This is a genomic window from Cellulomonas composti (genome assembly GCF_007990245.1).
Classification (GTDB): domain Bacteria; phylum Actinomycetota; class Actinomycetes; order Actinomycetales; family Cellulomonadaceae; genus Cellulomonas; species Cellulomonas composti.
This window is the reverse complement of sequence record NZ_BJWG01000013.1, coordinates 56,974-114,644: the sequence shown is the minus strand read 5'-3', so window position 1 is coordinate 114,644 and position 57,671 is coordinate 56,974. Positions and strand designations below refer to the sequence as shown.

Below are 57,671 nucleotides of genomic sequence, written 5' to 3'. Positions count from 1 at the left end.
CTGCTTCGACGGGTCAGTCGCGGCGGTCCAGGTCCGCGAGCATGCGGTTGTACTCGTCGAGCTCGGCGTCGCCGTCGCGGTCTACCCGCCGGTCGCGGTTGCGTGCGGTGCGCTCGTCGTCGCGCGCCCACGAGATCGCCAGGGCGATCGCGAGCGCGAGCGTCGGGATCTCACCGATCCCCCACGTGATCGCGCCGCCGGTCTGCTGGTCCGCGATCGCGGACGGCCCCCACGGCCGGCCCATCAGCCCGAACCAGTCGGCGACGAACAGCTGCTCGGTGGACACCAGCGCGACGCCGAAGAACGCGTGGAACGCCATCGTCGCGAACAGCAGGAGCAGCCGCTGCGGGTAGGGCGGGCGACGCGGCCCGGGGTCGATCCCGATCAGGGCGTTGACGAACAGGTACCCGACGAGCGAGAAGTGCACGACCATGAACAGGTGCCCCACCGGGCTGCGCAGCGACCACTCGAACAGCCCCGTGTAGTAGAACGCGATCATCGAGCCGACGAAGTTCGCGGCCGCGACCAGCGGGTGCGCGAAGAACTGGCCGACGTGGCTGTGCACCAGCACGAGGATCCACTCGCGCGGGCCGCGCGAGACGTCGCCCGCGAGCGCGGCGGAGCGCACCGGCAGCGCGCGCAGCGCGAGCGTGACGGGCGCGGCGAGCACGAGGAAGATCGGCACGACCATCGCGAGCACCATGTGCTGCACCATGTGCGCGCTGAACAGGATGTGCCCGTACGTCGCGGCGCCGCCGTTCGTCGCCCAGCCGAACAGCAGCAGACCCGCGGTCCACGACGCGGTCCGTGCCCACGGCCAACGGTCGCCGCGCCGCGCGAGGCGCAGCGCCCACCGCCAGTACACGACGATCCCCGCGACGACCGCCGCGGCGAGCAGCACGTCCCAGCGCCACTCGGTGAGCCAGCGCACCGGCGTGAGCGGCGGCGGCAGCGGGTGGCCGGTGATCTGGTAGGCGGGCGACTGGTCGACGGGCGGCACGTCCGGCACGGGCGGCGCGCTGGCCCCGAGCGCGACCGCGACACCGGACACCGCGCCCATGACCAGCAGCTCGACGAGCACGAGCCGCCAGAACAGCCCCGTGACCCGCGGCGCCCCGGCCATCGCGCGCAGCGTGCGGCGCCGGTGCAGCAGGCCGAGCCCCGCGAGCGCCGCGGTGAACGCGATCTTGGCGAGCACCAGCAGCCCGTACCGCGTGGTCAGGTCCGACCACGACGACAGCCGCACGACGCTGTTGACGACGCCGGACGCCGCCACCGCCGCGAGGCACCAGCCCGCGATCACGGAGTACCGCGCGGCGGAGGGCACCAGGTCCGCGCCGAGCCGGCCCACCAGCACGGCGAGCGCCGCGAGCGCCCCGACCCAGACGGCCGCCCCGACCAGGTGCAGCACCATCGAGGACATCGCGAGCGCGTGCCCGGCCGCGCCCGCGACGTGCCCGAGCTGCGCCTGCTGCCACAGCGCGACGAGCGCGAGCGCCGCGGTCCAGGCCGCGCCCGTGGGCGTCCGCGAGAGCGCCGCGCCGACCGTGACGAGCGCCGCGACGAGGGCGGCCGTCGCGAGCGTGCGGCCCATCTCGATGTCGGAGACGAACAGCCAGAGCTGGTCGCCGAACGTCGGCGCGTCGAGCGGCTGGCCCGCGACGTTCGCGTAGGTCAGCACGAGGTGCAGCACCGAGAGCAGCGTCCAGGCGGCGGCCGCGCCGGCGGCCACGACGAGCGAGCGCGGGTAGGCCCGGCCGTCGGCGACCGGCACGCCCCGCCGCGTGCGCGCGGCGGTCTCGTCGGACCCGGCCCGACGAGGCAGCACGGCGACCGCCAGCACCAGCGCGCCCACCGTGAGCGCGCCCGCGAGCTCGGTGAGCGTCGCCGCGACCGGCAGACCCCAGCGCACCGCAGCACCCGGGTCGCGCAGCAACGCGGTGGTCGCGGCGCCCGTGAACCAGACGCCCGCGACCACGGCCGCGACCCCCGCGACGACGAGCGCGACGACGAACCACGCGGGCCGACGCGCGCGCGTCGTCGGGCCGGCGGCTGCGGGCTCGACGGTCGCGGGCGCGGCGGGTGCAGTCATCAGCGGTTGCGCCGCCGCACGAGGTAGAGGGTCAGCGCGCCGCCGCCGAGCAGCACCGCGAAGATCCCGACGAGCAGGCCCGCGGGGGCGCCGGGGGTGTCGTCGACGAGGATCAAGCCGTCGTCCGACGGGCTCGGGCTCGGGTTCGGGCTAGTCGCCTCGGCCGGCGTCGTGACGGCCGCGGTGGGCTCCTCGGAGCCGGCGGTGGTCGGTTCGCTCGTCGGGCTGGGCTCGCTCGTCGGCGACGACGTGGGCGTGCCGGACGCGTCGGCGGCCATGAACGAGAAGTCGCCGCTGGTCGCGTGCCCGTCGGAGGAGGTGATCTGCCAGGCCACGGTGTACGGGCCGGCGGGCAGGTCGCCGGTGACGGCCTGCACGACCGACGTGCCGTCGATCACGGGCGCGCCGGTGCTCACGACGGTGCCGTCCGGCGACGTCACGCGGACCTCGGTGCCGAGCGCGACGGGCGTCTCGCTGAACGTCAGCGTGACGTGGTCGGGCGCCATCGGGACCGTCGAGCCGTCGGCCGGGTCGGTCGAGACGAGCTGGTCGTGCGCGAGCGCTGCGGACGGCACGAGCGTCGCGAGCAACGCGAGCACGCCGACGACGAGAGAGCGCTTCAGGAGATCACGGCGACGTGACACGACGGACATGCCGCCCAGCATGACGCACGCGGCGAACGAGCCCGAAACGTCGTCCGCCGGGTGATCGTCGGCCCGTTGCCGCCCCGCCGGAGCATGTGACGGGGAACACGGCGAGGACCGCCGGTGTTGGGGGCTGCAGCATCACTGCGCCCTGCCAGCCCGTCCGCCGCCGAGAGGTGTCCATGTCGCAGGATTCAGAGAGCACGCCCACCGGCGTCCGGGCCCCCACCCACCGAGAGATCGTGACGATCCTCGGCGGGCTGATGATCGGCATGTTCCTCGCCGCGCTCGACCAGACGATCGTCGCGACGTCGATGCGCACGATCGGCGACGACCTGCACGGCCTGTCGCTGCAGGCGTGGGTGACCACGGCGTACCTGCTCACCGCGACGATCTCGACCCCCCTGTACGGCAAGCTCTCCGACCTGTACGGCCGCAAGCCGCTCTACCTCGTCGCGATCTCACTGTTCGTGTTCGGCTCGTTGCTGTCCGGCACCGCCGACTCGATGTACCAGCTCGCGGTCTACCGCGGCATCCAGGGCCTGGGCGCGGGCGGTCTGATGGCGCTGGCGATCACGATCCTCGGCGACCTCGTCGCGCCGCGCGAGCGCGCCCGCTACCAGGCGTACTTCCTCGCGGTGTTCGGCACCTCGTCGGTGCTGGGCCCGGTCATCGGCGGGTTCTTCGCGGGGGCCGAGTCGATCCTCGGGATCGACGGCTGGCGGTGGGTGTTCCTCATCAACGTGCCGCTGGGCCTGCTCGGCATCGTCGTGATCGCGCGCGTGCTGCACCTGCCCCCGCTGCGCCGCGTGGAGCACCGGATCGACTGGCAGGGCGCGCTCGCGCTCGTCGTCGCGCTGGTGCCGCTCCTCGTCGTCGCAGAGCAGGGCCGCGGCTGGGGCTGGACCGCGCAGCACTCGGTGCTGTGCTACCTCGTCGGGGCGTTCGGGATCGTCGCGTTCCTGCTCGCGGAGCGCGCCGCCGGCAAGGACGCGATCCTGCCGCTGCACCTGTTCCGCAACCGGACGTTCAGCGTGGGCGCAGGCGCCAACACCGTGATCGGTCTCGGCATGTTCGGGGGCCTCGCGGTGCTGCCGCTGTATCTGCAGATCGTCAAGGGCCAGACGCCCACGCAGGCGGGCCTCACGCTCATCCCGTTCACCGTCGGGATCATGAGCGGCTCGATCATCGCCGGCCAGACCACCTCGCGCACCGGCCGCTACAAGATGTTCCCCGTCGCCGGGACGGTGCTCATGGCGATCGGCGCGCTGCTGTTCTCGAACCTCGACGTCGACACCCCGCTCGGGCAGATCTTCGCGATCTCCATCGTCTTCGGGCTCGGCCTCGGCTTCACGATGCAGCCGCTCGTCCTCGCGGTGCAGAACGCCGTGCCCGTGCAGGACATGGGCGTGGCGACCTCGTCGTCGCTGTTCTTCCGGCAGATGGGCGGGACGCTGGGCACCGCGATCTTCCTGTCGATCCTGTTCTCGACCGTCGTCGGCAACATCGGGCGCGCGTTCGAGAAGGCCGCGACGACGCCCGAGTTCCAGGCGACGCTCAAGGACCCCGCGGTGCTCAACGACCCCGCGAACGCGCCCGTGCTGCACGCGCTGCAGACAGATACGCCGGTGTCGATCGAGAACTCGTCGTTCATCGCGAACCTCGACGAGCGCCTCGCGCACCCGATCCTCGAGGGGTTCGCCGCCTCGGTGGACCTGGTGCTGCTCGTGACCGTGTTCATCATGGCGGTCGGCGTGCTGCTGACGGTGCTGCTCCCCGAGCTGCCGCTGCGCGACGTCTCGGGCATCCAGGGGCGTCTCGACGACGAAGCGGCGGCCGACGCGGCGCTCGCCACAGGATCCGACGAGCACGGCACCGACGAGCACGGCACCGACGTGCGCGCGGCGGCGGGCGTGACGGCGGTCGGCGCGACGAGCGCGCTGCAGGCCGGCCTGGACGCCGACCGGCGACGCGCCGACGACGACCCGCCCGGTCCAGCCGGTTCTCATGCAGCTCCCATGAACGGCCACTAGCGTCGCGGTCGGGCACCCGCCCGCCCTGCCGTCAGCACCCCCGGAGGACGCCATGTCGCAGGACGTCAGCACGCAGCTCCGCCCGGCCGTCCCCGCGGCCCACCCGCACTCGGCCGACCCGCAGTCCGCGCACGCGTGCGCGTGCGGCATCGACCGGCGCCAGCTGCTGACCCGCGCCGGCGGCGTCGGCCTGGGCGTCGCCGCGGTCGCGGTGCTCGCGGCGTGCGGGGCAGGGTCCGACGAACCGCCCGCGGCGACCGCCGGCGCCGACGGCTCGCTGGCCAAGCTCGCCGACATCCCCGTCGGCGGCGCCCTGCTCGTCACCGACACGACGGGCGCCAAGATCCTCCTCGTCCAGGAGACCGCCGGCACGGTGACGGGCCTGACGTCGGTCTGCACGCACCAGGGCTGCACCGTGGCCCCCGGCAACGGCGAGCTCGACTGCCCGTGCCACGGCTCGAGGTTCGACCTGAGCGGCAACCCGATCTCCGGCCCCGCCAAGGAGCCGCTCGCCGCGGTCGCCGTCCACGTCGACGGCGACGCCGTCTTCTCCGGTCAGGCCTGAGCCGTGGAACGGGGACCTGCCTGGCCGGCACGGCTGCTCGCCGCGCTCGCGGTCGCGACCTCCGGCGTCGTGCACCTGTACCTCGTGCTCGGCGAGGACTACGGCGGCGGCGACGGCAACTGGCTGCGCTACGCGTTCCTCGCCCAGGGCATCGGCGGCATCGTCCTCGCCGTCCTGCTGCTCACCTGGCGCAGCGTCCTACCCCTGCTCGGCGCGATCGCCTTCGGCGCGTCGACCCTCGCCGGCTTCCTGCTCGCCGTCTACCTGCCCGACGGCCTGCTCGGCGTCCACAGCGCCTGGGGCGGCTGGGCCGAGACGGTCTCGGCCATCACCGAGGCCCTGGCCGTGGCAGCCGGCCTCTGGGCTCTCCTCCTGGAACGCCGCCGCGCCTGATCTCTCACCTGACCTGAATCGGGTCGGAAGACGTCGAGCACGGACGGTGAGACCCCACGTGGTTCACGCGAGGTGGGGACCACCGCGCGCGAGCAGCTCAACCGCGGGCGAAGTCGACGAGCGCCGCGAGCGCCGCAGCGTCGTCCGGAACGGCGTCGAGGCGACGCAACGCTGACAGGTAGGCCGTCCGGTCGGGGGTCATGCGCTGCAGGTCGCCACCGCCCCAGGTGAACAACGGGTGTCCCATCGAGCGTGCAAGCACGTCGACGTACGCGCGTGCGTGGCGGCCGTTGCCGTTCGGGAACGGGTGGATCTGCACGAGGCGGTGATGGACCTTGCACAGCGCCTCGTCCGGCGTGAGCCAGGTGGTCGCGGGCGCGCACCAGAGGCGCGCGTCGTCGACGAGATCACGCACTGCGACGGCGATGCCCGACGGGTCGATGCCGATGTTGCGCTCGGTGCGCCGGTAGGCGCCGGCCCACTCCCACACTGCGCCGAACATCCGCCGGTGCAGGTCGCGCACGAACTGGTCGTCGAGCACGCGCTCCAGGCCGGGTCGACGCCCGCGCAACAACGGGGCCAGCCCGGAGGCGACGCCCCGCTGCTCGACGAGGTTCAGCTCCGCGCGGGTGGCGACCCAGTCCGCCAGCAGTCCCGTCCGCTCGTCCTCGTCGAGCGGCGTCGCACCGTCCGGCTCGCTCACGGCTCGTCGCGCCAGAGGTCCCGGCCGGCGAGCAGCACGCGGGCGCGTTCGCTGCGCAGCAGCTCGAGATCGTCGGAGTGCACGCGCTGGTCCTCGAGCGCCATGGTGTTGTCGACGCGACGCACCTGGGCTGCCGCCACGTCTCGGGCGCGCGCCTCGGCGAACTCGGTCAAGGACGTGCGCGGCACGAACGCGTAGACGAGGTCGCAGCCGAGGGCGTCCGCCGCACGCTGCAAGGTCTCGAGGCGCACGGTCGCGGCCCGCTCGCTCGCCTCGAGCTTGCGCACCGCGACGGGGGTCACGCCGAGCCGGCGGGCGAGGTCGGTGGTGGACATCGCCAGCGCGGTCCGCACAGCCCGCACCCAGCCGCCCGCAGGACGCGCGACCGGCGACGGGTCACGCTGGAGCGGCGCGACCCGGTTGTCGATCGCACGACGGATCATCTCGGAGTCGGACACCTGTAGGTTCCTTCTTTCGTTGCGCAACGTAACCTAGAGGTTAGCCTAGGATCGGGCCGACGGATACCTTGCGGTATCTCTGACATCTCACGCAGAGGGGCTCGCCGAGCCGGGGCAAAGTGGATCCGGGCCGTCCGGCCCGGGTTCCATCTCACAGATGGACGGGACTCCTAGCGAAGGAGCTCGGATCTCAGCTCGGGGTAGGGGTCGACGGGAGCGGGAGTCGGGCCGAGTGCGGCGCGGACCTCGGCGAGCCGGGGACCCGCGACGTAGTGCCGGCCCTTGGTCTCACCGACCGGACGGAGCAGTCCGTGGTCGCTCAGCGCCTTGAGGTCCCTCGTCGCGGTGCGGGCGTCGAGGCCGGTCTGCTGGACGTACACGGGGCGGCGCAGTCGAAAGCCGAGCGTCGCGGTGTACAGCGCGTCGGTCACACGGTCGGGCAGCCCGTTCGTCGTGACGAGGTCGTCGAGGATCTCGTAGGTCCGCTGCGCGCGTCCCCATCGGCTGCGGACCGTCTGCGCCTGCAGGTGGTGGGCGCGCAGGTTGAAGCTCACCCACAGGTGCGCGTCGCTCTCGGGAGCCCACCGTCCCTGCCCGGTCGCGGCGAGCGCGCGGTAGTAGTCCTCGGTGTTCGCTCCGAGCCACTCCTCGATGCTGGCGAACTCCGGCTCGGCGACGCCGTTGCGCGCCAGGACCAGGGTCTGCAGCGCGCGCGCCATGCGCCCGTTGCCGTCCCGGAACGGGTGGACCATGACCAGGTTGAGGTGAGCCATGGCGGCACGCACCACCGGGTCGTCGCCGTCGTGCCGGGCCAGGTCGTCGACAAGCTCGGACACGAGGGCGGGCACGTCGTCGGGCGCCGGCCCGGTGTAGACGACCTGCTCGGTCCGCTCGTCGTGCACGTAGATCTCGCGTTCGCGGTACTGACCCGGGGTCTTGCTCAGGTCGTGCGACAGCATCATGAAGTGCATGCCGCGGATCGCGGAGCCGTCGAGCCGGAAGTGCGGGTCCTTCGCCATGGCGAGGACGTAGCCCAGCGCCTGGCGGTAGCCGCGGATCTCCGCGAACGTCCGCCGGTCGGCGCTGAGCGGCTCGTCGTCGTCGAGAGCGGCGTCGGCGTCGTCCAGCTCCACCCGGTACCCCTCGATGCTGTTCGAGCCCTGAATGGCTCGCGCGAGGGCGGTGCGGCGCAGCCGACCGGTCCACCGCCGGGGCACGCGGAGGAAGTCCGCGAGCTCGGAGCGCATCGCGGAGATCTCGTCGAGGACGTGAAGGTCCTGCAGGTCGAGGTCGGGGTGGTCGTACAGCATGGGACCAATGTCTCTATCGTGGCGACACAGACCGGGCCGGTCCGTCATTGTCTCAAGAATAGAGACATCGGACAGAGGCACCCTGCCGGAGCCTCGCCGGCCTTGACCGACGTCACGGAAGGCAGCGCCGGGGTCAGCCCCAGACCAGGCCGTGGGCCGGGTCGGCGAGGATCTTGGCGACGTCGGCCAGGACGCGTGCACCGAGCTCGCCGTCGACCAGGCGGTGGTCGAAGCTGAGCGCGAGCTGCGTGACGTGGCGGACCTTGATCTTGCCCTTGTGCACCCACGGCTGCTGCCGGATCGCGCCGAACGCCAGGATCGCGGCCTCGCCGGGGTTGAGGATCGGCGTGCCGGTGTCGATCCCGAACACCCCGACGTTGGTGATCGTGATCGTGCCGTCGGCCATGTCGGTCGGCGAGGTCTTGCCGGCGCGGGCGGTCGAGGTCAGGTCGCCGAGCGCCTGCGCGAGCTCGCGCAGGCCCATGCGGTGGGCGTCCTTGATGTTGGGCACGACGAGCCCGCGGGGGGTCGCCGCCGCGATGCCGAGGTTGATGTAGTGCTTGTAGACGATCTCCTGCGTCGGCTCGTCCCACGCGGCGTTGATCTCGGGATGGCGGCGTACCGCGAGCATGAGCGCCTTGGCGGCGATGAGCAGGGGCGTGACGCGCACGTCCGCGAACTCGCGGTCGGCGCGCAGGGTCTCGACGAGGCGCATCGTGCGGGTCACGTCGAGCGTGTGGAACACGGTGACGTGCGGGGCGGTGAACGCGCTCGCGACCATCGCCTCGGCGGTGCGCTTGCGCACCGACTTCACGGGCACCCTCGTCTGACGCCCGTCGGCCGAGACGGTGCCCGACGCGAGCCACGGCTGGTCGTCGCCGGCGTAGGTCGCGAGCGTGCGGGCCTCGGCCTGCGCGGCCTGCGCGAGCACGTCCTCGCGCGTGACGATGCCGCCGGGGCCGGTCGGGCTCACCGAGTCCAGGTCCACGCCCAGCTCGCGGGCGAGCTTGCGCACCGGCGGCTTCGCCATCGCGTGGCCGCCGCCGGGGCGGGTGTCCGCGGTGCGCTCCGCGGCGGTCGCGCCGGGGGCATGCGCGCGCGCACGGCGTTCGGTCGCGTCCGCCAGGCCGTACCCGACGAGCACGGGCTCGCGGGCCGCCGTCTCCCGGGCGGCCTCCACCTCGTCGGCGCCGCCGGGCTCGACGCCGCGGTGCCGCTCCGCACCGCCGACCCGGTGCACCGAGCCGGTGGTCACGGGGACCTCGTCGGGCAGGTCGGCACCCTCGTCGGACGAGGACGTGGACGCGGACGACGAAGGCGAGGACGCGGGCGTCTCGTCGGAGGCCTCGGCAGGAGCGGGGGCGGCGGGGGCCTCACCGTCCGGGTCGGTGTCGATCTCGATGATCGGCGTGCCGACCTCGACGGTCTGGCCGGGCTCGACGAGCAGGCGCGCGACGACGCCGGCCCACGGGCAGGGCAGGTCGACCAGCGACTTCGCGGTCTCGATCTCGACGATCGTCTGGTTCACCTCGACGCGGTCGCCGACCGCGACGTGCCACTCGACGATCTCGGCCTCGGTGAGGCCCTCCCCCGCGTCGGGGAGCGGGAACTGCTGGAACGTGGGCACGGTCTCTCCGGAGGTCGGGCGGGCGACGGGGCGACGGGGTCGGCGGGTCGGCGCGGCGTCAGAATGCCAGCGAGCGCTGCACGGCGTCGAGCAACCGGTCCAGGCCGGGCAGGTAGTCGTGCTCGATCTTGGCGACCGGGTAGGGCGCGTGGAACCCGCCGACCCGCAGCACGGGAGCCTGCAGGTGGTAGAAGCACTCCTCGGTGATCCGCGCGGCGACCTCGGCCCCCGTCCCGTGCACCACGGGCGCCTCGTGCACGACGATGCAGCGGCCCGTGCGCCGCACGGACGCGGCGATCGTCTCGGTGTCGAGCGGCGAGACCGAGCGCAGGTCGATCACCTCGAGGCTGGTGCCCTCGGCGGCGGCCGCGTCGGCGGCCTTGAGCGCGGTCGTGACCGTCGGACCGTACGCGACGACCGTGACGTCGGTGCCGGGGCGCGCGATGCGGGCACGGTCCAGGCCCGTCGGCGCCGCGCCGTGCGGCGCGAGGGTCACGGTGTCGAGGTCGACGTCGGCCTTGTCCCAGTAGCGGCCCTTGGGCTCGAAGAAGATCACGGGGTCCGGCGAGGCGACGGCCTGCTGGATCATCGCGTACGCCTCGGCCGGGTTCGACGGGCTGACCACGCGCAGGCCCGCGGTGTGCGCGAACAGCACCTCGGGTGACTCGCTGTGGTGCTCGATCGCGCCGATCGCCCCGCCGTAGGGGATGCGGATCACGACGGGCAGGCTGAGGCGGCCTCGCGAGCGGTAGTGCATCTTGGCGAGCTGCGTGGTGATCTGGTCGAACGCCGGGAAGACGAAGCCGTCGAACTGGATCTCGACGACCGGCCGGTAGCCGCGCAGCGCCAGGCCGATCGCGGTCCCGACGATGCCCGACTCCGCGAGCGGCGTGTCCACGACGCGGTCCTCGCCGAACTCGGCGAGCAGCCCGTCCGTCACGCGGAACACCCCGCCGAGGCGGCCGATGTCCTCGCCCATGAGCAGGACCTTGTCGTCGTCCGCGAGCGCGCGGCGCAGCCCGAGGTTCAGGGCCTTGGCGAACGTGAGGCGCTGGGTGCCCGTGGGCTCGGCGGGGTGCGCCGGCACCAGCGGCGTCGCGCCCGCGAGCGTGACCGCCTCCGACGACTCGCTCGTCGTGCCGCCCAGCACCCGCGCGAAGTCCGCCGACGAGGTGCCGTGCGACCGGCTCACGCCGCCGGGCTCCCGCACGAAGGGTGCGTGCGTCGTCGTGGTCATCGGGGGCTCCCCTCGGCGCGGTCCAGGAAGGAGGACTCGTAGGACTCGAACCACGCCCGCTCCGCCTCGACGGTCGCGTGCGGCGTGGCGTAGACGTGCTCGAACATCGACGCGGCCGAGGGCCGGCCCATCGCACGGACCTGCGTGCGCACGTGCTCGCCGAGCGCGTCCGCCTCCGCCGTGAGCGACGCGACGAACTCGTCGGGCAGCGCACCGCGTGCGACGAGGTAGGTGCGCAGCCGGTCGATCGGGTCGCGGCGCCGCCACAGCGCCTCCTGCTCGGCGGCCCGGTAGCGCGTCGGGTCGTCGGACGTCGTGTGGGCGCCCATGCGGTAGGTGAACGCCTCGACGAACGTGGGACCGCCGCCGGTGCGCGCGCGCTCGAGCGCCTGCGCCGTCACGGCGTAGGACGCGAGCACGTCGTTGCCGTCCACGCGCACGGCGGGGATGCCGAAGCCGGGGGCGCGTGCCGCGAGCGGGACGCGCGCCTGGCGCGTCGTCGGCTCCGAGATCGCCCACTGGTTGTTCTGGCAGAACAGCACGAGCGGCGCCTGGTTCACACCGGCGAACACGAGCGACTCGCTCACGTCGCCCTGCGCGGTCGCGCCGTCGCCGAAGTACGCGATCACCGCGGTGTCCCGCTCGGGGTCGCCGGTGCCCACCGCGCCGTCGCGCTGCACGCCCATCGCGTAGCCCGTCGCATGCAGCGTGTGCGAACCGATGACCAGCGTGTACAGGTGGAAGCCGTGGCTCGTCGGGTCCCAGCCGCCGTGGTCGACGCCGCGGAACAGCCGCAGCAGGTCGGTGAGCTCGAGGCCCCGCACGTGCGCGACGCCGTGCTCGCGGTAGCTGGGGAAGACGTGGTCCTGCGGGCGCAGCGCGCGGCCCGAGCCGACCTGCGCGGCCTCCTGGCCGAGCGACTGCGCGAACAGCGCGAGCTCGCCCTGGCGCTGCAACGCGGTGGCCTCGGTGTCGAAGCGACGCACGAGCACCATGTCGCGCAGCATCTGCCGCAGGTCCTCGTCGGACAGGTGCGCGACGTACCGGTCGTACTCCGGGTGCGCGACGCGCTCGCCGTCCGGCGTGAGCAGCTGGACCAGGCCGCCGTCGGACAGCGGGCCTGACGAGGAGTGGGCCGCGGCCCGTCCGTCCGTGGTGGGGACGGGGGCCGCGGCCGGCCCGCCGGGGGTGGCGGCGGGGGACTGGGGTGCGGTGCTGACAGCTGTGCGGGGCGCGTCGGCGGGGGTGCCGGTCTGGCTCACGCGCTGCTCCTTCGCGTGCGGCGGCTCGGGTGCCGCTCGGGGGGGACGACGGGTCGTCGCCGCTAACCTACGACACCGTAGCCTACGCTTCCGTAGGTTAGGCGCAACCCCCCTGCTCAGCGGGCCGTCCCGCGGCGGTCCCGCCCGGCGCTCAGCGCAGCCAGTCCGCCGCGACCTCGAGCAGGATGTCGGTCGCCTCGGGCTCGCCGACGCTCACCCGCACGCCGTCGCCGGCGAACGGCCGCACCACGACGCCGGCACGCGCGCACCGCTCCGCGAACGTCGTCGCGTGGTCCCCCAGCGCGAGCCAGACGAAGTTCGCCTCGCTGTCCGGCACCGTCCACCCCTGCCCGCGCAGCCCCGCCAGCATCCGCGTCCGCTCGGCCACGATCGCGTCGACCCGTGCGAGCAGCTGGTCGCGTGCGCGCAGCGACGCCAGCGCGGCGTGCTGCGCGAGGTGCGAGACGCCGAACGGCGTCGACGCCAGCCGGATCCCCGCCGCGAGCCGCGGGCGCGCCACCGCGTACCCCACGCGCAGCCCCGCCAGCCCGTACGCCTTGGAGAAGGTCCGCAGCAGCACGACGTTCGGGTTGGCGGCGAACGTCGCGAGCCCGTCGGCCGCGTCCGCGTCGCGCACGAACTCCACGTACGCCTCGTCGAGCACGACGAGCACGTGCTCGGGAACCGCGACGAGGAACTCCTCGAGCTCGTCGGCGCGCACGGCCGGCCCCGTCGGGTTGTTCGGCGTGCAGACGAGCACGACGCGCGTGCGCTCGGTGACGGCCGCCGCCATGGCGACCAGGTCGAGCCGGCCGTCCTCGCCCACCGGCACCCGCACGCCGACCGCGCCCGCGAGTGCCACCGCGATCGGATACGCCTCGAACGAGCGCCAGGGCACGACGACCTCGTCGCCCGGTTCGCAGAACGCCGTCAGCACGTGACCCAGCACCGCCACCGAGCCGGTCCCGACGACCACACCCGCGGGATCGACGCCGAGCGACGCCCCGATGGCCTCCGTGAGCTCCGTGGCAAACATGTCCGGGTAGCGGTTCACGTCCTCCGCGGCGTCCATGATCGCCGCGACCACCGCGGGCAGCGGCGGGTAGGGGTTCTCGTTCGACGAGAGCTTGAACGCCGCCGCCCCGACCGGGGAGCGTGCGCCCGGGACGTAGGCGGGCAGGTCGGCCAGGTCACGGCGCACCACGGGTCGGCTCACGCGCCAAGGATGCCCTACCGCGGCCGGACCGGTGCGCCGCGCGGTCAGCCGGCCGTCGCGAGCACCCGCGCCACCGCGTCGAACGCCGGCTTCGGCCGGTACGTCGCGGCCCAGATCAGAGCGCACCCTCGTCGGGAAGCACGCTCGTGCGCCGCCCGTCAGTCGGCGCGGATCGCCGTGGCGGGTGCCGTACGGGCGGCCCGGATCGCCGGGTGCAGGGTGCCGGTGATAGCCACGGTCAGGCCGATCGCAGGGCCGAGGACGACGAGCCAGGGGGTGAGCACCACGTCCCACTGGTTGACGGCGGCGACGGTGGTCCTGCTCATCGGTCTCGTCCGCGGCTGCGTCCTGCTGAGGCGTCGCGGGCGCCGGCTCCGCGTTCACGTAAGGCACCTTCGCGGGCGCCTCCTGGGCCGCACGGGCGTAGAGCGCCGCGACGGCAACCGAGGTGCCCGGGCCGTACTCGCCGTCGATTCGGCCCCGGTACAGGCCCAGGTCGGCGAGCGATCGTTGCACCGCCTCCACGTCAGGACCCGTCATGCCCGGCTCGAGATCGCGGTACATCGGGATCTCGAGCACGAGGCCGAACAACGGGCGCCCGGAGACCGCCGCCACCATGCCACCCGGGACCAACGACGCACCCGGTTCGACGCCCCGCGCGGTCACCACGGCCCGCGCCTCGGACGTGACCGGGACGGGGATCTGCAGCGTGCCGCCCAGTGAGAGGCTGCCCTTCGCGTTCGCGGTCGAGACCACGAAGTCCCGCTCAGCCACCGCGGTGGTGGTCCACGGGCTCTGCGCTGCGTCCCGGGCCGCATCCGCGAACGGTGACCGCACCAGCCCGCCGGCGACGTACGCCCCCAGGCCCACGACCAACGTGGTCACGACCCAGACCACCAGCCACCGGTGCCCCCCGCCCCTGGCTCATGAGGAGTGGTGCGCCCAGTAGTCCGCCACCGCGGCCCGCTGCTCGGCGACCTCGGCCGCACGGTCGTCCAGCTCGGCCTGGTACTTCAGGTAGACGGGAGCCTCGTACTCCGCCACCAGGTCCATCATCCGGTTGGCCGCGTCGATCGTCGCCTTGCACTCGACTGCGATCAGCGCCAACGTGATCTGCTGCTCGTTGATCGCGTACTCCGCGCCCTCGACGCCAAGCTTGTTGTCATACCCGCGCGTCTGCGGGTCGACACCCTGCAGCCCGGAGGCCTCCAGGCAGGACGCGAAGTCGTCCTCGATGGCGTCCATGCGCGGGTCCTCGAACGCGCGCAGCTCCGCTTGTCGAAAGTCCTCATCCCAGGGGCCGCGGTAGGCGGCGGCCCCCCCATCGACGAGCTTCTGCCACTTCACGACCTCCGGGTCCTTCGCGCAGGCCTCGTCAGCGACCTTGAACGCCTCCGTCTTCCGAGCGTTCTTCGTGGCCGCGAGCCGCTCGCTCAGCGATTCCACCTCCGACTGAGCCGCCGCCCGGTCCGCATCGCTCATCACCGAGTTCTCAACACCGTTGAGCAGCATGTCCGCCGGCGAGGTGGGCGTCGTGAACGCGAACTGCTCGGCGTCCTCAACGCGCCACACACCCACGTACGAATGGTTCTTCATGACCTCCTGAGCCGGCCGCCACCGCATCTGGTCACCCTCGTAGCCGTTCGCCCGATAACACGCAACCCGCGCATGCTCCACCACGTCCAAGAGGTTGTTGTCATCGAAGAAGCTTGGCGTGAAGCGGAACGACCCACGGGCCACCTCACCCGTCTCCGTATCGACGATCGGAGCGATCCTCTCCGGGAAATCTGCGATCGGGTCCAGACTGGGCTCACCACCACTGGTGCAGCCACCCGACAGGGCGATGACCAGCACCACGCCCACCATGACCGCGCCTCGCACACGCAGCATCGAGAACTCCCTCCGCAGGGCCGTGGGGGACGGCGGGGCCGATCGCCACGCCGTCCCCGCAGGGTTTGAGATCAGCAGTACGAGATGTACAGGTTCGAACTGATCCGGTCGTCCCAGTCCTGAGCGTGGTACGGACCGGCGCCGCCGCCCTCGTACGACAGGTCGCCGTCGGAGTTCACGCCGGAGCCCTGGCCCCGATCGAAGAACAACTCACCGTGCGCTGCCTATCCAGCGGCACGGCGATCGCGCTACCGAGGCACATCCTGCCCCCGATCATGCGCGCATGATCAGCACTCGTCCGTTCCTGCATTTTTGTGAGGAACTGGCCTCCGCGGCCTTCGGCACCGGTTCGAGATCAAATCGGCGTGCCAAGCGGGGCGATACGGGACATGAGTCTGCGTCTGACCATTGGTCACATCTCCCCCTGATTTGTCGGCATTCACCAACGGGCTCAAACTAGTGAGGCAGGTAGTGGCGCTCTCAGGACCTTCGTCCTGCACTGCCCGGGGTGAGGCGGCGCCCTCTCGACTCCGCCGAACCGACCTCCTCCTCGGCCTGGCACCTGCGGGGTCGCCAAAAGGGGCGCACCGGGACCGACGACGCGGCCCGCGCGCCGGACGTGACAGGCGAGGCCGCGCCAGTCGGCGGTCGGCTGCTCACTGCTCGACTGCTCACTGCTCGACTGCTCACTGCCGACCCGTCACTGCCGCGTCGGCCGACCGGCGCCGAGCGCCTCGACCACCGCGTCGAACGCCGGCTTCGGCCGGTACGCCGCATCCCAGATCAGCGGCGCACCTTCGTCGGGAAACACGCTCGGCACCCAGGAGTACCGGTCCGTAATCCCCCACGTGGTGACGCCCCGGCAGCGCTCGACCTCCAGGCACGCCGAGAACACCGCCCCGAAGTCGTCGGCCTGACGTCGCAGGTCACCGTCCGACGCCGGCGTCGGGACGCGGACGTCGAGCTCGGTGATCCGCACGTCCACGCCCAGCGCCGCGAACCGCTCGAGGTTCTCGACGAGGTCGCCCGGCACCCCGCCCACCGGCAGGTGCCCCTGGAACCCGACGCAGTCGATCGGCACGCCCCGCGCCCGGAAGTCCGCCACCATCGCGTAGACCGCGTCCGACTTCGGGCCGATCCACTCGAGGTTGTAGTCGTTGTAGCAGAGGTCGACGTCGGGGTCGGCCGCCCGTGCCGTCCGGAACGCGTCCTCGACGTAGCCGTCGCCGAGCACCTGCTGGAACACCGAGTCGCCGCGCCGCGAGCCGTCGTCGTCGAACGCCTCGTTCACCACGTCCCACGCGATCACCCGACCGCGCCAGTGCGCCGCCTGCGTGCGGACGTGGTCCTCCATCGCGGTGCGCAGCGCGTCCTCGTCGAGCGACTTCACCCACGCCGGCAACGCCTCGTGCCAGACCAGGTTGTGCCCGTACACCTTCTTGTCCGTCGCCTCGGCGTAGCGCACCACGTCGTCGCCGGGCCCGAACTCGAACCGGCCGTCGTCGGGTTCGGTGGTCTCCCACTTCATGACGTTCTCCGCGGCGACGAGGTCGTACTGCGTCGCCGCGATCCGTGCGTACTCCTGGTCGCCGAGGCGTACCGGGTCGATCGCGAAGCCCACGTCACGCCCCGCAGCCTTGCCGAGCGCGGCCAGCGACTGCTCGTCGGCGCCGCCCGGGGACGCGGACGCCGCGGTCTCGCTCGGCACGCTCGTCGTCGGCCCCGCCGTGCACCCGACGAGACCGCATGCGGCCACCCCGGCGACGAGCACCACCCGCGCACCCACCCGCGCCCTGCGCGGCGCGGACGGGGTGGTGGCTGGCAGGATCGGTGCCATGACCTTCTTCGTCCGGGTGCTCGTCAACGGCTTCGCGATCTGGCTCGCGGCGGCGATCCTGTCCGGGTTCGACATCGTCGGCGGCGACACCACGTGGGAGCGTATCGGCATCGTCCTGGTCGTCGCGGTGATCTTCGGGATCGTCAACGCGGTGGTCAAGCCGATCGTGCAGTTCCTGTCGATCCCGCTCTACATCCTCACGCTCGGGCTGTTCACGCTGATCGTCAACGCGCTCATGCTGCTGCTCACCGAGTGGCTCACCGACTTCGTGGGCTGGGGCATCTGGATCGACGGCTTCTGGGACGCCGTGTGGGCCGCGCTGCTCATCTCGCTGTTCAGCTTCGGCCTCTCGCTCCTCATCCCGGACCGCCACCTGGACTAGGAGCCCACTGAGCGAGCCGCCACCGGACTCGACCTGCACCCTGGCGGTGTACGGACAAGACCCGTACACTACCCAGCGTGGCGACGAAGACCCGACGCATGGAGCAGCGCATCGACGAGGACACGGACGTCCTGCTGTCGAAGGCGGCCGCGCTCACGCACGAGAGCGTGTCGGCGTTCGTGGTGCGTTCCGCGCGGGACGAGGCCGCGCGGGTGCTCGCCCGGAGCGACCTCACGATGATGCCGGCCGCGCAGTTCGACGAGATGCTCGCGGCGCTGGACGCCGCGCCGCGCCGCATCCCGGCACTGGCCGACGCGACCGCGAACCGGCGCGTGTTCACGCACGAGTGAGCGCGCCCGAGTTCGTCATCCGGGAGCCCCTGGAGCTCGACGGGGATCTCGGGTCGTTCAGCTGCGGCAACGCCGCACTCGACACCCTGAGCGAGACCGCGGTGCGTGCCCACAAGGCCGGGGCGGCGCGGGTGCGCCTGCTGCGGGACCTGGGCACGCATGCACTCGCTGGGTACTACGCCCTCTGCCCGACGGAGGTTCGCCGGGACGAGCTGCCGCTGTCGTCGAAGGTGCGTGGTGGTGCCTCGACCGTGCCCGGGTTCATGCTCGCGAAGCTCGCCATCGCGACCGGGGCGCAGGGCCGCGGGCTGGGCCGCGACCTGCTCCTCGATGCGCTCGAGCACATCTGCGACGCGTCCGACCTCGCAGGGGGCCGCATCATCGTGGTCGACCCGATCGACGACGCGGCGGCGTCGTTCTACGCGAAGTACGGATTCCAGCGCGTCGCGGAGCACACCCGCATGTTCATGCTCGTGCAGGACGCGCGTCACTCGCTCGTCCTGGACTGAAAGCCTGCCGCCGTTCTCAAGCGCGCCCCGTCGCGACCGCCCTGGGCAGGACGAACGGCAGTACCGGCGCCGCATCGGTACCTACTCGTGGCGGGCGCGGCCCAGGACGAGGGCGGCCGCCAGGGCGGCGCCGGCGAGGGCGACGACGCGGACAGCGTCGCCCGTCTCGAGGCCGGTTCCGCGCAGCGCGAGCGCGACGGCGGCGAGCACCTGCGCACCGGCCTGCACGACGACGAACCCGCGCAACGAACCGGTGAGCACCGCGACCTCCACGCGCGCCGACCTCGTGAGCTGGGCGGCGATGACGCCGAGCTGCACCGCGAGGTGCCCGAGCAGGACGATCGCGAGCACGATCCCCGCGGGCGCCGGACCGTCCACCAGCAGACGCACGCCCACCAGCGCCAGCGCGACCGCCGGGACGTTCCACCACGGCACGACGATCGCGGCCAGGCCGGCCACGAGGACGACGATCACGGCGACCGGCGACAGCGGCGCGTCGTCGAGCCAGCCGACGAGCAGCAGCGCCGCGGTCACGAGCGCGGTGGCGACCAGGACCGTCCAGCCGGGCACGCTGCGGCCGGTCTCGACCTCGACCTCCGTCTCGACGGGGCTCCGGCGGCGCGCGCCCGGACGCACGGGCCGTCGACGGGTGAACGCGCTGGTCAGGGTGCTCATCGCGCCGGCACCCCCGCCCCGGGCCGGCGTCGGGCGCGGCGCGCCAGCGCGGTCAGCGCGACCTGCGGGGAGTCGCGCCAGGTCACCAGGTCGACGTCCGACTCGGCGAGCGTGGCGAGCCGGTCCTCGCGCTCCATCCGCACGACGCGCAGCGCGAGCACCTCACGCGCGAGCAGGTGGCGGGTGCGCACCGGCGGCAGCACGTCCACGGCGACCACGCGGTGCCCCGTGCGCCGCCACTCGATCGCGGCGCGCACCGCGACGTCGTCCAGGAACGTCGAGAACACCATGACCAACGCGCCCGACGGCAGCTGCGGTGCGCGCACGCGCGTCGTCGGCTCACCCTCGGGACGCGACAGCGCCAGCGCGGTCCGGATCCGGTCGAGCTGGCGCCGGCCGCCGCCGGGCGGCAGGGGACGGCGCCACGCGCCGAGGTCGTCGAGCCCCACCCGGTCGCCGAGCGCCAGGAACCCCTGCGCCGCGGACGTCGCGGCCTGCCGGGCCAGGTCGAGCGACGTCGCGTCGCTCGCGAGCGGCTGCAGCGAGCCGCGCCAGGTCGTCGGGTCCGGGCCCACGTCGTCGCGCGAGTCGACGACGAGCATGACCGCGGCCTCGGCGAGCGCGTGCTCGCGACGGACGTAGAGCTCGGCGAGGTCCGGCGAGCGGCGGGCCGTCACGCGCCAGTCGATGCGGCGCAGCCGGTCGCCCGTCGCGTACGGGTGCACGTCGCGCAGGCCGCCGCCCTCGCCCGGGCGGCGCGACTCGTGACCGCCCGACAGGCCGCGCAGCCGCGGGGGCAGCGGGAGCTCGTCGAGCCGCACGGGGGCGGGCAGCACGAGCGCGTGCGCCGTCGCCTCCGGCACCTCGGTGCTCACCGACGCGAACCCCGGTCCGACCCCGAGCGCCTCGACCTGGGCGACCTCCTGCGGGCCCGTGCGCACCGTGTGCACGACGACGGGCAGGAGGCGCGACCCGGCCACGCGCACGACCACGTCCGGCGAGGACCGGCCGGATCGCCGCGCGGCCAGGACGACCGCGGCGGTCCCCGCGGGGGCCGTGACCTCGAGCGCCGAGCGGATCGTGCCCGGCTCCGGACGCTGGTCGGCGTCCGGCCGCAGCCGCACCGCGACGTCACCGGACGGCCGGCGGGTCCAGTCCCACAGCGCCGCGACGAGCGGCGCGACCCCGAGCACCGCGACGTCCGGCCGGCCCCCGAGCGCGCCGACGACGAGCAGCAGCGCGCCGACGACCGCGCCGACCGCCGCCAGCCGCGTGCGGGCCCAGGACGTCATCGCGGACGTCAGACCGTCGCCGCGCGGCGCGCGGTCGTCGGACCGGGAACCTGCCGCAGGACCTCGTCGACGACGCGCTGCGGCGCGAGCCCCGACGCCCAGGCCTGCGGCGTCAGCGAGATCCGGTGCGCGAGCGTCGCGACGCCGACGGCCTTGACGTCCTCCGGCACGACGAAGTCCCGCCCGTCCAGCACCGCGAGCGCGCGCGACACGAGCACGAGCGCCTGCGAGCCGCGCGGCGACGCACCGACCTCGACCGCCGGGTGCGTCCGGGTCGCGGCGGCCAGGTCCACGCAGTAGCCGAGCACGTCGTCGTCCACGGTCACGGCCTCGACGCCCGCCTGCATCGCGCGCAGCGTCAGCGCGTCGACGACCTGGTGCACGGGCGCCGCCTCGGCCCGGCGCGCGAGGCGGCGGGCCAGCACGTCGCGCTCCGCGTCGCGCGTCGGGTAGCCGACCGCCAGGCGGACCATGAACCGGTCGAGCTGCGCCTCCGGGAGCGGGTACGTGCCCTCGTACTCCACGGGGTTGGACGTCGCCACGACGTGGAACGGCTCGGCCAGCGGCCGCGTCACCCCGTCGACCGTGACCTGCCGCTCGGCCATCGCCTCGAGCAGCGCGGACTGCGTCTTGGGGGCCGTCCGGTTGATCTCGTCGGCCAGCAGCAGGCCCGTGAAGACCGGGCCGGGCCGGAACTCGAACGCGCGCGCCGCCGGGTCGAACACCGACGACCCCGTGATGTCCGAGGGCAGCAGGTCGGGCGTGCACTGCACACGGCGGAACTCGAGCCCGAGCGTCGTCGCGAGCGACCGGGCGGCGAGCGTCTTGCCCAGGCCCGGCACGTCCTCGAACAGCACGTGGCCGCCCGCGAGGATCGCCGCGAGCGCGAGCCGCAGCGGGTCGCGCATCCCGACGACGGCGGTCGCGACCTCGTCGAGCACCGCGCGACCGCGTGCGGCGACGTCCTGCACGCTCAGCGAGGCGGGAGCGGCGGGGGTGGGGTCGGTCATGACGTCCTCCGGTCGGGTGCGGGTGCGGGTGCTGATGCAGGTTCCGGGACGGTGTGCGGGTCGGTGGTCGGCGGCGGCGCGGTGCGGACCGGGCCGAGCGTCTCGAGCGCCTCGAGCGTGTGCCGCAGGTCCGCGACGGACGGCAGGGGCGCTGAGCGGCGCAGCAGCGTGCGCCGGGCCCGCTCTCCGACGAGCGCGCGCACGCGGTCGGCGTCGTCGGGGTCGTTCAGGTCGGCGCCGTGCCGGGCCAGGCGGACGCCGGCGATCTCGCGCACGCGGCGCAGCGCCCGCTCGCCGACCTGGCCGTCGCGCCCGACCATCGCCCACGACAGGTCCTGCAGGTCGCCCCGTGCGCCGTCGCGCCGGCGCCGGTGCTCCTGCTCGCGTGCGACGTCCTCGTCGATGTCGGACCGCGCGAGGATCATCGCGGTGGCGGCGACGCCGACCCCGATCACGACCGCCGTCCCCACCGAGAATCCGAGCCCGAGCGCGCCGAGCGCGCCGACGACGAGCCACAGCACGTCGCGCCGGGTCGGACGCCAGGCCGACCGCTCCCGGGCGTGCTCGTCGGGCGCGTCGGCACCGGGGGCGTCCGCACGGGCGGCGTCGCGGTCGGGTCCCATCGTCACGACGCACCTCCCGTCGCGCCCGGTCCGTCGGGCCGGCCAGGCTCGTCGGGCTCGTCGGGCTCGTCGGACTCGTCGGACTCGTCGGGCTCGTCGGACTCCCGGTGGTCGTGCCGCAGGTGGCGCACGCCGTCCGCGAGCGCGCCGAGTGCCGCGCGGGCGCGGGCGACGTCGGCGTCGGTGACGCGGTGCTCGCTGAACCGTGCGGCGAGGTAGAGGTCGAGCAACGCCCGGGTCTGCGCGGGGTCGGCCTCGGTCTCGTCGAGCAGCCCCACCGTGAACTCGGTCGCGGTCTGCGACGGCTCACGCAGCACACCGCTGCGCTCGGCGGCGGCCTCGAGCGCGATCCACGCGGCGATCACCGCGTCGCCGGGCGGCACGTCGCGGTCGATCGCGACCGCGGCATCCCGCAGCCCCTGCGCGAGCGCAGGCAGCGCAAGGTCGGCGACGTCCCCGAGGAACGCCTCGCCCGGGTCCGCGCCGTCCTGCTCCGGCGGGCGGTGCTCGTCGAGCCAGCGCCGCATCGCACGCGCGGCGAGCGCGCCGAGCAGACCGAGCAGCACGAGCGCGACGAAGATCGCCAGACCCACGGCCCACGACGGCGCACCCGTCGAGCTCTCGTGCGGCGGCAGCGCCGTCTCGGTCGGCCTCGGCTGCTCCGTGATCTGCGGCACGTTGATCGTGAACAGCCAGCCCGTGCGCGCCACGGGGTGCCACGGGCCGGCGACCGCCGCGCCCAGGACGGCGACGACGACGAGCGCCGTCGCGACGAGCGCGGCCCGGCGTGCCCGCTGTGTGCTCGTCACCCGCGCCCCCTCGTCGTCGACCGCTGTGCGCGGTGCCCACCCGCACGGTACTGACTGCCGCCCACGTTCGACGACGCGCGGGCGAATCGTCCCGGCCGGACGGCGACCGACTCCCCCGTTCGGGCCTGGGATGATGGGCGCATGACCGACCGCGCGCGCCTGGCCGACGTCACCCCGCCGATCGCCCTCGGGCCCCTGGACGGCCGCTACCGCGCCGCCGTCGCGCCCCTGGTCGACCACCTCTCGGAGGCCGCGCTCAACCGCGAACGCGTGCACGTCGAGGTGGAGTGGCTCATCCACCTCACGACGAACGCGGTGGTCCCCGGCGCCCCGACGCTGTCGGCCGCCGAGCAGGCGTACCTGCGCGACGTCGTCGCGACGTTCGGCGCCGACGAGGTGGCCGAGCTCGCCGAGATCGAGCGCGTCACGGTGCACGACGTCAAGGCGGTCGAGTACTTCCTCAAGCGCCGGCTCGAGGCCGCGCCCGGCGTGCTCGGCGAGACCGTCCTGCCGGCCGTCTCCGAGCTCGTGCACTTCGCGTGCACGTCCGAGGACGTCAACAACCTGTCCTACGCGCTCATGGTGCGCGGCGCCGTGAACGACGTCTGGCTCCCCGCCGCGACCGCGCTGGTCGACGACGTCGCGGCGATGGCCCGCGAGCACGCCGACCAGCCGATGCTCGCGCTCACGCACGGCCAGCCGGCGACGCCGACGACGCTCGGCAAGGAGCTCGCGGTGCAGGCGCACCGGCTGCGGCGCCAGCTCGCGCGGGTCTCGTCGGACGAGTACCTGGGCAAGCTCAACGGCGCGACGGGCACCTACGGTGCGCACGTGGTCGCGGTGCCCGGCGCGGACTGGCCGGCGGTGTCACGCGCGTTCGTCGAGCACCTGGGCCTGACGTGGAACCCGCTGACCACGCAGATCGAGTCGCACGACTGGCAGGCCGAGCTGTACGCGGACGTCGCACGGTTCAACCGCGTGCTGCACAACCTCGCCACGGACGTGTGGACGTACATCTCGCGCGGCGTCTTCATCCAGATCCCCGTGGCCGGCGCGACGGGCTCGTCGACCATGCCGCACAAGGTCAACCCGATCCGGTTCGAGAACGCCGAGGCGAACCTCGAGCTGTCGTGCGCGCTGCTCGACACGCTCGCCGCCACGCTCGTCACCTCGCGCCTGCAGCGCGACCTGACCGACTCGACGACGCAGCGCAACATCGGCCCCGCCTTCGGGCACAGCATGCTGGCGATCGACAACGTCCGACGAGGGCTGCGGGCGCTGTCCGTCGACGCGCCGCTGCTCGCGCGCGAGCTCGACGAGAACTGGGAGGTGCTCGGCGAGCCGGTGCAGTCGGCCATGCGCGCCGCATCCGTCGCCGGCGTCACCGGCATGGAGAACCCTTACGAGCGGCTCAAGGAGCTGACCCGCGGCCGGCGTCTGACGGCCGACGACATGCGCGGCTTCATCGCCGGGCTGGGCCTGCCCGCGGACGTCGCGGCCCGCCTCGAGGAGCTGACGCCCGCCTCGTACACGGGGCTCGCCGCCACGCTCGTCGGCTACCTCGACGACTGACGACCCGGCCACGTGTCACCCGGACGGGGGACCCGGGGCGGGGTGCACGGGAACGGCGGCGATACCAGGGACCACGGGACCTGGACACCCGCACAGGTTTGCTAGCACAATCAGGCCCGATCTGTCGGATTCCTCCGGAATCCCGGCAGGCCCCCTGATCCGTCGCGAGCCAGTCCCTCGACCCCCCGTGAGGTCAGCATGACCCTGATGCAGAAGGCGCTGACGCCCGCGCAGTCGCGGGCGCACCTCACCCGCGGGTACGACCGCCTGGCCGGCTACTGCGTGCGTGCGCAGGACGTCGCGTTCGCGACGACACCCGCTCAGCTGTACGAGGTGCACGGCCTGGGCTACCCGGGCTCGCCGTTCAGCCCCGACGACGCGCACGTCGACGTGCTGCAGTTCGAGTCCGGCGCGCACCTGCAGTACCGCGACGTGCCCGGCTACATCGTGCCCCTGTGGTGGCTGCGCCACTCGCGGATGACCCCGAACGCCGAGATCGTGCGCGTGCAGGCCGACGGCTCGTCGACGGTCCTGGCCCGCTACGGCGACGTGGGCACCGGTTGGACGCTGCTCGGCTTCGGCACCCGGCCCGGGCTCGCGTCGCTGTCACGCTGCGTCGGACCCGTCGCCAAGTGGCACAGCGCCTACCTCGAGGCCGACGTGATCGACGGCGGACACACCGTGGTCCTCGCGCTCGCCAACCCGCCGCTCGCGGAGACCGGCTTCACGCAGGCGCCGTCGGGCCGCTGGTACCGCCAGGTCCCGCGCCAGCAGGTCACCGAGCTGTTCGAGCTGGACCTGACCGCACGCTGGAACGGCCTGTCCGTGCGCGTCGTCGACCAGTGGCAGGACGCACAGCGGTACGTCGTCGCGCGCATCTCGCACCTGGGCGACGACCTCGACCACGCCGAGCACCTCGGCCTCGAGATGCTCGAGGCCGGCGTCTACGAGACGGTCGTGTACGCCGCCGAGCTGACCGACATCGAGACCAACCAGGTCGTGCCGCACACCTGGGCGCCCGGGCCGGCAGCGATGCACCGGAGCCCCGCCGTCCAGCACCGCTGAGCCCGCTCGTCGGCTAGGAACCGGCGCCCGGCCCTACTGTCGCGGCGCTGCTCGCTGAACTGCTCGCTGCGCTGGTCGCGACCGGGACCGGAACGGCCGCGAGGTCCGCGAGCGCGGCCGCGTACGCCACCACGTCACCCGCGCGCGCCGCTTCGCGTGCACGCACCGTCGGGTCGTGCAGTGCGGCACGGGTCCGACGACGCAGCGACCGTTCTGCCCGCTCGTCGCGCAGCTCGGGCTCGAGCGAGCCCAGCGCCTGCTCGAGCCCGCCGAGCACGCGCGTGCGCTCCGCGAGGACCGCGGGGTTCCACTCGCGCTCGCGACGCCCCGCCTCGTACTCCGCGGCTGCCCGCTCGACGATCAGGCGCGCGTCGGCCACCGCGGCGCGCTCCGCGGGTGCGTGCTGCGCGACCGTGGTCAGCGAGATCAGCCGGACGCCCGGCAGCGAGTGCACTCCCGGGTCCACGTCGTGGCGCAGCGCCAGGTCGACCACCGTGAGCGGGTGCTCCGAACCGGCGCGCGCCTCGGCCAGCGCGTCGACCGTCAGCACCGCCCCCGCGGCGCCCGAGCACGCGACGACGAGGTCGACACCCGCGAGCTCGGCCGCCAGGTCGGCGCCCGCCGGCACCGCGACCACGCCGCGTGCGGCGGCGAACGCCCCGGCCCGACCGCTCGGGGAGTACACCCGGATGTCGTGGCAGCCGCGCGACTTGAGGGCCGCAAGCGTCGCACCCGCGTACGAGCCCGTCCCGACGAGCACGCACCGCACCCCCTGCCACCGCGCGAGCCCGCCCTGCGCGATGTCCAGGGCCACCCCGACCACGGATCGGCCCGCCGCGCCCAGACCCGTGCGCGCCTCGACGGAGCGTGACACGCGCGAGGACGCCTGGAACAGGCTCTCCAGCGCACTCGTCGTGGTCCCGTCGTGGCGCGCGGTGCTCAGCGCGCGCCTGACCTGCCCGGCGATCTCCCGCTCACCGACCACCATCGACTCGAGCCCGCACGCGACCGCGAACAGGTGCGCCGCGGCGTCGGTGCCGACGAGCGCCTGCAGGTGGCGGCCGACGCTCGTCGGGTCGTAGCCCGAGCGGGCCGCGACCGTCGCGGCGACCGCCGCGCGCGCCTGGGGGGTGTGGGCCACGTCGTCGACGTCCAGGTACAGCTCGTACCGGTTGCACGTCGCGACGACGACGGCACCGGTCACGTAGGGCGATGCACCGACCAGCTCACGACCCACGGCGTGCACGTCCGACGAGAGACGTTCGAGCACGGCGAGGTCGAGATCACGATGCGATGCGACGAGGGACAGCAGCACCACGGGGCCGATTCAACCACCCGCATTTTCGTCGGGCACAATCGACGGGTGCCACTTCCCGCAGGACATCCCCTCGTCGAGCGACGCACGTCACATTCTGATTTGGTGCGTGCCTATTCCGGGGACCGCCCGGAACGCCTGCCGGTGTGGTTCATGCGCCAGGCCGGGCGGTCGCTGCCGGAGTACCGGGCGGCCCGCGTCGGCACCGCGATGCTCGAGGCGTGCCTCGACCCGGAGCTCGCGTCCGAGATCACGCTGCAGCCGGTGCGTCGGCACGGCGTGGACGCGGCGATCTTCTTCTCGGACATCGTCGTGCCGCTGCGGCTGGCCGGGGTGGACGTCGAGATCAAGCCGGGCGTCGGACCCGTGATGGGCTCGCCCGTGCGCACGGCCGACGACGTCGCGCGGCTGCGCGAGCTCACGCTGTCCGACGAGGCGCTGGCGCCCGTCTCCGCGGGGGTCGCGCTGACCGTCGCGGGGCTCGGCGGGACGCCGCTGATCGGGTTCGCCGGCGCCCCGTTCACGCTCGCCGCCTACCTCGTCGAGGGCGGTCCGTCGCGCGACCACCTCGCGGCCCGCACGCTCATGCACGCGGACCCCGAGACGTGGCGCGCGCTGACCGGGTGGGCCGCCGACGTGACCGGCGCGTTCCTGCGCGCGCAGGTGCTCGCGGGCGCCTCCGCGGCGCAGCTGTTCGACTCCTGGGCGGGTGCGCTGTCGCTGCCCGACTACGTCCAGCACGTCGCGCCCGCCTCGGCCCGCGCGCTCGGCCACGTCGCCGACCTCGACGTGCGCACCGTGCACTTCGGCACCGGCACGGGCGAGCTGCTCGCGGCGATGCGGGACGTCGGCGCCGACGTCGTCGGCGTGGACTACCGCATCCCGCTCGACGAGGCGATCCGCCGGCTCGGCGGGCGCACGCCCGTGCAGGGCAACATCGACCCCGCGCTGCTGGCCGCGCCCTGGCCGGTGCTCGAGGCGCACGTCCGTGACGTCGTCGCGCGCGGCGCGAGCGCCCCCGGGCACGTGGTCAACCTGGGCCACGGCGTGCCGCCGGACACCGATCCCGAGGTGCTGACGCGTCTCGTCGGGCTGGTCCACTCGCTGTGAGCACGCCCGTCCCGACGAGCTCGCCGGCGCGCGACGAGGGCGTCGTCCTCGACGCCGTCGTCGTCGATGCCGTCGTCGTCGGCGGCGGGTTGGCCGGGCTCGTCGCCGCGCGCACGCTCGCGCGCGCCGGACTGCGCACGCTCGTGCTCGAGGCGCGCGACGCGGCCGGTGGTGCGGTGCGCGCGCACGAGGTGGCGGGGCTGCGGCTCGACGCCGGCGCGGAGTCGTTCGCGACGCGCGGCGGCACGGTCGTCGCGTTCCTCGCCGACCTCGGGCTGGGCGACGCCGTCGTGTCGCCCGCCGCGCTGGGGTCCTGGGTGCACCTGCCGTCGGGCGACGGCCCGCTGCCGCGCACGGGGCTGCTCGGCATCCCGTCCCAGCCGTGGTCGCGCGACGTGCGGCGCACGCTCGGCACGCTCGGCGCCGCCCGCGCCGCGGCAGACCGCTGGCTGCCCGCACGTGTCGGGCGCTCGGCGACGAGCCTCGGCGAGCTCGTCCGGCGGCGCATGGGCGCTCGGGTCGTGGACCGGCTCGTGCGCCCGGTCGTCGGAGGCGTGCACGCTGCCGACCCCGACGATCTCGCGGTCGACGCGGTCGCGCCCGGCCTGACCGCGGCCCTCGCCACGCACCGCTCGCTCGCCGTCGCCGTCGCCACGCTGCGTGCGGCCGCACCCGCGGGCGCCGCGGTGCTCGGCCTGCGCGGCGGCCTGCACACGCTGGTCGACGCGTTGCGCACCGACCTGGCGGCCCACGGCGCGACGGTGCTGCTGCGCTCGCCCGTGACCCGGGTGGAGCCCGTTGCCGCATCGGACGGCGGCGGTCGGCCCGACGTCCTGGTCACGCACCGCGGCGGGACCGTGCGCGCTCGACGGCTCGTCGTCGCCTGCCCGCAGGGCCTCGACGCGCTCGGTGCGCTCCTGCCCGACCTCGCCGACGTGCGGCTCGACGACGGCGCCGACGTCCGGCTCGTCACGCTCGTGCTGTCCTCGCGCGGGGTGGGACCGGGCGTGGCGGGTGCGAGTGGGGCGGGTGCGAGGGGGTCGGGCGCGGCCGGGCTCGACGATGCTCCGCGCGGTACGGGCGTGCTCGTCGGGCGCGGCGCCACCGACGTCCGCGCAAAGGCGCTCACGCACGCGACCGCGAAGTGGCCGTGGCTCGCCGAGCAGGCCGGCGCGGGACGGCACGTCGTGCGGCTCTCGTACGGTCGCGCACCGGCTGGGTCCGGATCCGGATCCACCTCCAGATCCGCGTCCGCGTCCGGGTCCGACGAGGGCGCGGGCGCCGACCTGGGCGACTTCGACCTCGTCACGCAGGGACTTGCCGACGCGTCGGTGCTGCTCGGCGTCCCGCTCGACCGCACGGACCTGCTCGGCGACGCCGTCGTGCGCTGGAGCCAGGCGCTGCCGCGCCCGAGCGCGGCTCATCGCGAGGCCACCGCGCGGGTCGCTGCGGCGCTCGCGTCCGCCGCCGACGACGACCGCGCGCCGCGGCTGGCGGCCTGCGGTGCCTGGTTCGCCGGCAACGGGCTGGCGAGCGTCATCCCGCAGGCCGAGTCCGCCGCACGCGCTCTCGTCTGACACCGGACAGACATCCGTCCGGCCGGACCCGAGCGATCCGCTGCGCGCGAGAATTCCTTACGGGTCGCGCGCGACGGCCCATTTCCGAGCCGTCGGCGACATTTTCTGACGGGTCGTCATTTCCCGGCGGAAATGCACGGTGCGCTGCATTCACCACGCGACTTCGACACGTGCATCGGCGTCGGGGAGACTGGCGGCATGCCACCCCTGGTACGGATCGGGACGCGTGCGTCCCGGCTCGCCCTCACGCAGACCGGCCACGTCGCCGCGGACCTCTCGCGCCTCGGCGGGTTCGAGACCGAGACGGTGCACGTGCGCACCGACGGAGACCGGCTCACGGGCAGCCTCGCGAGCCTGGGCGGCACCGGGGTGTTCGTCACCGCGCTGCGCGACGCGCTGCTCGACGGCCGCTGCGACGTCGCGGTGCACTCGCTCAAGGACCTGCCGACCGCCGCGGCGCCGGGCCTGACCATCGCCGCGGTGCCCCCGCGCGAGGACCCGCACGACGTGCTGTGCGCGCGCGACGGCCTCGCGCTGCGCGACCTGCCGCCCGGCGCGCGCGTCGGCACCGGCTCGCCGCGCCGCGCCGCGCAGCTCCTCGCGGCCCGCCCGGACCTCGTCGTCGTCGACATCCGCGGCAACGTCGACACCCGGCTCGGCCGCGTCGCCGGCCACCCCGACGGCCCGGGCGACCTGGACGCCATCCTGCTCGCCCGCGCGGGCCTCGCCCGGCTCGGCCGCCTCGACGCGGTCACCGAGGTGCTCGACGACACGGTCATGCTGCCCGCCCCCGGTCAGGGTGCGCTCGCGGTCGAGGTCCGCACGGCCGACCTCGCGGACCCGACGACTCCGCTCGCGCGCGCGCTGGCCGCGCTCGACGACCGGCCCACCCGGTTGGCGGTCGCCGCCGAACGCGCCCTGCTGGCCCGGCTCGAGGCCGGCTGCGCCGCACCGGTCGGTGCGATCGCGCACCTGGTCGGCGCGCGCCTGACTCTTGAGGCCGTCGTCGCCAGCACCGACGGCTCCCGCACCCTGCGCCACGGCGCCGTCGCCGAGGCGCGCCGCGCACACGTGGCACCGCCCCGTCCCGACGCGTCCGCACCCGATCTCGGCGCCGCCGCGTCCGCGGACCACGCCGACCTGCCCGACGAGGCCATGGCTCGCTCACTCGGCGCGCAGCTCGCCGACCTGCTGCTCGAACAAGGAGCAGCCGAGCTGGCACCCCTGGGGCCGGGCGCGTGACCGGCACCGGCTCCGCAACGGGTCCGGACGGGTCTGCGGCCACCGGCCCCGTCGCCGGCACGGGTCCGGACGAGTCTGCGGCCGCCGTCCCCCTCGCCGGCACGGGTCCGGACGAGTCTGCGGCCGCCGGCCCCCTCGCCGGCTGGCGCGTGCTCGTCCCGCGGCCGACCGCGGGCCAGTCCGGCGCAGTCATCGCCCTCGCCGCCGCCGGCGCGACGCCCGAGCTCGTCCCGCTCATCGCGATCGAGCCGCCCGAGCCGACACAGCCCCTCGACGACGCCCTCCTGGCGCTCGGCGCCGGCTGGTACCGCTGGCTCGTCGTGACCAGCGGCGCGGCCGTTCCCGTGCTCGACGCCCGCGCCCGCGCCGCCGGCCGCACCCTCGCATCGCTGCTGACCGACGGCGCCGTCCAGGTCGCCGCCGTCGGCCCCGGCACCGCCCGCGCCCTCGAGGACCACGCCGTCCCCCCGACCCTGACCCCCCGCGGCCCCTCCACGGCCACCACCCTCGTCACCCAGTTCCCCACCGCTCCCACGGGTGGACACCCCGCCGCCGAGCGGCGAGAAGTCCACCCGGACCGACCCGCCGACGCGGCGAGCCCCCTCGTCCGTCCGACCAACCCCGCCACCGCAGCGGGCCAGCCCGAGCCGACGCCCGACACGGCGGTGGGTGGAGAACCCGCTGTTGGGCGGCGAGAAGTCCACCCGGACCGACCTGCCGACGCGGCGAGCTACCTCGCCTCTCCGACCGACCCCGCCACCGCAGCGGGCCAGCCCGACCCGGCGGCCCGCGCCGCCGTGGGTGGACAACCCGCTCCCGAGCGGCGGGAAGTCCACCCGGATCGACCCGACGACGCGGCGAGCCACCTCGACCCGGCGTCCGACGCCGCAGTGGGTGGAGAACCCGCTGCCGGGCAGGGGGAAGGCCACCCGGTTCGACCTGCCAGCGCGGTGAGCCACCTCGACACCGCGATCAACCCTGCCGACGCGGCGGGCCAGCCCGAGGCGGCGGCCGGCGTTGCTGTGGGTGGAGAACCCGCTGCCGGGCGGCGGGAAGTCCACCCGGATCGAGCCGACGACGCGGCGAGCCACCTCGACCCGGCGTCCGACGCCGCGGTGGGTGGAGAATCCGCTGCCGGGCGGGGGGAAGTCCACCCGGTTCGACCTGCCAGCGCGGTGAGCCACCTCGACACCGCAATCAACCCTGCCGACGCGGCGGGCCAGCCCGAGGCGGCGGCCGGCGTTGCTGTGGGTGGAGAACCCGCCGCGGGGCGGCGGGAAGGCCACCCGGGGCGGGGGGAGGGGGGCGCGAGGGTGGTGTTCGCGCGCGGGGACCTGGCTGCCAGCACGGTGGCCGACGGGCTGCGGGCGCGGGGGTGGCAGGTCGACGAGGTGATCGCCTACCGGACGGTGCAGGCGCCGCCGCCGTCCGACGAGGTCCGCGCGGCCTGGCGGGGCGGTGCGATCCACGCCGCGCTGCTCACGTCGGCCAGCACGGTGCGCGCACTCGTCGAGCACCTGGGACCGCCCCCGACGGGCACACTGCTCGTGGCGATCGGTCCGACGACCGCCGCGGAGGCCGACCGCCTGGGCCTGGAGCTCGCCGCGACCGCGGAGCAGCAGACCATGACCGGGCTCGTCGACGCGCTCACGCGGGCCGCGCATGGACGGGCAGCGGCGGGGGCAGACGCGGATGAACGGGCAGCGGCGCGGGCGGACGCGGATGAACGCACCGCGCGTGCACAGACCACGCGTGAACTGACCACGCGTGAACGGACCGCGGCGCGGGGGGTCGGCGGCGTGCGCGACGATGGGACCCGACCGCAGGAGGCGCCATGACCAACCCGAACCCCGGCCGGATCCGGCCGCGCCGGCTGCGCGCGTCCGCGGCGATGCGCCGGCTCACGAGCGAGACCGACCTGCACCCACGCCGGCTGGTGCTGCCGGTGTTCGTGCGCGAGGGGCTGACCGAGCCGCGCCCGATCCCGTCGATGCCGGGCGTCGTGCAGCACACGCTGGAGTCGCTCAAGGGGGCGGTCGACGGCGCGGTCGGGGCCGGGCTCGGCGGCGTGATGCTGTTCGCGGTCCCGGAGGTCCGCGACGCCACGGGTACGCAGGCGACCTCGTCGGACGGGATCCTCAACCGGGCGATCGCGGTGGCGACGGCGCAGGCCGCGGGCGGTCTCGTCGTGCAGGCGGACCTGTGCCTGGACGAGTTCACGGACCACGGCCACTGCGGCGTGCTGACGCCGGACGGGCGCGTCGACAACGACGCGACGCTGGTGCGCTACGCCGACATGGCGCTCGCGCAGGCGGCGGCCGGGGCGGACCTCGTCGGGCTGAGCGGGATGATGGACGGCCAGGTGGGCGTCGTGCGCGACGCGCTGGACGGCGCCGGGTACGACGAGGTCGCGGTGCTGGCCTACGCGGCCAAGTACGCCTCCGCGTTCTACGGGCCGTTCCGGGACGCGGTCGAGTCGCAGCTCCAGGGCGACCGCCGGACCTACCAGCTGGACCCCGCGAACCGGCGTGAGGCGGCGCGCGAGGTCGCGATCGACGTCGCCGAGGGCGCGGACATCGTCATGGTCAAGCCCGCGATGAGCTACCTGGACGTGCTCGCCGACGTCGCCGCGACGTCACCCGTACCGGTGGCGGCGTACGCCGTCTCGGGTGAGTACGCGATGCTCGAGGCCGCCGCCGCCGCGGGCTGGATCGAGCGCGAACGGGCGATCTACGAGTCCGTGCTCAGCATCAGGCGTGCAGGTGCCGATCACGTACTCACGTACCACGCGACAGAGCTGGCCGGATGGCTGGCAGAGGAGTCCCGATGAGCCCGACGAACGCCGAGGTGTTCGCCCACGCCCAGGCCGTGATCCCTGGCGGCGTCAACTCACCCGTGCGCGCCTTCGGCGCTGTCGGGGGCACGCCGCTGTTCCTGGCGTCGGCGCGCGGCGCCTACGTCACGGACATCGAGGGCCGCGAGTACGTCGACCTCGTCGGGTCCTGGGGGCCGGCGCTGCTCGGCCACGCGCACCCCGAGGTCGTCGCCGCGGTCCAGGAGGCCGCCGCGCGCGGCCTGAGCTTCGGTGCGCCGACCGAGACCGAGATCGACCTGGCCGAGGCGATCCGGCACCGCGTGCCCCCCGCCGAGCAGGTACGGCTCGTGTCGACCGGCACCGAGGCGACGATGACCGCACTGCGCCTGGCGCGCGCCGTCACGGGCCGCGACCTCGTCGTGAAGTTCGCCGGCGGGTACCACGGGCACGTCGACGCGCTGCTGGCCTCGGCCGGCTCCGGCGTCGCGACGCTCGGGCTGCCGGACTCGGCGGGCGTGCCCGCCGCGGTCGTCGCCGACACGATCGTCGTGCCGTACAACTCCGTCGAGGCGCTCGAGGCCGTGTTCGCCGAGCACGGTCCGCGCATCGCGGCCGTCATCGCCGAGGCCGCGCCCGCCAACATGGGCGTCGTGCCGCCGGTGCCCGGCTTCAACGCCGCGATCCGCCGGATCACGCACGAGCACGGCGCGCTGTTCGTCAAGGACGAGGTGCTCACGGGCTTCCGGGTCGGCTACTCCGGCTGGTGGGGGCTCGAGGGCCTGCGCGAGGGCTGGTCGCCGGACCTGTTCACGTTCGGCAAGGTCATCGGCGGCGGCCTGCCGGTCGCGGCCGTGGGCGGCCGACGCGACGTGATGTCGCAGCTCGCGCCGACCGGGCCGGTCTACCAGGCGGGCACGCTGTCCGGGAACCCGGTCGCGACCGCCGCGGGCCTCGCGACGCTGCGCCTCGCGGACCAGTCCGTCTACCGGACCGTCGGCGAGGCCTCCGCCCGCCTGCGCGACGCGGTGTCCAAGTCGCTCGCCGACGCCGGCGTCCCGCACGCGATGCAGTGGGCCGGCTCGCTGTTCTCGATCATGTTCGGCGTCGACGCGGCCACCAACGGCGCGCGCGACTACGACGCGGTCAAGGCGACCGAGCACTGGCGCTACGGCGCGTTCTTCCACGCGCTGCTCGAGGCGGGCGTCTACGCGCCGCCGTCTCCGTTCGAGGCGTGGTTCGTCTCGGCCGCGCACGACGACGAGGCGGTCTCCCGCATCGAGGCGGCCCTCCCGGCTGCGGCCGCCGCAGCGGCTGCGGCGACGCCCGCGGGCTGACGCGCCGGCTGACTGACACGCCCACCGGCTGACACGCCCGCCGCCCACCGCCCATCGGCGGTTCGGGCGCGGACGGCGTCAGGCCGTGGCGAGCGTGTCGTTCGCCGGCGTGGCCACCGCGGTCTCGTCGTCGGCGATCTGCTGCAACTCGGCGGCCTCGGCGGCCTGCTCGCGGCGGTAGGCGCGGACGGACCAGACGATCGCGGCGACCCAGACGAGGGCGACGACCAGCAGGATCGCCGCCTCGGCCGGGGTGCCCTTCAGCCCCACGGCCTCGGACCGGATGATCGTGCGGGTGTTGGTGAGCACGATCAGGCCACCGACGGCCGAACCGAGGATGCGCGGCGGGATGATCCGCACCAGCCACGCGGCGATCGGCGCGGCGATCAGGCCGCCGATCAGCAGGGCGAGCACCCACCCGAAGTCAATGCCCTGCGAGCCGAGCGAGAACAGGAAGCCCAGGGACGCGGCGATCGCGACGAGGAACTCGGACGTGTCGATCGAGCCGATGACCTTGCGCGGCTCCATCCGGCCGGACGCGAGCAGCGCCGGCGTGCCGACCGGGCCCCAGCCGCCGCCACCGGTCGCGTCGACGAAGCCGGCGAACAGGCCGAGCGGCGCGAGGAAGCGCTTGCGCACGGGCAGGCCGAGCCGGTCCTTGCGCAGGCCCTTGAACGTGAACCGGATGAGGATGTACGTGCCGAGCGCCAGCAGGATGCCGGACATCACGGGTGCGGCGGCGTCGGTCGCGAGCCGGGCGAGGACGGTCGCGCCGAGGAACGAGCCGATCGCGCCGGGCACGCCGACCCGCCAGACGACCTTCCAGTCGACGTTCCCGAACTTCCAGTGCGAGACGCCGGACGCGAGCGTCGTGCCGATCTCGGCCAGGTGCACCGTCGCCGACGCTGCGGCGGGGTTGGTGCCGATCGCCAGGAGGAGCGTCGTCGAGGTCACCCCGTACGCCATGCCGAGCGCGCCGTCGACGAGCTGGGCGGCGAGGCCGACGACGGCCAGGAGGAGGAGCTGGGGCATCGGGCAGCCTCACGATCGGCGGAACAAGATTTCCCGATAATCCCGACCGGTTGACTTGTTTATCAACCCGCGTCCACGATCTGAGACGGATCAGCGTCCGTCACGTCGGCTCAGGGGTTCTCCCACGCGTCGGCCCGGCCGAGCATGGAACGGACCGACGTCGGCAGCTCGCCGCCGACGAGGTCGGCCAACGTCACCTCGTCGAGCACGTCCCGGACGCTGACCCGCAGCGCGACCCAGACGTCCAGCAGCGACGCCGCCGAGCCCTCGTAGGTGAGCGACGGCGGACGCTCGTCGCGAACGGTGACGAGCGGACCCTCGACCGCACGCATGACGTCGGCGAGCGTGATCTCCGCCGCCGAGCGCGCCAGGCGGTAGCCGCCGGACCGGCCGCGCACGCTCACGACGACACCCCCGCGGCGCAGGTCCGCCAGGATCCGCTCGAGGAAGCTCGTCGGAAGGCCCTGGCCCTGCGCGAGCGTCTCGACGGCGACGGGCTCACCGCGGCCGGTCGCGTCCGCCAACGCGAGCTCGGCGCACGCCCGCACCGCATAGTCCGCCTTGGCCGAGATCCGCATGGCGCCCATTGTTCCCCACGCGACGACGCTCGTCGGCACGGCCCTCCACCGTCCCGACGAGCGTCGCGTCCACCGTCACGACGACGAGGGCGCAGGCAGCCTTCCGACGAGCAGGTCCGCGAGCGACACGGCGTCGAGCACGTCGTGCAGGCGGTCGTCGACGGCACCCCACAGTGACGGCACGTGCTGCGCGACGCCGGTGTAGTCGAGCGTGTCCGGCGCGGCCGCCCGCACCGTGACGAACGGCCCCTCCAGATCGCTGACCACGTCACCGACGCGGATCGTCGCGGCGGGCCGCGCGAGCTGGTAGCCCCCGCCCACCCCGCGCTTGCCGACGACGAACCCGTGCTTGCGCAGCTCGTTGAGGATCCCCTCGGCGTACCCGCGCGGCAGGTCCTGCTCGACGCTCAGCGTCTCGACCGTGACGAGCGCCGGTGCATGCTCGGCCAGCAGCAGCAGGGCGCGGACGGCGTAGTCCACCTTCGCGGAGACGTGCACGACGGCCTCAGGCCGCCGCGCGCACGACGAGCGCGCGCAGCCAGACGACGGCGCCGACCTGCAACCCGAGCTCGTCGACCTGGACGCGGTTGAGCTGCACCCACGGCGTCGAGCCGTCCGCCGCGAGCGTCTCCGCCCTGACCTCGTACCCCACGCGCAGGAGCTTGGTCACGGTGACCTCGACCGCCCCGGCGCGCTCGTCGAGAAGCACCTCGACGTCGTGCGGGCGCACGAGCTCGCCCGCGAGGCGCGTGACCGGACCGAGGAAGGACATGACGAAGTCGTTGGCCGGTCGGTCGTACAGGTCGCCCGGCGAGCCGACCTGCTCGATGCGGCCCTCGTTGATGACGACGATCTCGTCGGCCACCTCGAGCGCCTCCTCCTGGTCGTGCGTGACGAACAGGGTGGTGACGTGGACCTCGTCGTGCAGGCGGCGCAACCAGTCGCGCAGCTCCTTGCGGACCTTGGCGTCGAGCGCGCCGAACGGCTCGTCGAGCAGGAGGACCTCGGGCTCGACCGCGAGCGCGCGGGCCAACGCCATGCGCTGGCGCTGACCGCCCGAGAGCTGTGACGGCAGGCGGTCGGCGAACTGCTCGAGGTGCACCAGCTCGAGGAGCTCCTGCACCTTCTCGGCGACCTCGTTCTTGGGACGCTTGCGGATCTCGAGCCCGAACGCGACGTTGCGCGCCGTGGTCAGGTGCTTGAACGCCGCGTAGTGCTGGAAGACGAAGCCCACCGAGCGCCGCTGCGGCGGCAGGAACGTCGCGTCCTGGCCCGCGATCTCGACCGTGCCGCGGTCCGGGTAGTCCAGGCCGGCGATGATGCGCAGCAGCGTCGACTTCCCGCCGCCGGACGGGCCGAGCAGCGCGGTCAGCCCGCCGGGCTTGACCTCCAGGTCCACGTCGTCGAGCGCGACGAAGTCGCCGAACTTGCGGTGCACGCCCCGCACGACGATCCCCGACGGCTCACCCGAACGTCCGCCGGACCGTCCCGGATGCTGGCTCATGACCTGTCCTCCTTGGGCCGCAACGCGGCGATGACGACGATCAGCACGACGGCGATCGCCATGAGAACGAACGCAGCGGCGAAGGCCTGCTGCTGGGCTTGCGCGCCGAACTCCTGGTACGAGTCGTTGACGTAGAGCGTGAGGGTCTGGGACACGCCCGCGACCGAGCCGGACACGACACGGACCGCTCCGAACTCACCCATCGACCGCGCCAGGCTGAGCGCGACGCCGTACGCCAGCGCCCACTTGATCGTCGGGAGCGTGATACGCCAGAACCGCTGCCACGGACCCGCGCCGAGCGACTGCGCCGCCTGCTCCTGCTCGATGCCGGCCTCCTCGAGCGTCGGCACGATCTCCCGCAGCACGAGAGGCAGCGAGACCAGGACCGTCGCGAGCACCATGCCCGGCACGGCGAAGATGACCCGGAAGCCCGCGTCCTCGAGCGCGCCGCCGAACCACCCGTACGAGCCGTACACGAGGATCAGCGCGACGCCGACGACGATCGGGGAGATCGACACCGGCAGGTCGATGACCGCCGAGATGAATCGGCGGCCCCGGAACCGGTAGCGCACCAGCAGCAACGACATCCCGACGCCGAACACCGTGTTGATGGTCACGGCGATGCCCGCCACGATGGCCGTCAGGCGCAGCGCCGCGAGGAAGTCCTCGGACGTGATGACCTCGATCACAGGTGCGAGGCCGTCGGCGAACGTGTGCTGGACGACCGACGCGACCGGCAGTGCGACGAGGCCGGTCACGTACAGCACCGCGATCGTGCGCAGCACCCACGTGGTACGGGTCCGACGACGACGCGCGCGCCGCACCTGCGGCGCCACACCCTCGTCGGATCCGCGGCCGCGGCCGTTCCTCGGCGACCTCGTCGGGGCTTCGGGTTCCAGGACGTCAACCACGGCGGGCCGTCCGGCGCTGGATGACGTCGAGCATCACGAGCACGACGACGGCGACGCCGAGCAGCAGGGTCGCGACGGCCGCGGCGGCCACCGGCTCCTGCGACTCGATCATCTTGAGGATGTACGACGAGGACACCTGGGTCTTCCCGATCAGGTTGGCGGAGATGAGGATCACGGAGCCGAACTCGCCGAGCGCACGCGCGAAGCTGAGCGCGGCGCCGGAGACCACGGCGGGCGTGATCGTCGGGAGGATGACGCGACGGAAGATCACGAAACCCGAGGCGCCGAGCGAGGCCGCGGCCTGCTCGACCTCGCGGTCCGCGTCGATCAGCACGGGCTGCACCGAGCGCACGACGAACGGCAGCGTGACGAACAGCAGCGCCAGCACCACGCCCGCCTGCGTCCCGACGAGGTTGATCCCGAACGGCCCGCCCGGCCCGTACAACGTGATGAGCACCAGGCCCGCGACGATCGTCGGGAGCGCGAACGGGATGTCGATGATGACCTCGAGGATCCGCTTGCCCGGGAACTGGTCACGGACCAGCACCCAGGCGATCAACGTCCCGATCACGGCGTTGACGAGCGTGACGAGCGCGGCCGCCCCGACCGTGAAGCGGATCGCCGCGAGGGCCTCCGGGTCGGTGATCGCTTCCCAGAACCCCGCGATCCCGTCCTCGAACGCCGTCGAGACGATCGCCGCGATCGGCAGCAGCACGAGCAGGCTGAGCCACAGCACGCCGATCCCGAGACCGAGACCGGCCCCGCGTGTCAGCTCGCCGGGGCGACGCCCCCGCCCGCGGGCGGTGGGCGTCGCCCGGTCGACCTGTGCGACGAGCGACACGTCAGCCCCGCAGCTGCGTCACGAGGCCGTCTTCCTTGCCGAACAGCTCGTCGTTCACGACGCTCCATCCGCCGAGGTCCTCGACCGTCCAGATCCTGGCCGGCGCGGGGAACGGGTCGGACGGGTCGTTCGCGCCCACGACGTCCGCGGTCGGCTCGACGCCGAACGGCGAGCGGAAGCCGTGCGCCACGAGGATCTGCTGACCCTCGTCGGACCGGACGAAGGTGAGGAAGTCCTTGGCCTGCTGCGCTGCGTCCGTCGTCGTGGCGGCCGGGTTCTCGATGAGGAACGTCGAGTCCGGGACCACGTAGTCGAGCTCGACGTCCGCGGCGCGGGCGGCGATCGCCTCGTTCTCGTAGGAGATGAGCACGTCGCCGGTGCCCTTGACGAACGCGTCCGTCGCGGTGCGGCCCGAGTCGTTCCAGCTCACGACGTGGTCGATGAACTGCTGCAGGTACGCCTCGGCGGCGGCCTTGTCGTTGTTGTCGCCGAGCCCGTGCGTGTACGCGCCGAGCAGGTTCCACTTCGCGGAGCCCGACGTCCCGGGGTCCGCCGTGACGATGCCGACGCCGTCCTTGACGATGTCGTCCCAGCCCTGGATGTTCTTCGGGTTGCCCTTGCGGACCGCGATCACGACGACCGAGTCGGACACGATGCCCTTCTGCGGGTCCGTGTTCCAGTCCTCCGGGATCAGGCCCTCCTTGACGATGTTGTCGACGTCCGGCGTCAGCGACAGCGCGACGAGGTCGGCGTCCTGGCCGGCGATCACGGCGCGGCTCTGGGCGCCGCTGGCGCCGAACGAGCCCTTGACCGTGACGCCCGCGCCGGCGTCCGTCTGCGCGAACCCTGCCGCGAGGTCGTCGTACGCGGCCTGGATGACGGCGAAGCCGACGAGGTCGATCGACGTCTCCTCGACGGGCGCCTCGCTCGCGGGCGCCTCGGACGAGCCGGCCGTCTGCGTCGAGCCGGTGCCCGGGTCGTCGGACGAGCTGCACCCGGTCACCGCCAGCAGCGACGCGGCGGCGAGGACGGCGGCCAGGCGTGAGGACCGGCGGGTGAAGGTGAACTTCATGGTCGGGGCGCTCCCAGTGCGACGGCGGGGCTCGGCCTATTCCGAGTTACCCGATCAGAACACTCGGAACAGTAGGGACGAGTGCGCGTCCTGTCCATACCCAACCAATCCTGTCTTGATTCGTGGACACTCCTGATCTGCGGCGACCGCGGGGGGCGCGTGGGCGTTGCCCGATTCGTCACGGTTGGACTATAGTCGAACACGTGTTCGAATCATGCGTCGTCGACGAGGGTGCGGGGCGGGATCTCGCTCCTGCCTCCGTTGCGCTCGACGAGGAGGGGCGCGCACTCGGCCGGCTCGCGGCCGTCGCGGACGAGCTGGTCGGGCTCGTCGGTTCGGTCGACCGGGCGGACACGTGGTCCGTGGGTGCGCGGGCTCGGGCTCTTGCGGTGCTCGATCGGCTGCCCGCGCTCGTCGTCGGACTGCGTGCGCCTCTGCTCGTCGCGCAGCGTGAGGCTGCGGAGCGCCTCGGCAACGAACGCGAGCTCCTCGACCAGCGCGCCCGGGCGCTCGGAGCGTCGCGGTGGCGGGCGGAGCAGCAGGTGCGGTCCGCGCAGGCCTTGGCGGCGCTGCCGGACGTGCGCGCCGCGGTCCTGGGCGGTCACGTGCCCGAGCGCCACGTCGATGCACTCGCGCGCACCCTCGCGGGCGCATCGCAGACCGTCGCCGCGTTCCTGCGGTCGTCGGAGGGTCAGGCCGCGGTCGTCGAGCTCGCGCACGGCACCGACGACCGGACCTTCACGCGCGACCTCGCGGCACTCGTCGCGGGCTACGACCCCGCGCCGCTCGACGACGAACGGGAGCGCGGCCGGCGCGAGCGGTACCTCGTCCTCACGCACACGCCCGACGGCACGCATCTCAAGGGTCGGCTCGACCCGCTGGCCGGACAGGCGCTGCAGCGCGCGCTCGACGCCACAGGGCACCGGTCCGACGAGGACCGCACGCACGAGCAGGCCAACGCGGACGCGCTCGCCGCGCTCGCCGGCCACGCCCTGGGGCGCGGTTGGTCGCCGGCGGCGCAGAGCGGGTGCGGCGAGACGCCGCTCGCTGAGACCCGGCCGGATGAGAGTGCCCCTGCCGGCGCCGAGCCCGCGCCGGGCGCGCGGGGTCGGGAGGGCGCCGGCGGGGGTGACGGCGGTGTGGTGCCTGGTCTGGTCACGCCGGGCGTCGTGCCGCAGGTATGCCTGCTCGTCCCCGCGGAAGCGTGGCACGAGGTCCGTCGACGGCGGCAGGAGCTCGAGGCCGGGGAGACGTCCGTCGAGCTCCGGCCGCATCCTCCGGCGACGACGTCGGACGGCACGGTGCTCTCGCCGCACGAGCTGGCGACCGCGCTGTGCGACTGCGCGATGACACGGGTCGTGCTCGACGGGCGCGGGCTGCCGCTCGACGTCGGACGCGCGCGGCGGCACTTCACGCCCGCGCAGCGTCTGGCCGTCGTCGCGCGCGACCGGGCGTGCTCCTGGAACGGGTGCGGCACCGTGGCGTCCTGCTGCGAGGTCCACCACATCCGCTGGTGGGACCGGCACGGCGGTCCGAGCGACCTCGACAACGCCGTGCTTTTGTGCGGGTTCCACCACCATGAGGTGCACCGCCTCGACCTCGGGGTCGAGCGGCAGCTCCGCGCGCCGGCGACGACGTCGGGCACGAGCGTGCGGTCCGCGATGGTCTACACGTTCCGCGACGCCCTCGGCCGCCTCCGGAACGGTCCGCCCGGGCCGGCCGTCCAGCCGGACCGGGACGGTGCGCGATGACGGGCGGGACGCGACGACACGTCCCGGACGGATGTGAGCACCCGCCGCTACAGTCCGGCCATGGCTGCACTCGTCGTCGTGAGCTGCGTGACGATCAACGCGCGGGAGCCCGCGCGGCTGGCGGAGTTCTGGTCACGGCTGGTCGGCGGCACGCCCGTGGGGACCGGGAACGGCTACGTGCTCGTCGACCCCGGCGAGGGGCGCACCCGGCTGCTCTTCCAGCAGACCGACCGGCCGAACCTCGACCCTGGTTGGGTCCACCTGGACTGCAGCGTCGAGGACCGGGAGGCGACGGCGGCCGAGGTCGAGGCGCTCGGCGGTCGGCTGGTCGAGCGGCGGTCGGACAGCAACGGCAGCTGGATCGTCCTGGCCGACCCCGAGGGCAATCCCTTCTGCGTCTAGCGATCGGCGCGTTCGCCCCCGGGACGACCCGGCTACAGCGCGATCGTGTCCAGGTAGACCGTGCGGGGGGTGGTGGTCGTCGCACCCTGGAGGTTGGGCTGGTCGGGGTCGTCGGCGTCCATGAGCTCGACCTCCTCGACGAGCACGCGCCAGCGCTGCGACGCACCCGGCGTGCCGACGGGAACCCCGACCGCGGGCAGCTCGCCGGTCCAGGTGACCCTGAAGTCGAACTCGGTGCCGAAGCCCACCGCGGCGAGCCGGCGCGTCGCGACCGTGCGCCACTGCAGGTCGCTCGCGCCGGCATCGAGGGTCTGCAGGCTCGCGGTCATGACGCGCGTGAGGCGCAGCAGGTCGTCGAGCACCTGCGCCTGCCCGACGGGGGCGTCGGCGTCGATCTCGTCGGACGAGCGCGTCGCGCCCGGCTGGCCGCCGACCGTCGCGAGGCGACCGTCGCCGCGTCCGCGGGTCCGCAGGAACCCGACGGCGCCTGTGACGGTGACCCGGACGGCGCGCGGGTTCGGGCGGTTGACGGTCGTCGTACGGGTCGGCAGCGGCTGAGCCCACGAGGTGAGCCCGACGGGCGAGAGCGCGCAGCCGGCGATCGAGTCCGGCTGGAACCTCGCGACCGCGAGGCGGACGAACGGCCAGAGCTGCGGGCCGTCGTCGAGTGCGACGTCGACGTACCACTGCCCTCGGTCGGGGTGGTACTCGGGGCGGTAGCCGTAGACCTGCGCGTTCGGGGTGCCGGCGACGTCGACGAGCGGGTACGTGGACGGCAGCGCGACGGGGCGAGCGGTGCGGTCCGGCACCCAGCCGCCCCCGGACAGTGCGGCCGCGAGCAGGTGCGCGGGCTCGACGAGCGGCGGCCTCGTGCCGTCGGCGACCTGAGCGCCCTGCACGATCGGGTCCCGGCCCCACAGGCTGATGGCGTCGGACGGCGGGTTGCCGCCGGCGGCGATCAGCACGGCCAGCAGCTCGCCGTCGCCCGAGGAGAACCACGGCCGCCGCAGCCAGATCCGCACGCCCGAACGGCGCACACGTCGCAGCGCGAACGGCTGGTCGGGCTCGGTACCCGTCTCCCAGCGCAGCAGCGGCACGGTGTCGACGATCTCCGCACCCGCGGGACGGGCCGACGACGCGACCGTGAGCGTGCGCGGGGCGCCGGCGAGAGCCGGGGACTCCGGGTCCGGGACGTCGGCCGCCGGGAAGAACTCCGCGTATCGGGTCGGCCCGCTCGGCGTGTAGGTGACGTCGCGGTGATGGGTGTCGGTGAAGGTCTGGATCGCCCGGTGCACGCCCATCCCGGCGGCGCCGAACGCGTCGGTCGGGTTCGGCGTGTGGTCGACCATCCAGAGCAGCCCGAGCTCCTCGCCGCCCCACACGGGCGAGTTCACGACGACGTCGGTGCGGTCCACCTGCACCGGTCCGGGCGTCGCGACGTCGTCGACCCACTCGCGCCACGACGCGCGCACGACGAGGCGGTCGGTGCTGGGTCCGTGCACGTCGACGATCCCGCCCAGCAGGGCCACCGGCAGACCCGGCGGCCGCAGCAGCACGCGCAGGTCGACGAGCTCGGGCGCGCGCACGGGCTTCGGGACGGCGTGCACCAGGCGCAGGTCGGCGGACGGCGTCAGCCACCACGTCCAGCCGGCCACAGCGGCACGCAGCAGGATCGCCGCGGCGATCACCTCGTCCTCGGACGCCTGGCCGTCGCCGTCGGGGTCGATCGTGCTCGCCAGGTGCGAGCGCCACAACCCGAAGTCCGCGAGGTCCTGCGAACGCAGCGACGACGAGATCGCGACGCGGACCTGCTCGCCGGGCGGCACGGTGATCCGCAGCCTGCGGCCGGACAGTCGCGCCGAGAGCGTCGGCCCGCCGGTGAGCACGATCCGCAGCGGCCCGAGCTGCGGCCATGCACCCGGGAACGGCAGCACGACGGCCTGCAGCACCCGCGGCTCGGGCAGCAGGTGCGGGTCGCCCGCGTCGTAGAACACGAGCGCGATCCCCGCGGCGTGCGGGTCGGGCAGGTACGGGAGCGTGAGCAGGTCGGTGTCGTGCACGACGTACTGACCCTCACCGAGCGGCGTGTCCCGCTGCGCGGCGATGTCGTCGAGCGTGACGGCGGTGTCGGGGTTGGCGCCCGGCCGCGAGCGCAACGCGATCCCCGGCTGCTGGTGGCTGCCGTTGGCGTTGGTGAGGCTGGGTCGCCGCTTGTCGAGGAGCGTGCCGCGCTCGGCGAGCGCGATCGCGTACTGCTTCTTCTGCGCGGCGGCGCTCGTCGAGCCGATCGCGGCGTCGAACCGGGCATCCGTCTCGGCCTCGAGCTGGGTCGCCTTGGGCGGCAGGACGTGGCGCTCGCTCGTCTTGGCGCCGTCGGGGTGTCCGTTCGGCAGGCCGGTCCGCACGACGAGCCGGGAGAGCTGCTCGCCGGTGCCGAGCGTGTCGCGGGCGACGAGGGCGGGCGGCGGCACCGGCGTCCAGCGCAGGTAGGGGCGCGGCGCGGTCACGATCGGTCGCGCTCCCGCCCGCACGTCGCCGGGCACCGCGAGGTCGGGGACGGCCGCGAGGTCGGCGAACGCGGCGGGGTCGATCGCGAGCTGCGGGCGCACGCGCCACGAGGAGGCGCCCTCGGCGAGCGTGCGCGACGCGGCGGCGACGCGGCGGAAGGCGGCCGCGGCCTGCTCCCCGGCGAGCACCGTGACGGGTTCGGTCACGCCCGGGCCGGACTTCGCGGCTGCCGTGCGCAGCAGGGTCGCCGAGCGCAGCGCGGCCGACGTGAGGCGGGCCCCGACCGCGGCGTCGAGCGTGACGTCGCCGGTGCGGAACGCCTTCGGTACGGCCGCCGCGAGCTGCTCGCGGGTCGCCGCGGCCGGCGTCGCGTCGGAGACCCGCTGCGCGGCGCGGGTGAGCCACGCGGCATCGGCCGCCGCGGTGGCGCTCTCGTCGCGCCCCGGTGCCGGCGGTCCGTCCGCACCGTCGTCGAACGTGGGCAGTGCCGCCAGGACGTCGGCGCGCACGGCGGCCAGCAGGCCGTTCTCGTCCCGCCTGCGGTACACGTCGGCCAGGTGAGCCAGGTGCGCGGTGGCCGCGGCGACCGCCGCCGGGGACGCAGCCGGGGCGGGCGCGGGCGAGAGGGTCGTGACGCGGGGCACCGAGTCGCCCGCGAGGTCCACCCCGACCAGGCGGAACGAGTAGGAGGTCCCCCACCGCAGCCGGGGCAGCGAACCGGGCTGCGCGCGCGTGGTCACGTGCACGCCGGAGACCTCGGCGTCCTCGGGCGTGGGTGTCGGCGGGTGCTGCTCGTCGACGATCACGCGCCCAGGCCGCGGCGCGGACAGGCTCCAGCCGTCCCAGCCGGCGACGACCTCGTGCAGGTAGTAGGGGTTGGCGGGATTGCCCGGCACGCGGTTCAGGCCCGAGAGCTGCAGGTAGCCGACGTCCGGAGCGTCCGTGAGCACGGGGTGCGGGCCGGTGCCGTCGTGCGGGTCCGCGGTGACGTCGACCCGCCTCTCGTGCAGGCTGTGCCACGTGCCGCTGCGGTCGTCCCACACCTCGAGCCGCATGCCACGCACCAGGTCGTCGTAGGTGAGGAGCGGGCCGGCCACGCCGGGCGCGTCGTCGGGGCTCGTCATGTCCTCGGAACGCTGGACACGCTCGCGCGTCGCGTCGACACGGTCGGTCCGGGCGATCGCGAACCCGCTGGTGCGCAGCGTGCCGGGCGCCGACGTCGTCGTGTCGCCGTTCGTCTCACTCGCCGCGAGCTGCAGGTACGAGCGCAGGTGCTGGTCGAGCTTGAGGCCGCTCGCGTCCGGGTCGAGGTCGAGCACCACGTACCCGTCGTCGCCCAGCGGCACGGCGCCGCCCACCCACGCGTCCGACGAGACCGCGTCGAACCGGTCCCCGCTCACGACGACCCGGGTGCGCGGCGGCGCGACGCGGGTCAGCTTGACGCCGGCCGCCGGGGTGAACCGCACGGCGACCCAACGGGCCTTCGCGAGCGCCGCCCGCGCGTCGGCGTCCTCGATGCGCAGGTCGACGGCCAGGCCCAGCGGTCGCAGGACGGCCGGGGTGTCGGCCAGGTGCGCGGCGCGCTGGTGGAAGTCCGGCGACGGCTTCGTCGGCCGGGGCAGGGTCGCGCCGTTCTTGGGGTGCTTGCGGTACGGGGTCTGCTCCTCCGGCCGGTCGTAGTAACGGCGGGTGGCGTGCGCGTCCGCGAGCATCTGCAGCGCGGGGTTGCCGGAGTTGTCGACGCCCAGGGCGCCGTCGAGCAGCTTCGTCGTGCGCTCGTCGACGCCTTCGTCGTCGAGGAGCAGCTCGATCGCGGAACGGGTGGGCTCGATGCGGGTCTGGTAGCCCTCGCGGCCCTTGCTGATGCCGAGCGTGCTGGCCGCCTCCGACGAGCGTCGCGCGAGCAGCTGTGCGCGGCGGCCTTCGTGCTGCGCAGCAAGCTCGAGGAGCTGGCCGTACGACCGGGAGGTCTGCCCGAGGATCCCGAGGAAGCTCTTGACCACGGGGCTCGTCAGCACGGGCGGGCGGGTCGTCGGGTTCGCGACGAGCGACATCAGGTGCAGGTCGATCGCGTGGTCGGGCAGCCGGTGCGCGGGGTAGCTGTTCCACTGCGCGCCCGAGACGTCCGGCGCCGGGTACCCGGTCACCCGGGTCTTCGGCGGGAACACGGCCACCCACGCGGCGTCGTCGGGCACGGACACCACCGTCAACGGGATCGGGTCAGGTACGGCGTCGGTGAGCAGCTCGAGCGTGCCGTCGCGCAGCGTCGCGGTCCAGTGGCGGGCGGGCGGGAACTTGGCGAGCGTGGTGTCGGTCGCGGTCTCGAGCTTGTGCGTGACGTAGGCCGTGAGGTGCACGGGCGCCGCCGCGGAGAGCGTGTGCGGCAGTGCCGTCATCAGGACGCGGGTCGTGGGCACGTCGGCTCCTCAGGCGGGCAGAGGCGCGAACGCCTCGCAGTAGGCGGACCAGTCGGCGTTCGTGCCGTCGGGTGCGGGTGGCAGGACGTCCTTGAGCGTCGGGTCACCCTTGGAGCCGGCGAGCTTCTTCTCGACCGTGATCTCCACCGAGGCGGAGAAGAACAGCACCTCGACCTCGACGACGAGGGAGGCCTTCCCGACGAGCTTGCCCGTCTCGAAGTGGTACGTCAGGGACAGCTCGAGCGTGATGGACGCCGAGATGAGGCCGAGGACGTCGACCTCGCCGCGGATGCGGAAGTACGCGGTGAGCAGGCCCTTCTCGGCCTCCATCCGGATGTACACGCCGACGGCGATCGAGACGGAGCCGGACGCGACGCCGAGGTCGATGGACAGGCACGCGGTCGCCTCGAGGCCGACCTCGAGCAGCACCATGCCCTTGGGCGAGACCCGCAGCTCGACCCAGCCGCCGCCGCCGATGCACATCACCGTCAGCCGGAACGGCGAGTCCTTGGAGCAGAAGTGGAAGCCGACCGTGACGGCGTCACCCAGGAACGGGACGCGCGCGTCGGCACCGAGCGAGATGTTCTCGAGCGCGAACACGCCGATCGCGACGCTCGGCAACGCGACGTCGAAGCCGGCCGTCACTCCCTCGGGCGAGACGTCGACGTACGGCGGGTCGGCGAACCCGTCGAACGGGATCATCCGGCGCAGCGTCTCGATGAACTCGAGGCAGCCGAGGAACTCGATGCCGCCGAACACGACGTCGACCTCGACCTTGCCGGCCGACGACGCCCGGAACCCGATGCGCTGGAACGTCAGCCCCATCAGCGGGGCGCCCGGCAGCAGGACCAGCGCGAAGTCGGCGAACTCGGCGGCGATGTCGACACTCGGTGTCGAGTCGGCGCTCGCGCGGACCTCGATCGCCAGGCGCAGCCCGCGCTTGTCGTTGATCTTGAGCACCGGCTTGGCCTCGGAGGGCCACGACGCGATCTGCGGCCGCCACTCGAAGCGGGCCGTGACACCGACATCGGGCGACAGCAGGCTCTCGGCGAACGCCTGCAGCGCCTGGAGCGTGTCCGCGGCGGCCTCGAGCGACTTGAGGACCTTCGCCGGGCGCTCCAGCTCGGCGCGGACGACGGCGGGGATCTGCGGTGCGCCGATCGCTGTCAGCAGGTCGTCGACCGCGTCCGCGACCTGCGTGAGCGCGGTGGTGACCGACGTGATCGCCGTCGGGACGTCGGGCGCGTCGGGCAGCGCCTCGACGGTGTCGACGAGGTGCGTCAGCGCGGTGACCAGCGGCGTCACGGCCGCTTCGAGCGCGTTCTTGGCCGCCTCGATCGCGCCGGCGGCGCCGTCGTGCGCGGCACCCGCGAGCTCCTTGGCCATGCGTGGGCCGGACTGCTCGGCCGCCTGGCGCAGCCGGTCCGCGGCCGACACGATCTGGCTGACGGTGTCGAGCGCCTCGGTGACGAAGTCCGGGGCGTCGTCGAGCCCGAGGCCGATCGCCTCGAGGATGTCGAGCAGGCTGAACAGGCCGAACAGCTTCGGGAACGCGTCGTCGAGGAACTTCTCGGGGTCGAACTTGCCTTCCTTGAGACCGGACCCGGGCGACGAGCCGTCCTCGCCGACCGCCCCGAGCGAGCGCGAGAGGCCGCGCACGACGAGGTTCGGCGCGAGGAACCCGCCGGAGCGGTCCGACCCGCCGGAGAAGTCGACCGCCGGCGGCGGCCCGGCGAGTGCGAGGAACACCTGCCCGCCGTTGGCGCCGTCGAACCCGTCGTCGCCCGACGAGAGGAACTGCGGCGAGTACACGAGGTCGACGCCCGGGGCCGACGGCGCGAGGTGCCGCATCGACGGGACCACGGCGTTGACCTGCACGAGCCGCGGCTGCGACGTGAACTGAGCGGCCTGCACGGTCGCGGTGAACTCGAGCTCGTTGAGGTCGAGCGCGGTGTCGCCGGGCGTCGCCTCGACGGCGAGCGAGACGTTCTGCCCGCGCGCGTCGATGGTGCGCACGGGGGCGTAGGCGGTCTCGGCGTCGGCCTGGATCGTCGGGCTCGACAGGATCGCGGACGGGACGAACGTCAACGGGGCTGAGTACGTCGATACCTTGCCCGCCCGGTCCGTGGTGACGAGCGTGAACGCGAAGTTCTGACCGTCCCGCTTCGGTACGAACGGCTTGGTCAGCGGGCCCGGGTCGTCGAGGTTCGGCGTGACGATCGGCTCGAGCGTGACCTGCGCGAGCGGGCTGTCGTGCCCGCCGAACAGGCGGGTCGGCTGCCGCACGATGATGAACTGGCGCTGCCAGAGGAACGCGGTCGAAGGTCCGCGGCTCTTGATCTTGCGCTCAGTGACCGTGACCCACACGCACTTGTGGCCGAACGGGAACAGGAACCCGGGTTCCTCGACGCGGACGTAGGTGTCGCGCCCCATCACGGCCTGGTGCTTGTACAGCGTGACCATCGCCGTGCCCGACGGCGGGTTCGCGATGTCGGCCTCGACCCAGGTGCCGGTCCAGTCGATCCACGCACCCAGGCTCGACAGCGCCAGGCGCTTGACCGGGATCGGCACGGGCGCCTTCGGCAAGCGCACGTCGGCGGACTGCCGCACGACGGCCCGGCGGTGCGGGGGCTTGAGCGACTGCGGCGCGATCGCCGGCGGATCGGTCAGCGCGCCCGCGTCGGCCGGCGTGAGGTCCCGCGTCCAGATCGCGCGGACGATCCGCTGGGACTCGTTCGCCTCGTCGTGCCCGACGAACGCGCCCGACGAGTCCTCGACGCGCACGCTGAGGTGAGTGCGGAACAGCTCGACGCGCGTGCCGTCGGCGGTGTCGCGCACCGGCTCGGTCGGGTGCAGGAACGCGCCTCGCGCCGAGGGCGAGATCGTCAGCCGGTAGGGCGCCTCGATCGACGTCTCGTCGTCACGGGGGGCCCGCGGGACCTGGGTGCGCGGCACGACGACGACGGGCGGTCCGGGCTGCGGCACGACGATCACCGGCGGCGGCGCGGCGATCGGCGACGGACGCGGTTCCGCGACCCGGGCGGCGTCGAGGATCGCCCCGAGCTCGGCGTCACTGACCACCCCGCGCAGCGTGCCGCGCACCGTGCGGACGGCCTGCGCGTGCTGCAGCACGCGAGCCGCGGGCGCATCGAGGCGGGTCGAGGCGTGCGCGGCGGAGCGGTCGCCGAGCACGAGGTCGGCGAGCGAGCCGGCGTCCGCGACCGCGGCGCGCGCGCCCTCGAAGACGAACGGCGGACCCGGCAGCGGCGTGATGATCACGGGCGCCGGTGTGGCGAGCGGCGCTACCTTGAGCCGCAGCGTCGGGATCGCGCCGAGGATCCCGCTGAGCGTGAACGGGATCGACGTGCCCTGCGGCACCTCGAGCACGAGGCGCGACGGCTCGGCGATCCGGTGGCCCATGACGCGCGCCGTGTTCTCGGGGTCGGACTCCGGCACCGCCTGCTCGCCCACGTGCTGCGGCGGCAGGTGCACGACGAGCGTCGCGCCGGTTCCCGCGGCGACGAGCATCGTCCCGGCGGCGGTCTCGTCGAGGCGGCAGCCGGGTGCGGTGATGCGCGCGACGACCAGGTCGTCGGCGCGCAGGAGCCGGACGTCGATCTCGTCCGCGAGCGGGCGTGCAGGCACGATGACCCCCTGACTGCGGGTGTGACGGCCGTCACACGTACGAGTGACGCTACGACCGTCGCGCGTACCCCACAGCCGGGAAAACCCGGTGAAACCGGAAGATCTCGCCCGCGGAGGTCAGTGCCCCGCGCCCGCGGATCGGCGTCGCCTCGGCAGCACGTGCAGGACCGCGACGACGACGGCGCCCACGACGAGACCGACGACGGCCGAGGCCAGCGTCCCGACGAGCCAGGAGAGGAACGGGCCGATCACGGCGACGTCGTGCACGGCGTGCTCGAGGTGGTGCACCACGTCGAAGGGAGCGTGCCAGCCGAGCTCGTCGAGCCCGGCCAGCAGGATGTGCCCGCCCACCCACAGCATCGCGACGATGCCGACCGTGGACAGCACCGCGAGCACCCGCGGCATCGCGTTCACGAGGGCGCGGCCCGTCGCGGCGGTGGCTCCGTGGCTGGTGCGGGCGAGGCGCAGGCCGATGTCGTCCATCTTCACGATGAGCGCCACGACGCCGTAGACCAGCGCGGTGATCACGAGCGCGACGACCGCGAGGATGATCGCGCGCGACACGAGCGGCTCGTCGGCCACCTCGTTGAGCGCGATGACCATGATCTCGGCCGACAGGATGAAGTCCGTGCGGATCGCGCTGCTCACCATGCGCGTCTCGACCTGCGTCGCACTCTCGACCGGCTCAGCACTCTCCACCGGGTCGGCACTCTCGAGCGGCTCGGCACTCTCAACCGGCGCGGCAGCGGCGTCCGCAGCCGCTGCGGCTTCCTCGGCCGCCTCGCGCGCCACGACCGGCTCGTCGTGGTGCCCGCCGGAGATCGCCTCCCACAGCTTCTCGGCACCCTCGAACGCGAGGTAGGTACCGCCCACCATGAGGATCGGCGTGAGCAGCCACGGCAGGAACTGACTGAGCAGCAGCGCGCCGGGCAGGATGAACAGCAGCTTGTTGCGCAGCGAGCCCCGCGCGATCTTCCAGATGATCGGCAGCTCACGTGCGGGCGTCACGCCCTCCACGTAGCGCGGGGTGACCGCGGTGTCGTCGACGACGACCCCGGCCGCCTTCACGCTCGCTCGCCCGGCGGCCGCGCCGACGTCGTCGACCGAGGCCGCCGCGAGCTTCGCCAGCGCTGCGATGTCGTCCAGGAGCGCCGCCAGACCGCCCGCCATCTACCGCCCTCGTCCCCGCTCGCACCGCTCCTCGACCATGTCGCCGCCATCCTGCCCTCTGCAAGCACCCACGCGCACACCCGCCCACCCCCGCCACCCGCGCAGCACCACCGCCGCCCATCACGCGCCGGCCGACGGCGCCCAGGGACAAGCCCAGGATGGGTGCAGAGATCGATGCAGGTCCCGGCGGGTGGGCCCGCCGAACCCTGCACCCATGCCTGCATCCACGTCGATACCGGGGGCGGAGGGAGCTGAGGGGGCGGAGGGGCGGAGGGAGCGGAGCGGCGCGGAGCGGGCAGGCCGCCTCGGGTGGGGACACCTGGACAGACCGGGCCACGGCCCGCCACCCGCGCAGCACCACCGCCGCCCATCACGCGCCGACCGACGCCGCCAGGGACAAGCCCGGGATGGATGCAGAGATCGATGCAGATCCCGGCGGGCAGGCCCGCCGAACCCTGCACCCATGTCTGCATCCACGTCGATGCCGGGGCGGGGCAGCGCCGGGGCGGGGCAGCGCCGGGGCGGGGCAGCGCGGGAGGCGGGGGCGGCGCGGGCGGCGGGGGCGGCGCGGGCGGCGCGGGGGGCGGGGGGAGGGTCAGACGACGCGGCGGACGCGGGACTCCGTGGGGCGCAGGGGGGCGGGGGCCCAGCGCATCGCTGCCTCGACGCGGCGGTTGCGGGCGGAGTCGTCGCGCGCGAGGCCCAGCTTGTCGAAGACGGCGCTCACGGCTCCCTCGACGGTCTTGGGGCTGAGCGACAGCTCGCGCGCGATGCCGGCGTTCGACAGGCCGCGCGCGAGCAGCGCGTGCACGGCGCGTTCGGTGCGCGTCATCCGCGGTACGACGACGTTGCCCGGGCGCAGCGCGGCGACGACGGCAGCGGCGTCGCAGTCCTCGTCGAGCGCGATGACGTGCAAGCGTCCGCGACGGACGGGATGGCCGTGCGCGACGAGGGTGGCTGCCGGCACGGGCGCGTCGGCGTCGTCGGGGACGAGGACCACGAGGTCGGCGCCGGCGCGCAGGTACGTGGTGATGTCGTCGAGCAGGGACTCGATCGCGCCGTCCGCGATCAGCACGAGCGCGACGTGCGGGGGCAGCGGAGGCGGGGGAGCCGACTCGGCGACGACCTCGACGCCGAGCGCCCGCAGTTGCACGGCGACGCCGTGGCGCACCAGCGGCGGCCCTCCTGTGACCGCGACGAGCAGAGGCTCGGCGCCCTCGCCCGTCGCACGCTGCTCGTCCACGCCCGGCTCCTTGTCGCCAGCAGTTCGCCGCGCCACTCGCCCGGTCCATCTTTCACCCGAACGGGCGAGCACCGCACCCCCGTGCGCCGATCTCCGTCACGGCATCGATCACCCGGAAGGAGCACCCGCGGGACGGCGACGGACATCGTCGGGCACGTTCGTCGGAAATACCCTAGGGGGGTATGGTGTTGAGGACACCGAACGAGGAGGCAGCCCGTGCACGGTTACACGCCCGACAAGGACGACTACCTGAAGCGACTGCGCCGCATCGAGGGTCAGGTGCGCGGCATCGCGCGGATGGTCGAGGAGGACACGTACTGCATCGACGTCCTCACGCAGATCGCGGCCGTGACCAAGGCGTTGCAGGCGGTGAGCATCGGCCTGGTGGAGGACCACCTGGGCCACTGCGTCGTCGACGCCGCCCGCCAGTCCCCGGAGGCCGGCGCAGCGAAGGTCAAGGAGGCGTCCGACGCCATCGCGCGGCTCGTCCGCAGCTGAACACCCACCGATCCCACGTCCAGGAGGACACCATGAGCCAGACCACCACGTTCGGCGTCGACGGCATGACCTGCGGCCACTGCGTCCAGCACGTCACGACCGAGCTGCAGGCGATCCCCGGCGTGACGGACGTCGCGATCGACCTGGTCGTCGGCGGCTCGTCGCAGGTCCGCGTGACCTCGGACGCCGCGCTTCCCGACGAGGCCGTCTCCGCAGCCGTCGACGAGGCCGGCTACGCCCTGACCCCGCGCAGGTCGCTGCTGTGACCGACCCGGACACCCGCACGGAAGACCTCGCCGGTGCCGGCGCGGCACCGCTCGTCGTCGACCTCGCGATCGAGGGGATGACGTGCGCGTCGTGCGTCGCGCGCGTCGAGAAGCGGCTGCAGCGGCTGCCCGGCGTGACCGCGACGGTCAACCTGCCGCTCGAGTCGGCGCACGTCGTCGTGCAGGACCCCGCCGTGACCCCCGACGACCTGGTCCGCGCGGTCGAGGCGGCGGGCTACGGCGCGCGTCCGACGAGCCCGCTCGGCTCGCCCCCGGCGCGGACGCACCAGCACGCGCCCGACAAGCAGGCGACGGCCGGGCACGCGACGGCCGGGCACGCGACCGACGAGCACGCGACCGCCGGGCACGCGCCCGACGAGCACGCGACCGCCGGGCACGCGCCCGACGAGCACGCGACCGCCGGGCACACGTCCGCCGGGCACACGTCCGCCGGGCACACGTCCGACGAGCACGACGAGCGCGCGATGATCGAACACGCCTTGTCGGGGCATGCGATGGCGCCCGGGCACGTGATGTCCGACGACGCGGCGACGACCGGGGAGGACACGTCAGCACCCGTCGACGCGCGCGGGCGCGACCTGCGCCGACGGCTGGCGGTCGCAACCGTCCTGACGGTGCCGGTGGTGCTGCTGTCGATGGTCCCGGCGCTGCAGTTCCGCGGCTGGCAGTGGGTGGCTGCCGCGCTCGCGCTGCCCGTCGCGACGTGGGCGGCCTGGCCGTTCCACCGCGCGGCGGCCCGCGCGGCGCGGCACGGCGCATCCACGATGGACACGCTCGTCTCGATCGGCATCGTCGCGGCGACGGGCTGGTCCCTGTGGGCGCTGCTGCTGGGTGGCGCGGGCGAGCTCGGTGCGACGATGACGCCCACGCTGTGGCCCCGCGGCGCCCACGAGGGCGCCATGCCGGAGCTCTACTTCGAGGTCGCGGCGGTCGTGACCACGTTCCTGCTCGCGGGCCGGTACGCGGAGCACCGCGCCCGGCGCAGGGCCGGTGATGCGCTGCGCGCGCTGCTGGACCTCGGCGCCAAGGACGTCGCGCTCGTCGTCGTCGGACCGGACGGGCGACGCTCCGAGCAGCGCGTGCCGGTCGAGCGGCTAGCGGTGGGCGACGAGTTCGTCGTGCGACCCGGGGAGAAGGTCGCGACCGACGGCGTCGTGATGTCGGGTACGTCGGCGCTGGACACGTCGCTGCTCACGGGCGAGCCCGTGCCGGTGGACGTCGGCCCCGGCGACGAGGTGGTCGGCGCGACGGTCAACAGCGGGGGCAGCCTCGTCGTGCGCGCGACGCGCATCGGCGCCGACACCCGGCTGGCGCAGATCGGGCGGCTCGTGGCCGCCGCGCAGACCGGCAAGGCGCCCGTGCAACGGCTCGCGGACCGGATCTCGGCGGTGTTCGTGCCGGTGGTGCTGGTGCTCGCGGCCGGCACGCTCGCGACGTGGCTGCTCTCGGGCGCCGACGCCCAGACCGCGTTCACGGCGGCCGTCGCGGTGCTGATCATCGCGTGCCCGTGCGCGCTGGGGCTCGCGACGCCGACGGCGTTGCTGGTCGGCACCGGGCGCGGCGCGCAGCTCGGCATCCTCATCAAGGGCCCCGAGGTGCTCGAGCGCACGCGCGCGATCGACACCGTGGTGCTCGACAAGACGGGTACGGTCACCGCCGGCCGCATGGAACTGACGGACGTCCTGCTCCCGGCGGGTATCTCCGACGAGACCGCCGCACGCCGGGACGCGCTGCGCCTGGCCGCCGCGGTGGAACGCCGGGCGGAGCACCCCGTCGCCGCCGCGATCGTCCAGGCCGCGGAGGCCGACCCGGCCTCGGCGGCAGGGGCCGACGGCGTCGGGGGCGACGGCGTGCCGATCGGGTCCGACGAGGTGTTCGACTTCCGGGCCGAGGCCGGCCGGGGCGTCGTCGGCGTCGTGCGCACGGCGCACGCGGGGCTCGGGATGGGTCGGCGCGTGCTCGTCGGACGGCTCGGCTGGCTCGACGAGCAGGGCGTGGACACCGCGTCGCTGCGCGCCTCGGTCGCCGACGCCGAGGGTCAGGGCGGCACGGCCGTCGTCGTCGCGTGGGACGGCGTCGCGCGCGCGGTGCTCGTCGTTCGCGACCCGGTCAAGGACACGTCCGCGCTCGCGCTCGATGAGCTGCGCGCGCTCGGTCTGCGCCCCGTGCTGCTCACGGGCGACAACCCCGGCGCGGCCCGCGCGGTCGCCCGCGAGGTCGGCATCCCCGACGAGGACGTGATCGCCCGGGTCATGCCGGAGGACAAGGTCGCGGTCGTCGAGCGGCTGCGCGCGCAGGGCCGGACCGTGGCGATGGTCGGCGACGGCGTGAACGACGCCGCCGCGCTCGCGAGCGCGGACCTCGGCCTCGCGATGGGGACGGGGACCGACGTGGCGATCGAGGCCTCCGACGTGACGCTCGTGCGCGGCGACCTGCGCTCCGCGCCGCAGGCGGTGCGGCTGTCGCGCGCGACGCTGCGGATCATCCGGCAGAACCTGTTCTGGGCCTTCGCGTACAACGTCGCGGCGATCCCGCTGGCGGCGCTCGGCCTGCTCAACCCCATGATCGCGGGCGCTGCGATGGCGTTCTCGTCCGTGCTGGTGGTGACGAACAGCCTGCGCCTGCGCGCCTTCGACCGCTGACCCGCCGGGCTGGCCCGATTCCCGAATAAGTGATATCACTTTCGGTATCGCGCCCGCATCGGCGGCGCCCGTCCTTGGAGGTCCCGATGCCTGACACACCCCCGCAGCAGTCCGCAGGTGGCGACCCCGCGGGCCGTCCCGTGGGCCACGACGGGGCGCGGGTGGACGTGGAGGAGCGTGCCGCCTGGTCCACCGGTGCGGGTGGGGCGTCGCTCATGCTGCT

The 57,671-nt window shown here is 74.1% G+C and carries 49 protein-coding genes and 2 pseudogenes (1 of these 51 running past the window's edge); 20 read left to right on the top strand and 31 right to left on the bottom strand.

The window, feature by feature from the left end:
• Nucleotides 1-13: 13 nt before the first annotated feature.
• Together CCO02nite_RS13525 and CCO02nite_RS13520 are read right to left on the bottom strand one after the other, a co-directional pair.
• Nucleotides 14-2,092 (bottom strand): bifunctional copper resistance protein CopD/cytochrome c oxidase assembly protein, encoded by a 2,079-nt coding sequence (locus CCO02nite_RS13525; protein ID WP_146843694.1) that lies wholly within the window; start codon nucleotides 2,090-2,092, stop codon nucleotides 14-16.
• Complete coding sequence (locus tag CCO02nite_RS13520) at nucleotides 2,092-2,745, bottom strand: copper resistance CopC family protein (RefSeq protein ID WP_186812703.1); 654 nt, start codon at nucleotides 2,743-2,745, stop codon at nucleotides 2,092-2,094. The genes CCO02nite_RS13525 and CCO02nite_RS13520 overlap by 1 nt, the downstream gene beginning before the upstream one ends.
• Nucleotides 2,746-2,918: 173 nt before the next feature.
• Here CCO02nite_RS13520 and CCO02nite_RS13515 point away from each other — a divergent pair, with 173 nt between their 5' ends.
• From CCO02nite_RS13515 to CCO02nite_RS13505, 3 genes are read left to right on the top strand one after another with little or no spacing between them, the layout of a single operon-like run.
• Nucleotides 2,919-4,769: an MDR family MFS transporter gene (locus CCO02nite_RS13515; protein WP_146843691.1), complete on the top strand. Its 1,851-nt coding sequence runs from the start codon at nucleotides 2,919-2,921 to the stop codon at nucleotides 4,767-4,769.
• A gap of 52 nt (nucleotides 4,770-4,821) precedes the next feature.
• A complete protein-coding gene (locus CCO02nite_RS13510; protein ID WP_146843689.1) occupies nucleotides 4,822-5,334 on the top strand; it encodes a QcrA and Rieske domain-containing protein in 513 nt (170 codons plus the stop codon).
• A gap of 3 nt (nucleotides 5,335-5,337) precedes the next feature.
• On the top strand, nucleotides 5,338-5,727 hold the full coding sequence (locus CCO02nite_RS13505) for a hypothetical protein (protein ID WP_146843688.1): 390 nt from the start codon (nucleotides 5,338-5,340) through the stop codon (nucleotides 5,725-5,727).
• A gap of 97 nt (nucleotides 5,728-5,824) precedes the next feature.
• On the opposite strand, the gene CCO02nite_RS13500 is transcribed toward CCO02nite_RS13505, so the two are convergent.
• The 11 genes and pseudogenes from CCO02nite_RS13500 to CCO02nite_RS13460 form a co-directional block, all read right to left on the bottom strand.
• A complete protein-coding gene (locus CCO02nite_RS13500) occupies nucleotides 5,825-6,430 on the bottom strand; it encodes a mobile mystery protein B (protein ID WP_146843686.1) in 606 nt (201 codons plus the stop codon).
• Nucleotides 6,427-6,888 carry a mobile mystery protein A gene (locus CCO02nite_RS13495; protein WP_146843685.1) on the bottom strand — a complete coding sequence of 154 codons (462 nt, stop codon included), beginning with the start codon at nucleotides 6,886-6,888 and terminating at the stop codon, nucleotides 6,427-6,429. Before CCO02nite_RS13495 ends, CCO02nite_RS13500 begins: the two co-directional genes overlap by 4 nt.
• A 170-nt stretch (nucleotides 6,889-7,058) precedes the next feature.
• On the bottom strand, nucleotides 7,059-8,198 hold the full coding sequence (locus CCO02nite_RS13490) for a Fic family protein (protein WP_146843684.1): 1,140 nt from the start codon (nucleotides 8,196-8,198) through the stop codon (nucleotides 7,059-7,061).
• A 133-nt stretch (nucleotides 8,199-8,331) separates the two neighbouring features.
• Nucleotides 8,332-9,825 carry a dihydrolipoamide acetyltransferase family protein gene (locus tag CCO02nite_RS13485; RefSeq protein ID WP_146843682.1) on the bottom strand — a complete coding sequence of 498 codons (1,494 nt, stop codon included), beginning with the start codon at nucleotides 9,823-9,825 and terminating at the stop codon, nucleotides 8,332-8,334.
• A gap of 58 nt (nucleotides 9,826-9,883) precedes the next feature.
• Nucleotides 9,884-11,062, bottom strand: a complete 1,179-nt coding sequence (locus CCO02nite_RS13480; protein ID WP_222593208.1) for an alpha-ketoacid dehydrogenase subunit beta — start codon at nucleotides 11,060-11,062, stop codon at nucleotides 9,884-9,886.
• A complete protein-coding gene (pdhA, locus tag CCO02nite_RS13475; protein ID WP_246117553.1) occupies nucleotides 11,059-12,177 on the bottom strand; it encodes a pyruvate dehydrogenase (acetyl-transferring) E1 component subunit alpha in 1,119 nt (372 codons plus the stop codon). Before pdhA ends, CCO02nite_RS13480 begins: the two co-directional genes overlap by 4 nt.
• 298 nt (nucleotides 12,178-12,475) lie before the next feature.
• Entirely contained in the window at nucleotides 12,476-13,540 is a 1,065-nt protein-coding gene (gene hisC, locus CCO02nite_RS16135; RefSeq protein WP_246117549.1) for a histidinol-phosphate transaminase, read from the bottom strand.
• 158 nt (nucleotides 13,541-13,698) lie between these two features.
• Complete coding sequence (locus tag CCO02nite_RS16130) at nucleotides 13,699-13,866, bottom strand: hypothetical protein (protein ID WP_246117548.1); 168 nt, start codon at nucleotides 13,864-13,866, stop codon at nucleotides 13,699-13,701.
• Nucleotides 13,867-13,981: 115 nt separating this feature from the next.
• A pseudogene (locus CCO02nite_RS16375) lies at nucleotides 13,982-14,080 on the bottom strand (peptidoglycan-binding domain-containing protein); the annotation flags it as partial.
• A gap of 384 nt (nucleotides 14,081-14,464) precedes the next feature.
• Nucleotides 14,465-15,430, bottom strand: a complete 966-nt coding sequence (locus CCO02nite_RS13465; protein WP_146843678.1) for a hypothetical protein — start codon at nucleotides 15,428-15,430, stop codon at nucleotides 14,465-14,467.
• A gap of 700 nt (nucleotides 15,431-16,130) precedes the next feature.
• Nucleotides 16,131-17,267, bottom strand: coding sequence for a glycoside hydrolase family 10 protein (locus CCO02nite_RS13460; RefSeq protein WP_186812702.1), 1,137 nt, complete (start codon nucleotides 17,265-17,267; stop codon nucleotides 16,131-16,133).
• Here CCO02nite_RS13460 and CCO02nite_RS13455 point away from each other — a divergent pair.
• The 3 genes from CCO02nite_RS13455 (at nucleotide 17,266) to CCO02nite_RS13445 (ending at nucleotide 18,508) form a co-directional block, all read left to right on the top strand.
• Entirely contained in the window at nucleotides 17,266-17,649 is a 384-nt protein-coding gene (locus CCO02nite_RS13455) for a phage holin family protein (RefSeq protein ID WP_146843675.1), read from the top strand. The genes CCO02nite_RS13460 and CCO02nite_RS13455 overlap by 2 nt on opposite strands.
• A gap of 77 nt (nucleotides 17,650-17,726) precedes the next feature.
• The gene (locus tag CCO02nite_RS13450) at nucleotides 17,727-17,999 is read left to right on the top strand and encodes a type II toxin-antitoxin system TacA family antitoxin (protein ID WP_146843674.1); all 273 of its coding nucleotides are present in this window, start codon (nucleotides 17,727-17,729) and stop codon (nucleotides 17,997-17,999) included.
• Entirely contained in the window at nucleotides 17,996-18,508 is a 513-nt protein-coding gene (locus CCO02nite_RS13445; protein ID WP_146843672.1) for a GNAT family N-acetyltransferase, read from the top strand. Before CCO02nite_RS13450 ends, CCO02nite_RS13445 begins: the two co-directional genes overlap by 4 nt.
• Nucleotides 18,509-18,589: 81 nt before the next feature.
• On the opposite strand, the gene CCO02nite_RS13440 is transcribed toward CCO02nite_RS13445, so the two are convergent.
• The 5 genes from CCO02nite_RS13440 to CCO02nite_RS13420 are packed head-to-tail and all read right to left on the bottom strand — an operon-like array spanning nucleotide 18,590 to nucleotide 22,917.
• Nucleotides 18,590-19,183, bottom strand: coding sequence for a hypothetical protein (locus tag CCO02nite_RS13440; RefSeq protein WP_146843671.1), 594 nt, complete (start codon nucleotides 19,181-19,183; stop codon nucleotides 18,590-18,592).
• A complete protein-coding gene (locus CCO02nite_RS13435; RefSeq protein ID WP_146843669.1) occupies nucleotides 19,180-20,475 on the bottom strand; it encodes a DUF58 domain-containing protein in 1,296 nt (431 codons plus the stop codon). Before CCO02nite_RS13435 ends, CCO02nite_RS13440 begins: the two co-directional genes overlap by 4 nt.
• Nucleotides 20,476-20,483: 8 nt before the next feature.
• A complete protein-coding gene (locus CCO02nite_RS13430; protein ID WP_146843668.1) occupies nucleotides 20,484-21,485 on the bottom strand; it encodes an AAA family ATPase in 1,002 nt (333 codons plus the stop codon).
• The gene (locus tag CCO02nite_RS13425; RefSeq protein ID WP_146843666.1) at nucleotides 21,482-22,114 is read right to left on the bottom strand and encodes a hypothetical protein; all 633 of its coding nucleotides are present in this window, start codon (nucleotides 22,112-22,114) and stop codon (nucleotides 21,482-21,484) included. The genes CCO02nite_RS13430 and CCO02nite_RS13425 overlap by 4 nt, the downstream gene beginning before the upstream one ends.
• Nucleotides 22,111-22,917, bottom strand: coding sequence for a DUF4129 domain-containing protein (locus CCO02nite_RS13420; RefSeq protein WP_146843665.1), 807 nt, complete (start codon nucleotides 22,915-22,917; stop codon nucleotides 22,111-22,113). The genes CCO02nite_RS13425 and CCO02nite_RS13420 overlap by 4 nt, the downstream gene beginning before the upstream one ends.
• Before the next feature lie 141 nt (nucleotides 22,918-23,058).
• Here CCO02nite_RS13420 and purB point away from each other — a divergent pair, with 141 nt between their 5' ends.
• Both purB and CCO02nite_RS13410 read left to right on the top strand, forming a co-directional pair.
• Nucleotides 23,059-24,489 (top strand): adenylosuccinate lyase, encoded by a 1,431-nt coding sequence (gene purB, locus CCO02nite_RS13415; RefSeq protein ID WP_146843664.1) that lies wholly within the window; start codon nucleotides 23,059-23,061, stop codon nucleotides 24,487-24,489.
• Between the two features lie 198 nt (nucleotides 24,490-24,687).
• Nucleotides 24,688-25,554, top strand: a complete 867-nt coding sequence (locus CCO02nite_RS13410; protein WP_146843662.1) for a UCP033725 family protein — start codon at nucleotides 24,688-24,690, stop codon at nucleotides 25,552-25,554.
• A gap of 13 nt (nucleotides 25,555-25,567) precedes the next feature.
• Here CCO02nite_RS13410 and CCO02nite_RS13405 read toward each other — a convergent pair whose 3' ends face one another.
• Nucleotides 25,568-26,872, bottom strand: a complete 1,305-nt coding sequence (locus CCO02nite_RS13405) for a glutamyl-tRNA reductase (protein WP_146843661.1) — start codon at nucleotides 26,870-26,872, stop codon at nucleotides 25,568-25,570.
• A gap of 45 nt (nucleotides 26,873-26,917) precedes the next feature.
• Between CCO02nite_RS13405 and hemE the strand changes: the two genes are divergently transcribed.
• The 6 genes from hemE to hemL all read left to right on the top strand — a co-directional run bounded on the left by hemE (nucleotide 26,918) and on the right by hemL (nucleotide 34,947).
• Nucleotides 26,918-27,979, top strand: coding sequence for a uroporphyrinogen decarboxylase (gene hemE / locus CCO02nite_RS13400; RefSeq protein ID WP_246117547.1), 1,062 nt, complete (start codon nucleotides 26,918-26,920; stop codon nucleotides 27,977-27,979).
• A complete protein-coding gene (locus CCO02nite_RS13395; protein ID WP_146843658.1) occupies nucleotides 27,976-29,556 on the top strand; it encodes a protoporphyrinogen/coproporphyrinogen oxidase in 1,581 nt (526 codons plus the stop codon). Before hemE ends, CCO02nite_RS13395 begins: the two co-directional genes overlap by 4 nt.
• 198 nt (nucleotides 29,557-29,754) lie before the next feature.
• Nucleotides 29,755-30,798: a hydroxymethylbilane synthase gene (gene hemC / locus CCO02nite_RS13390; protein ID WP_146843656.1), complete on the top strand. Its 1,044-nt coding sequence runs from the start codon at nucleotides 29,755-29,757 to the stop codon at nucleotides 30,796-30,798.
• Nucleotides 30,795-32,636 carry a uroporphyrinogen-III synthase gene (locus CCO02nite_RS13385; RefSeq protein ID WP_146843654.1) on the top strand — a complete coding sequence of 614 codons (1,842 nt, stop codon included), beginning with the start codon at nucleotides 30,795-30,797 and terminating at the stop codon, nucleotides 32,634-32,636. The genes hemC and CCO02nite_RS13385 overlap by 4 nt, the downstream gene beginning before the upstream one ends.
• On the top strand, nucleotides 32,633-33,628 hold the full coding sequence (hemB, locus tag CCO02nite_RS13380) for a porphobilinogen synthase (RefSeq protein ID WP_146843653.1): 996 nt from the start codon (nucleotides 32,633-32,635) through the stop codon (nucleotides 33,626-33,628). Before CCO02nite_RS13385 ends, hemB begins: the two co-directional genes overlap by 4 nt.
• On the top strand, nucleotides 33,625-34,947 hold the full coding sequence (hemL, locus tag CCO02nite_RS13375; RefSeq protein ID WP_146843652.1) for a glutamate-1-semialdehyde 2,1-aminomutase: 1,323 nt from the start codon (nucleotides 33,625-33,627) through the stop codon (nucleotides 34,945-34,947). Before hemB ends, hemL begins: the two co-directional genes overlap by 4 nt.
• A gap of 78 nt (nucleotides 34,948-35,025) precedes the next feature.
• Here the strand turns inward: hemL and CCO02nite_RS13370 are convergent, their stop codons facing one another.
• The 8 genes and pseudogenes from CCO02nite_RS13370 to CCO02nite_RS13340 form a co-directional block, all read right to left on the bottom strand.
• A complete protein-coding gene (locus tag CCO02nite_RS13370) occupies nucleotides 35,026-35,979 on the bottom strand; it encodes a sulfite exporter TauE/SafE family protein (RefSeq protein ID WP_146843651.1) in 954 nt (317 codons plus the stop codon).
• 110 nt (nucleotides 35,980-36,089) lie between these two features.
• A complete protein-coding gene (locus CCO02nite_RS13365; RefSeq protein WP_146843650.1) occupies nucleotides 36,090-36,557 on the bottom strand; it encodes an RrF2 family transcriptional regulator in 468 nt (155 codons plus the stop codon).
• Between the two features lie 75 nt (nucleotides 36,558-36,632).
• Nucleotides 36,633-37,055, bottom strand: coding sequence for an RrF2 family transcriptional regulator (locus CCO02nite_RS13360; protein WP_146843649.1), 423 nt, complete (start codon nucleotides 37,053-37,055; stop codon nucleotides 36,633-36,635).
• A 7-nt stretch (nucleotides 37,056-37,062) separates the two neighbouring features.
• Nucleotides 37,063-37,329, bottom strand: a complete 267-nt coding sequence (locus tag CCO02nite_RS16410; RefSeq protein ID WP_443092614.1) for a TOBE-like domain-containing protein — start codon at nucleotides 37,327-37,329, stop codon at nucleotides 37,063-37,065.
• Nucleotides 37,330-37,359: 30 nt separating this feature from the next.
• Nucleotides 37,360-38,061 (bottom strand): annotated as a pseudogene (locus CCO02nite_RS13355) (sulfate/molybdate ABC transporter ATP-binding protein); the annotation flags it as partial.
• Nucleotides 38,058-38,885, bottom strand: coding sequence for a sulfate ABC transporter permease (locus CCO02nite_RS13350; RefSeq protein ID WP_281284607.1), 828 nt, complete (start codon nucleotides 38,883-38,885; stop codon nucleotides 38,058-38,060). The gene CCO02nite_RS13350 and the pseudogene CCO02nite_RS13355, both read right to left, overlap by 4 nt.
• A gap of 79 nt (nucleotides 38,886-38,964) precedes the next feature.
• Nucleotides 38,965-39,813, bottom strand: a complete 849-nt coding sequence (gene cysT / locus CCO02nite_RS13345; protein ID WP_146843646.1) for a sulfate ABC transporter permease subunit CysT — start codon at nucleotides 39,811-39,813, stop codon at nucleotides 38,965-38,967.
• Nucleotide 39,814: 1 nt separating this feature from the next.
• Nucleotides 39,815-40,885 carry a sulfate ABC transporter substrate-binding protein gene (locus CCO02nite_RS13340; RefSeq protein ID WP_146843645.1) on the bottom strand — a complete coding sequence of 357 codons (1,071 nt, stop codon included), beginning with the start codon at nucleotides 40,883-40,885 and terminating at the stop codon, nucleotides 39,815-39,817.
• A gap of 203 nt (nucleotides 40,886-41,088) precedes the next feature.
• Here CCO02nite_RS13340 and CCO02nite_RS13335 point away from each other — a divergent pair, with 203 nt between their 5' ends.
• Nucleotides 41,089-42,636 carry an HNH endonuclease signature motif containing protein gene (locus tag CCO02nite_RS13335; RefSeq protein ID WP_186812701.1) on the top strand — a complete coding sequence of 516 codons (1,548 nt, stop codon included), beginning with the start codon at nucleotides 41,089-41,091 and terminating at the stop codon, nucleotides 42,634-42,636.
• A gap of 60 nt (nucleotides 42,637-42,696) precedes the next feature.
• Entirely contained in the window at nucleotides 42,697-43,038 is a 342-nt protein-coding gene (locus CCO02nite_RS13330) for a VOC family protein (RefSeq protein ID WP_146843643.1), read from the top strand.
• 32 nt (nucleotides 43,039-43,070) lie between these two features.
• On the opposite strand, the gene CCO02nite_RS13325 is transcribed toward CCO02nite_RS13330, so the two are convergent.
• From CCO02nite_RS13325 to CCO02nite_RS13305, 4 genes are all read right to left on the bottom strand, one after another.
• Nucleotides 43,071-47,963, bottom strand: a complete 4,893-nt coding sequence (locus CCO02nite_RS13325; RefSeq protein WP_146843642.1) for a hypothetical protein — start codon at nucleotides 47,961-47,963, stop codon at nucleotides 43,071-43,073.
• Nucleotides 47,964-47,972: 9 nt separating this feature from the next.
• Nucleotides 47,973-51,608: a hypothetical protein gene (locus CCO02nite_RS13320; RefSeq protein ID WP_146843641.1), complete on the bottom strand. Its 3,636-nt coding sequence runs from the start codon at nucleotides 51,606-51,608 to the stop codon at nucleotides 47,973-47,975.
• Between the two features lie 117 nt (nucleotides 51,609-51,725).
• Complete coding sequence (locus tag CCO02nite_RS13315) at nucleotides 51,726-52,778, bottom strand: DUF808 domain-containing protein (RefSeq protein ID WP_146843640.1); 1,053 nt, start codon at nucleotides 52,776-52,778, stop codon at nucleotides 51,726-51,728.
• Between the two features lie 595 nt (nucleotides 52,779-53,373).
• On the bottom strand, nucleotides 53,374-54,021 hold the full coding sequence (locus tag CCO02nite_RS13305) for a helix-turn-helix transcriptional regulator (RefSeq protein ID WP_146843639.1): 648 nt from the start codon (nucleotides 54,019-54,021) through the stop codon (nucleotides 53,374-53,376).
• A gap of 216 nt (nucleotides 54,022-54,237) precedes the next feature.
• Between CCO02nite_RS13305 and CCO02nite_RS13300 the strand changes: the two genes are divergently transcribed.
• The 4 genes from CCO02nite_RS13300 to CCO02nite_RS13285 form a co-directional block, all read left to right on the top strand.
• The gene (locus tag CCO02nite_RS13300) at nucleotides 54,238-54,519 is read left to right on the top strand and encodes a metal-sensitive transcriptional regulator (RefSeq protein WP_146843638.1); all 282 of its coding nucleotides are present in this window, start codon (nucleotides 54,238-54,240) and stop codon (nucleotides 54,517-54,519) included.
• A gap of 32 nt (nucleotides 54,520-54,551) precedes the next feature.
• Nucleotides 54,552-54,785, top strand: coding sequence for a heavy-metal-associated domain-containing protein (locus tag CCO02nite_RS13295; protein ID WP_146843637.1), 234 nt, complete (start codon nucleotides 54,552-54,554; stop codon nucleotides 54,783-54,785).
• A 77-nt stretch (nucleotides 54,786-54,862) separates the two neighbouring features.
• Nucleotides 54,863-57,448 (top strand): heavy metal translocating P-type ATPase, encoded by a 2,586-nt coding sequence (locus tag CCO02nite_RS13290; RefSeq protein WP_146843718.1) that lies wholly within the window; start codon nucleotides 54,863-54,865, stop codon nucleotides 57,446-57,448.
• Between the two features lie 86 nt (nucleotides 57,449-57,534).
• Nucleotides 57,535-57,671, top strand: partial view of an SPFH domain-containing protein gene (locus CCO02nite_RS13285; protein ID WP_146843636.1) — the 5' portion only. It continues 820 nt past the right edge of the window; 137 of the gene's 957 nt are visible here — the first part of the coding sequence; it begins with the start codon at nucleotides 57,535-57,537; the stop codon falls past the right edge of the window.

Coding starts and splice junctions, on each gene's coding strand:
- CCO02nite_RS13525 (WP_146843694.1), bottom strand. CDS start 2,092: ATGACTGCACCCGCCGCGCCCGCGACCGTCGAGCCCGCAGCCGCCGGC.
- CCO02nite_RS13520 (WP_186812703.1), bottom strand. CDS start 2,745: ATGTCCGTCGTGTCACGTCGCCGTGATCTCCTGAAGCGCTCTCTCGTC.
- CCO02nite_RS13515 (WP_146843691.1), top strand. CDS start 2,919: ATGTCGCAGGATTCAGAGAGCACGCCCACCGGCGTCCGGGCCCCCACC.
- CCO02nite_RS13510 (WP_146843689.1), top strand. CDS start 4,822: ATGTCGCAGGACGTCAGCACGCAGCTCCGCCCGGCCGTCCCCGCGGCC.
- CCO02nite_RS13490 (WP_146843684.1), bottom strand. CDS start 8,198: ATGCTGTACGACCACCCCGACCTCGACCTGCAGGACCTTCACGTCCTC.
- CCO02nite_RS13480 (WP_222593208.1), bottom strand. CDS start 11,062: ATGACCACGACGACGCACGCACCCTTCGTGCGGGAGCCCGGCGGCGTG.
- CCO02nite_RS16130 (WP_246117548.1), bottom strand. CDS start 13,866: ATGAGCAGGACCACCGTCGCCGCCGTCAACCAGTGGGACGTGGTGCTC.
- CCO02nite_RS13465 (WP_146843678.1), bottom strand. CDS start 15,430: ATGCTGCGTGTGCGAGGCGCGGTCATGGTGGGCGTGGTGCTGGTCATC.
- CCO02nite_RS13455 (WP_146843675.1), top strand. CDS start 17,266: ATGACCTTCTTCGTCCGGGTGCTCGTCAACGGCTTCGCGATCTGGCTC.
- CCO02nite_RS13460 (WP_186812702.1), bottom strand. CDS start 17,267: ATGGCACCGATCCTGCCAGCCACCACCCCGTCCGCGCCGCGCAGGGCG.
- CCO02nite_RS13440 (WP_146843671.1), bottom strand. CDS start 19,183: ATGAGCACCCTGACCAGCGCGTTCACCCGTCGACGGCCCGTGCGTCCG.
- CCO02nite_RS13435 (WP_146843669.1), bottom strand. CDS start 20,475: ATGACGTCCTGGGCCCGCACGCGGCTGGCGGCGGTCGGCGCGGTCGTC.
- CCO02nite_RS13430 (WP_146843668.1), bottom strand. CDS start 21,485: ATGACCGACCCCACCCCCGCCGCTCCCGCCTCGCTGAGCGTGCAGGAC.
- purB (WP_146843664.1), top strand. CDS start 23,059: ATGACCGACCGCGCGCGCCTGGCCGACGTCACCCCGCCGATCGCCCTC.
- CCO02nite_RS13410 (WP_146843662.1), top strand. CDS start 24,688: ATGACCCTGATGCAGAAGGCGCTGACGCCCGCGCAGTCGCGGGCGCAC.
- hemC (WP_146843656.1), top strand. CDS start 29,755: ATGCCACCCCTGGTACGGATCGGGACGCGTGCGTCCCGGCTCGCCCTC.
- hemB (WP_146843653.1), top strand. CDS start 32,633: ATGACCAACCCGAACCCCGGCCGGATCCGGCCGCGCCGGCTGCGCGCG.
- hemL (WP_146843652.1), top strand. CDS start 33,625: ATGAGCCCGACGAACGCCGAGGTGTTCGCCCACGCCCAGGCCGTGATC.
- CCO02nite_RS13370 (WP_146843651.1), bottom strand. CDS start 35,979: ATGCCCCAGCTCCTCCTCCTGGCCGTCGTCGGCCTCGCCGCCCAGCTC.
- CCO02nite_RS13365 (WP_146843650.1), bottom strand. CDS start 36,557: ATGCGGATCTCGGCCAAGGCGGACTATGCGGTGCGGGCGTGCGCCGAG.
- CCO02nite_RS16410 (WP_443092614.1), bottom strand. CDS start 37,329: ATGTCCTTCCTCGGTCCGGTCACGCGCCTCGCGGGCGAGCTCGTGCGC.
- CCO02nite_RS13340 (WP_146843645.1), bottom strand. CDS start 40,885: ATGAAGTTCACCTTCACCCGCCGGTCCTCACGCCTGGCCGCCGTCCTC.
- CCO02nite_RS13330 (WP_146843643.1), top strand. CDS start 42,697: ATGGCTGCACTCGTCGTCGTGAGCTGCGTGACGATCAACGCGCGGGAG.
- CCO02nite_RS13315 (WP_146843640.1), bottom strand. CDS start 52,778: ATGGCGGGCGGTCTGGCGGCGCTCCTGGACGACATCGCAGCGCTGGCG.
- CCO02nite_RS13295 (WP_146843637.1), top strand. CDS start 54,552: ATGAGCCAGACCACCACGTTCGGCGTCGACGGCATGACCTGCGGCCAC.
- CCO02nite_RS13290 (WP_146843718.1), top strand. CDS start 54,863: ATGACGTGCGCGTCGTGCGTCGCGCGCGTCGAGAAGCGGCTGCAGCGG.